This window comes from Luteolibacter sp., from assembly GCF_039920825.1.
Lineage (GTDB): Bacteria > Verrucomicrobiota > Verrucomicrobiia > Verrucomicrobiales > Akkermansiaceae > Luteolibacter.
The window spans coordinates 1-57,671 of record NZ_JBDSCX010000009.1; the positions used below are offsets into that span (position 1 = coordinate 1).

General features: G+C 59.0%; 45 protein-coding genes (1 of these 45 running past the window's edge). 19 read left to right on the forward strand and 26 right to left on the reverse strand.

Annotated elements, in window-relative coordinates; translation table 11 throughout:
• The first annotated feature begins 214 nt into the window (after positions 1 to 214).
• From trpB to ABIQ96_RS01900, 4 genes are all read left to right on the forward strand, one after another.
• Entirely contained in the window at positions 215 to 1,423 is a 1,209-nt protein-coding gene (gene trpB / locus ABIQ96_RS01885) for a tryptophan synthase subunit beta (RefSeq protein WP_348212840.1), read from the forward strand.
• Positions 1,424 to 1,477: 54 nt separating this feature from the next.
• Entirely contained in the window at positions 1,478 to 2,548 is a 1,071-nt protein-coding gene (locus ABIQ96_RS01890) for an NF038122 family metalloprotease (RefSeq protein WP_348212841.1), read from the forward strand.
• A 71-nt stretch (positions 2,549 to 2,619) separates the two neighbouring features.
• Positions 2,620 to 3,366: a hypothetical protein gene (locus tag ABIQ96_RS01895; protein WP_348212842.1), complete on the forward strand. Its 747-nt coding sequence runs from the start codon at positions 2,620 to 2,622 to the stop codon at positions 3,364 to 3,366.
• Positions 3,367 to 3,602: 236 nt separating this feature from the next.
• Positions 3,603 to 6,719 (forward strand): Calx-beta domain-containing protein, encoded by a 3,117-nt coding sequence (locus ABIQ96_RS01900; RefSeq protein ID WP_348212843.1) that lies wholly within the window; start codon positions 3,603 to 3,605, stop codon positions 6,717 to 6,719.
• A gap of 71 nt (positions 6,720 to 6,790) precedes the next feature.
• On the opposite strand, the gene ABIQ96_RS01905 is transcribed toward ABIQ96_RS01900, so the two are convergent.
• Genes ABIQ96_RS01905 through ABIQ96_RS01915 form a run of 3 tightly spaced genes read right to left on the reverse strand, consistent with a single transcriptional unit; the run spans position 6,791 to position 10,498 of the window.
• The gene (locus ABIQ96_RS01905; protein WP_348212844.1) at positions 6,791 to 7,558 is read right to left on the reverse strand and encodes a hypothetical protein; all 768 of its coding nucleotides are present in this window, start codon (positions 7,556 to 7,558) and stop codon (positions 6,791 to 6,793) included.
• A gap of 13 nt (positions 7,559 to 7,571) precedes the next feature.
• Positions 7,572 to 8,789 (reverse strand): extracellular solute-binding protein, encoded by a 1,218-nt coding sequence (locus ABIQ96_RS01910; protein ID WP_348212845.1) that lies wholly within the window; start codon positions 8,787 to 8,789, stop codon positions 7,572 to 7,574.
• 23 nt (positions 8,790 to 8,812) lie between these two features.
• Positions 8,813 to 10,498, reverse strand: coding sequence for a substrate-binding and VWA domain-containing protein (locus ABIQ96_RS01915; RefSeq protein WP_348212846.1), 1,686 nt, complete (start codon positions 10,496 to 10,498; stop codon positions 8,813 to 8,815).
• Between the two features lie 539 nt (positions 10,499 to 11,037).
• Between ABIQ96_RS01915 and ABIQ96_RS01920 the strand changes: the two genes are divergently transcribed.
• On the forward strand, positions 11,038 to 13,455 hold the full coding sequence (locus ABIQ96_RS01920; RefSeq protein WP_348212847.1) for a sigma-70 family RNA polymerase sigma factor: 2,418 nt from the start codon (positions 11,038 to 11,040) through the stop codon (positions 13,453 to 13,455).
• Positions 13,452 to 15,344, forward strand: a complete 1,893-nt coding sequence (locus ABIQ96_RS01925) for a hypothetical protein (RefSeq protein WP_348212848.1) — start codon at positions 13,452 to 13,454, stop codon at positions 15,342 to 15,344. The genes ABIQ96_RS01920 and ABIQ96_RS01925 overlap by 4 nt, the downstream gene beginning before the upstream one ends.
• 53 nt (positions 15,345 to 15,397) lie before the next feature.
• On the opposite strand, the gene ABIQ96_RS01930 is transcribed toward ABIQ96_RS01925, so the two are convergent.
• The gene (locus ABIQ96_RS01930) at positions 15,398 to 15,871 is read right to left on the reverse strand and encodes a VOC family protein (protein ID WP_348212921.1); all 474 of its coding nucleotides are present in this window, start codon (positions 15,869 to 15,871) and stop codon (positions 15,398 to 15,400) included.
• A 107-nt stretch (positions 15,872 to 15,978) separates the two neighbouring features.
• On the opposite strand from ABIQ96_RS01930, the gene dinD reads away from it, so the two are divergent.
• Complete coding sequence (gene dinD / locus ABIQ96_RS01935; protein WP_348212849.1) at positions 15,979 to 16,710, forward strand: DNA damage-inducible protein D; 732 nt, start codon at positions 15,979 to 15,981, stop codon at positions 16,708 to 16,710.
• A 70-nt stretch (positions 16,711 to 16,780) separates the two neighbouring features.
• Here the strand turns inward: dinD and ABIQ96_RS01940 are convergent, their stop codons facing one another.
• Positions 16,781 to 18,640 carry a DNA topoisomerase IV subunit B gene (locus ABIQ96_RS01940; protein ID WP_348212850.1) on the reverse strand — a complete coding sequence of 620 codons (1,860 nt, stop codon included), beginning with the start codon at positions 18,638 to 18,640 and terminating at the stop codon, positions 16,781 to 16,783.
• Positions 18,641 to 18,737: 97 nt separating this feature from the next.
• On the opposite strand from ABIQ96_RS01940, the gene ABIQ96_RS01945 reads away from it, so the two are divergent.
• Positions 18,738 to 19,616, forward strand: coding sequence for a VPGUxxT family thioredoxin-like (seleno)protein, type 2 (locus tag ABIQ96_RS01945; protein WP_348212851.1), 879 nt, complete (start codon positions 18,738 to 18,740; stop codon positions 19,614 to 19,616).
• On the opposite strand, the gene ABIQ96_RS01950 is transcribed toward ABIQ96_RS01945, so the two are convergent.
• The 10 genes from ABIQ96_RS01950 to ABIQ96_RS01995 all read right to left on the reverse strand — a co-directional run bounded on the left by ABIQ96_RS01950 (position 19,602) and on the right by ABIQ96_RS01995 (position 30,063).
• A complete protein-coding gene (locus ABIQ96_RS01950; RefSeq protein WP_348212852.1) occupies positions 19,602 to 20,804 on the reverse strand; it encodes a lysophospholipid acyltransferase family protein in 1,203 nt (400 codons plus the stop codon). The two genes, ABIQ96_RS01945 and ABIQ96_RS01950, sit on opposite strands and share 15 nt — an antisense overlap.
• Before the next feature lie 36 nt (positions 20,805 to 20,840).
• Positions 20,841 to 21,560 (reverse strand): hypothetical protein, encoded by a 720-nt coding sequence (locus ABIQ96_RS01955; RefSeq protein WP_348212853.1) that lies wholly within the window; start codon positions 21,558 to 21,560, stop codon positions 20,841 to 20,843.
• Positions 21,544 to 24,624, reverse strand: coding sequence for a hypothetical protein (locus ABIQ96_RS01960; RefSeq protein ID WP_348212854.1), 3,081 nt, complete (start codon positions 24,622 to 24,624; stop codon positions 21,544 to 21,546). The genes ABIQ96_RS01955 and ABIQ96_RS01960 overlap by 17 nt, the downstream gene beginning before the upstream one ends.
• Positions 24,611 to 25,372 (reverse strand): prepilin-type N-terminal cleavage/methylation domain-containing protein, encoded by a 762-nt coding sequence (locus ABIQ96_RS01965; protein ID WP_348212855.1) that lies wholly within the window; start codon positions 25,370 to 25,372, stop codon positions 24,611 to 24,613. The genes ABIQ96_RS01960 and ABIQ96_RS01965 overlap by 14 nt, the downstream gene beginning before the upstream one ends.
• Positions 25,369 to 25,878 carry a type II secretion system protein gene (locus ABIQ96_RS01970; RefSeq protein WP_348212856.1) on the reverse strand — a complete coding sequence of 170 codons (510 nt, stop codon included), beginning with the start codon at positions 25,876 to 25,878 and terminating at the stop codon, positions 25,369 to 25,371. The genes ABIQ96_RS01965 and ABIQ96_RS01970 overlap by 4 nt, the downstream gene beginning before the upstream one ends.
• Positions 25,875 to 26,486: a hypothetical protein gene (locus ABIQ96_RS01975; protein WP_348212857.1), complete on the reverse strand. Its 612-nt coding sequence runs from the start codon at positions 26,484 to 26,486 to the stop codon at positions 25,875 to 25,877. Before ABIQ96_RS01975 ends, ABIQ96_RS01970 begins: the two co-directional genes overlap by 4 nt.
• Before the next feature lie 217 nt (positions 26,487 to 26,703).
• Positions 26,704 to 27,423 (reverse strand): glycosyltransferase, encoded by a 720-nt coding sequence (locus ABIQ96_RS01980; RefSeq protein ID WP_348212858.1) that lies wholly within the window; start codon positions 27,421 to 27,423, stop codon positions 26,704 to 26,706.
• A complete protein-coding gene (locus ABIQ96_RS01985; protein WP_348212859.1) occupies positions 27,420 to 28,934 on the reverse strand; it encodes a hypothetical protein in 1,515 nt (504 codons plus the stop codon). Before ABIQ96_RS01985 ends, ABIQ96_RS01980 begins: the two co-directional genes overlap by 4 nt.
• 41 nt (positions 28,935 to 28,975) lie before the next feature.
• Positions 28,976 to 29,581 (reverse strand): DUF4126 domain-containing protein, encoded by a 606-nt coding sequence (locus tag ABIQ96_RS01990; protein WP_348212860.1) that lies wholly within the window; start codon positions 29,579 to 29,581, stop codon positions 28,976 to 28,978.
• 110 nt (positions 29,582 to 29,691) lie between these two features.
• Positions 29,692 to 30,063, reverse strand: coding sequence for a hypothetical protein (locus tag ABIQ96_RS01995; RefSeq protein WP_348212861.1), 372 nt, complete (start codon positions 30,061 to 30,063; stop codon positions 29,692 to 29,694).
• A gap of 264 nt (positions 30,064 to 30,327) precedes the next feature.
• Between ABIQ96_RS01995 and ABIQ96_RS02000 the strand changes: the two genes are divergently transcribed.
• Complete coding sequence (locus ABIQ96_RS02000) at positions 30,328 to 31,425, forward strand: Fic family protein (RefSeq protein WP_348212862.1); 1,098 nt, start codon at positions 30,328 to 30,330, stop codon at positions 31,423 to 31,425.
• 130 nt (positions 31,426 to 31,555) lie between these two features.
• Here the strand turns inward: ABIQ96_RS02000 and uvrA are convergent, their stop codons facing one another.
• A complete protein-coding gene (uvrA, locus tag ABIQ96_RS02005) occupies positions 31,556 to 37,198 on the reverse strand; it encodes an excinuclease ABC subunit UvrA (RefSeq protein ID WP_348212863.1) in 5,643 nt (1,880 codons plus the stop codon).
• A 66-nt stretch (positions 37,199 to 37,264) separates the two neighbouring features.
• Positions 37,265 to 38,998, reverse strand: a complete 1,734-nt coding sequence (locus ABIQ96_RS02010) for a protein kinase (protein WP_348212864.1) — start codon at positions 38,996 to 38,998, stop codon at positions 37,265 to 37,267.
• A 181-nt stretch (positions 38,999 to 39,179) separates the two neighbouring features.
• Between ABIQ96_RS02010 and ABIQ96_RS02015 the strand changes: the two genes are divergently transcribed.
• Entirely contained in the window at positions 39,180 to 39,560 is a 381-nt protein-coding gene (locus tag ABIQ96_RS02015) for a globin (protein ID WP_348212865.1), read from the forward strand.
• Between the two features lie 8 nt (positions 39,561 to 39,568).
• Here the strand turns inward: ABIQ96_RS02015 and ABIQ96_RS02020 are convergent, their stop codons facing one another.
• On the reverse strand, positions 39,569 to 40,918 hold the full coding sequence (locus ABIQ96_RS02020) for a type II CAAX endopeptidase family protein (RefSeq protein ID WP_348212866.1): 1,350 nt from the start codon (positions 40,916 to 40,918) through the stop codon (positions 39,569 to 39,571).
• Positions 40,919 to 41,078: 160 nt separating this feature from the next.
• On the opposite strand from ABIQ96_RS02020, the gene ABIQ96_RS02025 reads away from it, so the two are divergent.
• Both ABIQ96_RS02025 and ABIQ96_RS02030 read left to right on the forward strand, forming a co-directional pair.
• The gene (locus tag ABIQ96_RS02025) at positions 41,079 to 41,990 is read left to right on the forward strand and encodes a type II CAAX endopeptidase family protein (RefSeq protein WP_348212867.1); all 912 of its coding nucleotides are present in this window, start codon (positions 41,079 to 41,081) and stop codon (positions 41,988 to 41,990) included.
• The gene (locus ABIQ96_RS02030; RefSeq protein ID WP_348212868.1) at positions 41,987 to 42,877 is read left to right on the forward strand and encodes a thiamine-phosphate kinase; all 891 of its coding nucleotides are present in this window, start codon (positions 41,987 to 41,989) and stop codon (positions 42,875 to 42,877) included. Before ABIQ96_RS02025 ends, ABIQ96_RS02030 begins: the two co-directional genes overlap by 4 nt.
• Positions 42,878 to 42,949: 72 nt before the next feature.
• Here the strand turns inward: ABIQ96_RS02030 and ABIQ96_RS02035 are convergent, their stop codons facing one another.
• Positions 42,950 to 44,857, reverse strand: a complete 1,908-nt coding sequence (locus ABIQ96_RS02035) for an ABC-F family ATP-binding cassette domain-containing protein (RefSeq protein WP_348212869.1) — start codon at positions 44,855 to 44,857, stop codon at positions 42,950 to 42,952.
• A gap of 99 nt (positions 44,858 to 44,956) precedes the next feature.
• Between ABIQ96_RS02035 and ABIQ96_RS02040 the strand changes: the two genes are divergently transcribed.
• The 4 genes from ABIQ96_RS02040 to ABIQ96_RS02055 are packed head-to-tail and all read left to right on the forward strand — an operon-like array spanning position 44,957 to position 47,155.
• On the forward strand, positions 44,957 to 45,553 hold the full coding sequence (locus ABIQ96_RS02040) for an energy transducer TonB (RefSeq protein WP_348212870.1): 597 nt from the start codon (positions 44,957 to 44,959) through the stop codon (positions 45,551 to 45,553).
• A gap of 7 nt (positions 45,554 to 45,560) precedes the next feature.
• The gene (locus ABIQ96_RS02045) at positions 45,561 to 46,247 is read left to right on the forward strand and encodes a MotA/TolQ/ExbB proton channel family protein (RefSeq protein ID WP_348212871.1); all 687 of its coding nucleotides are present in this window, start codon (positions 45,561 to 45,563) and stop codon (positions 46,245 to 46,247) included.
• 56 nt (positions 46,248 to 46,303) lie between these two features.
• Positions 46,304 to 46,726: a biopolymer transporter ExbD gene (locus ABIQ96_RS02050; protein ID WP_348212872.1), complete on the forward strand. Its 423-nt coding sequence runs from the start codon at positions 46,304 to 46,306 to the stop codon at positions 46,724 to 46,726.
• A 3-nt stretch (positions 46,727 to 46,729) separates the two neighbouring features.
• The gene (locus ABIQ96_RS02055; protein WP_348212873.1) at positions 46,730 to 47,155 is read left to right on the forward strand and encodes a hypothetical protein; all 426 of its coding nucleotides are present in this window, start codon (positions 46,730 to 46,732) and stop codon (positions 47,153 to 47,155) included.
• A gap of 19 nt (positions 47,156 to 47,174) precedes the next feature.
• Here the strand turns inward: ABIQ96_RS02055 and ABIQ96_RS02060 are convergent, their stop codons facing one another.
• Positions 47,175 to 48,362 carry a hypothetical protein gene (locus ABIQ96_RS02060; protein WP_348212874.1) on the reverse strand — a complete coding sequence of 396 codons (1,188 nt, stop codon included), beginning with the start codon at positions 48,360 to 48,362 and terminating at the stop codon, positions 47,175 to 47,177.
• A 111-nt stretch (positions 48,363 to 48,473) separates the two neighbouring features.
• Here ABIQ96_RS02060 and ABIQ96_RS02065 point away from each other — a divergent pair, with 111 nt between their 5' ends.
• Entirely contained in the window at positions 48,474 to 49,772 is a 1,299-nt protein-coding gene (locus ABIQ96_RS02065) for an MFS transporter (RefSeq protein WP_348212875.1), read from the forward strand.
• Positions 49,773 to 49,788: 16 nt separating this feature from the next.
• Here the strand turns inward: ABIQ96_RS02065 and ABIQ96_RS02070 are convergent, their stop codons facing one another.
• The 3 genes from ABIQ96_RS02070 to ABIQ96_RS02080 form a co-directional block, all read right to left on the reverse strand.
• Complete coding sequence (locus ABIQ96_RS02070) at positions 49,789 to 50,652, reverse strand: hypothetical protein (RefSeq protein ID WP_348212876.1); 864 nt, start codon at positions 50,650 to 50,652, stop codon at positions 49,789 to 49,791.
• Positions 50,653 to 50,770: 118 nt separating this feature from the next.
• Positions 50,771 to 51,046 (reverse strand): acylphosphatase, encoded by a 276-nt coding sequence (locus ABIQ96_RS02075; RefSeq protein ID WP_348212877.1) that lies wholly within the window; start codon positions 51,044 to 51,046, stop codon positions 50,771 to 50,773.
• A gap of 16 nt (positions 51,047 to 51,062) precedes the next feature.
• Complete coding sequence (locus ABIQ96_RS02080) at positions 51,063 to 51,626, reverse strand: hypothetical protein (RefSeq protein WP_348212878.1); 564 nt, start codon at positions 51,624 to 51,626, stop codon at positions 51,063 to 51,065.
• Between the two features lie 52 nt (positions 51,627 to 51,678).
• Between ABIQ96_RS02080 and folP the strand changes: the two genes are divergently transcribed.
• Positions 51,679 to 52,533, forward strand: coding sequence for a dihydropteroate synthase (gene folP, locus ABIQ96_RS02085; protein ID WP_348212879.1), 855 nt, complete (start codon positions 51,679 to 51,681; stop codon positions 52,531 to 52,533).
• Here folP and ABIQ96_RS02090 read toward each other — a convergent pair.
• The 3 genes from ABIQ96_RS02090 to ABIQ96_RS02100 all read right to left on the reverse strand — a co-directional run bounded on the left by ABIQ96_RS02090 (position 52,530) and on the right by ABIQ96_RS02100 (position 54,728).
• Positions 52,530 to 53,585, reverse strand: a complete 1,056-nt coding sequence (locus tag ABIQ96_RS02090; RefSeq protein WP_348212880.1) for an N-acetylmuramoyl-L-alanine amidase — start codon at positions 53,583 to 53,585, stop codon at positions 52,530 to 52,532. The genes folP and ABIQ96_RS02090 overlap by 4 nt on opposite strands.
• A gap of 68 nt (positions 53,586 to 53,653) precedes the next feature.
• Positions 53,654 to 54,262, reverse strand: coding sequence for a recombination mediator RecR (gene recR, locus ABIQ96_RS02095; RefSeq protein ID WP_348212881.1), 609 nt, complete (start codon positions 54,260 to 54,262; stop codon positions 53,654 to 53,656).
• Complete coding sequence (locus ABIQ96_RS02100) at positions 54,249 to 54,728, reverse strand: hypothetical protein (RefSeq protein WP_348212882.1); 480 nt, start codon at positions 54,726 to 54,728, stop codon at positions 54,249 to 54,251. Before ABIQ96_RS02100 ends, recR begins: the two co-directional genes overlap by 14 nt.
• A 230-nt stretch (positions 54,729 to 54,958) precedes the next feature.
• On the opposite strand from ABIQ96_RS02100, the gene ABIQ96_RS02105 reads away from it, so the two are divergent.
• Positions 54,959 to 57,671, forward strand: partial view of a S8 family serine peptidase gene (locus tag ABIQ96_RS02105; RefSeq protein ID WP_348212883.1) — the 5' portion only. 2,144 nt of this gene lie beyond the right edge of the window; only the first 2,713 of its 4,857 coding nucleotides appear in the window; the start codon lies at positions 54,959 to 54,961; the stop codon falls past the right edge of the window.

Genomic DNA, 57,671 nt, shown 5'->3' on the forward strand with positions numbered 1-57,671 from the left:
CAGGTGGGAGATGGATGGGTCAGACACCCACCCAATCAAAACATCTGTTTTAAAAGTACCAGTGCAAAACGCTCTGTTAGACAGCTGGTTGAATCCTTAAAGGCATTGCCCTTTAGGGTTAAACTACGTGCGACGAGGAATTCGTCCTCCCACAGACAACGCCCAATTCTCCCCTTGAACCCCGGCCCGTCCCGCAAGAGACTGCCGCCGTCCCATGGCTACCGCAACTTCTCCCATTCCCACGCTTCCCGATTCGACCGGCCACTTCGGCCAGTTCGGCGGGATGTTTGTCCCGGAAACCCTGATGGCTCCGCTGCAGGAGCTTTCCGCCGCCTATGATGCGGCGAAAGCGGACCCGGCGTTCCAAGCGGAACTCGATGATTTGCTCCACAACTATGTCGGTCGCCCGACGCCACTTTATTTCGCGGAGCGGTGGACGGAATTGCTCGGTGGCGCGAAAATTTACCTCAAGCGCGAGGACCTGCTGCACACCGGAGCCCACAAGATCAACAACGCCATCGGCCAGATCCTGCTGGCGAAACGGCTGGGAAAAAAGCGCATCATCGCGGAAACCGGAGCCGGCCAGCACGGCGTGGCGACCGCGACCGTTTGCGCACGCTTCGGCATGGAGTGCGTCGTTTACATGGGCAAGGTAGACATGGAGCGACAAGCTCTCAACGTCGCTCGTATGCGGTTGATGGGAGCGGAAGTCCGCGCGGTCACCGCCGGACAGGCCACACTCAAGGAAGCGGTGAACGAAGCGATGCGCGACTGGGTCGCCACGGTGGACCACACGCACTACATTCTCGGTTCGGCGCTCGGCTCGCATCCGTTTCCGATGATCGTCCGCGATTTCCACCGCGTGATCGGCATCGAGGCGCGCAGGCAGATTTTGGAAAAAGAAGGACGGCTTCCTGATTTGTTAGTCGCCTGCGTCGGCGGTGGATCCAATGCGATCGGGCTTTTCCATCCATTCCTCAACGATGAAAACGTCCGCATGGTCGGCGTGGAAGCCGGTGGCGACGGGATCATCCCGGAGCGCCATGCCGCGCGCTTCCAAGGTGGAAAGCTCGGCGTGTTGCAGGGGACGAAGACCTGGTTGCTGGCGAACGCCGACGGTCAGATCGAACTCACTCACTCGGTTTCCGCAGGTCTCGACTACGCCGCCGTCGGCCCGGAACACGCGTATCTCCAGGACATCGGTCGGGTAGAGTATACCTATGCGACCGACAATGAAGCGCTCGCCGCTTTCAAGGAACTCGCGCATAGCGAAGGCATCATCCCGGCGCTCGAGAGCGCGCACGCGATGGCCTATGTTTCGAAGATCGCGCCGAGCTTGCCGAAGGACTGTATTCTCATCGCCAACCTGTCCGGTCGCGGCGACAAGGATGTCGAGCAGGCGTCCAAGTTCCTGCTGCGCTGACGTTTACGAGAATTAGCTTTACCGGATGATCGGAATTCCTGAGTTTCCGATTGTATGAAAATCCTCGTGCCTTTGGCTGTGAGCATTGTCGGCAAACCTAGCCGGACGGCTCTCGCCCTCACCGTGTTCGCAGCCCTGTGCATCCCGGTTTCCGCACTGACGTTCAATTTCACCTTCACTCCGGAAAGCACGGCGCAGGACATCGCCGGTTTCAACGCCGCCGGTGCTTTTTGGTCTTCGAAATTCTCCGACAACGTCACCCTCAACATGGATGTCGGCACTGCGGCGCTGGGGACCGGCATCCTTGCGCAGGCCGGTTCCACCCAAGGCGAAGTGAGCTACACCGATTTCCGCAACCACCTCGCCGCGGATGCGACCAGCGCGTTTGACAACACCGCCCTTTCCTCCCTGGCGACCGGAACATCATTCGGAATGCTGTTGAACCGCACCTCGAACAATCCTAACGGTTCCGGCTCGGCCACCGCCTATCTCGACAACGACGGCGACGATAACAACACCACCCTGTATATTACCACCGCCAACGCCAAGGCCATCGGCTACACTTACGCGGGATCCGATGCCAGTATCACTTTCGGCAACTCCTTCAGTTGGGACTACGACAGCAGCAACGGTATTTCCTCCGGAAGTTATGACTTCGTCGGAATCGCCATCCATGAAATCGGCCACTCGCTCGGATTCATCAGCGGTGTGGATATCCTCGACGGCAACTCGCCGCCCATCAATGGCCCGTTTTCCGACGACCAGTTCACTTACGTCTCCTCGCTGGATCTATTCCGCTACTCGACCGCCAGCGCGGCGAGCGGTGTGATCGACTGGACCGCCAGCGCGACCAACAAATATTTCTCGCTGAACAACGGCACCACGGCAATCGCCGGTTTTTCGACCGGTTTAAATTTCGGTGACGGCCGCCAAGCGAGCCACTGGAAGGACAATCTCGGACTGGGCGTGATGGATCCAACCGCCGCCACCGGCGAGACTCTCGTCGCAGGCCCCAACGACTTTCTCGCATTCGACGTGATCGGCTGGGACGTCGTGCCTGAGCCATCATCCGTTCTGCTAGGCTCGTTCGGCATGTTGTTCGCAATGGGTCGCCGCCGCCGCTGAAAATGAGCAGACGCTCACGATCCCGACGAACGCCTCATGCCATCAGGCAAAGGAAGTTTCGGTGGGAGAACATGATCACCGGTGCCCTGATCCTGACAGCACTCGCTCTCGCCCTAGTCTTCATGATTGGCGAAGGTCTCATTCACCGGAAACCCAAGGCGAACCCGGAGATCCCCGCCCACATCGATCTACCCCCGTCTCCGATGGAGCCTGCTGCTCTCGCAGCCTTGGAGAAATTTTTCGAAGCCCCCGATCTCGCTTCGAAGGCAGCATTCGTTCGCGACGGCGAACGCGTCCGTCCGATGATGGAAGACTATCATAACCAGCGCGGCCATGCGTTTCCCACACTGGGTCGCGTCTCACCAGGACGCGCCGCAAGTTTCGACGAAGTCCCGATGGTTCTGTTCGAAGTCGAACCGTTTTCCGGCCCACGCTATCCGGTTGCGGTGGTGTGGGACGGTCATCGTTTCGCCGTCGATTGGGAGAGCCTAACTGCTTATGGCACCATCGACTGGAGTGAATTTCTCGAAATGAAACCCGCCGCCCCGCAAACACTGCGGGTATACGCCCAGGACGCTTCTGAGACCCAGCAACTCCCCGGCACACCGGATGGTTTCACCTGTTTCCGCATCGAACATCGTGACGATCCGCAACCGCTCGTTGCAATCGCCAGCGAAGAAGTCGCGGCAATGCTTAAGCCCCTGGTCGAAAACCAGCGGGCTCCGGTCACCTTGGAGATCGCGTGGAAACCCATCGGCCCCGGCGGAGTTCCGGTTCCCCAAATCCTGCGGCTGGTGGGTCCGAAGTGGAGCCATTGAGAAATAAAACGGCCGCCAAGGCTACAAACTGAGAGATTGACGGAGTTTCGTTATTTTTCGAGTATTTCACCTTCACGAAATACTAACTTCGGTCGCCCCGAGCAGTTTTCCCATCCCTATCAGATGTGTGGAGTCACCGAAACCCGATGATTACCAGTAATGGTAGATCAGCCTCGCAGCCCTAGTGTGAAACCTCGAAAAACTCCGTCATCTGGTTTTTCCCACCTGTCGCAACTATGAATTCCATTTCCCTGAAGATTGCTTTCAACCACCGGCTGGCACGAATCGCGGTTCTGATGACCGTGTCGCTCGCCACTCTCTCCGCCGCCACGCTGAACAAGCCGGTGATGTATGTGACGCAGGTTCCCATCCCGGATGAGAGGCTGGATAAGAACATCACGCTCTCGGAGATGAACATCACCACCACGATGATGAGTCCTCTCGCCGATCCGAAGGCCGCGCCCCGCGGTGGCGCGCTGTGGATCCGCTACGCCGACGGCAGCACGGTCAACCTCACCGAACTCGCCGGTTACGGCGGGCCGGTGGACGCGCATCACAATGCGATCGGACCGCAAGGCGCTAACAGCATCGCCGTGATGAAGCCGGCCATGCACTGGAGCGGCAGCAAGGCGATTTTCGCGATGGTGGTCGGCGCGCCTGCCAGCGCCAGCGACCCCACGGTGTTTCACTGGCAGCTTTACGAAATCACCAACTTCGGCCAAGGCCAGACGCCCGTCATCTCGATTGTCGCCGGCCAGCCTTCGAATTATAACAATTTCCACGCGTGCTACGACACCCAAGACCGCATTATTTTCGTCAGTGACGCGCCGCGCGGCATGCAGGCGAATCTCTATCCGCAGCTCGACGAATACATGTCGCTGCCGTGCAGCACCGGCCTGTGGCGGCTGGACCGGACGATCAACGAGCTGAAGCAAATCATCCACACGCCGTCGGGAGCGCAGTCGCCATTCATCGACAGCGCGGGCCGGGTCATCTTCGTGCAGTGGGACCACTTCACGCGCGATCCACAGGCATCGACGGACCGGCAACCAGTTGCGGGAAATGGCGACAACTGGGTGCAAACATTCAACGGCAGCGGAATCTTCAACACCGAGACACCGGGCGGCGCGTTCACCCTAGGGAATATTCCCGGCGCTTCGATCCCGTCCAATTTCGCATCCTACTCCGCACAGAACACCTATCCGGAGCCGCGGAATTTCGACAAGACCGCGCTCTCCGGCACCAACATGAATGGCAACGCGCTGAACCAATTCTTCCCGTGGGAATGCCGCGAGGACGGATCAAGCCATGAAGTCGCGAACCATGCCGGCCGCCATGAAATTTCATCTTCCGTCGGCCCGAGTTTCAATGACGACCTGAACCTCGTCACGCTCAACAACAGCGGCAAACCGACCGGGTTGAACTTCATGCAGCTCACTGAATCACCTGTCACTCCGGGCCTTTTCTTCGCGGTGAACGCCGTGGAATTCGGCACCCACGCGGCAGGGCCGATCGTTACCTATCAGATGGCGGACGGGGTGAATCCGGACACGCTCGCCCTCAAATACATCACTCCAGTTGCATCGCCGCCGAACCCCTTGTTGCAAGCGGAACTCGCGGCCCCAGGCATCGATACATTCCGCAATCCGACGCCTCTGACGGACAACACGCTGCTCGTCGTAACGACCAAAGCCACGCGCTTTGATGGAAATCTCTCCACCGCCGCCACGCCGAAATCGCGCTATGCCTTTCGTCTCCGCATGATGAACCAATCGACCAGCGGTGGCGTCACCACCTATTCGCTCGATTCCGCATTCGCGCCGACCTCGCAGTCCAACGTCAACATCAGCTATTACTCCGGCGGCCAGCCTGTTTCCTATCAGTGGCCGTTGTGGGAACTCGATCCAGTGGAAGTCGTCGCCCGCGCTAACAAGCCTGCGCAACTCGGCACCACGATCCCGAGTGTCGAACAATCCGTGTTCGATGAGGTCGGCGTTCATGCGCCGACGCTGCAAAATTACCTGCGCTCGAAAAACCTCGCCCTGCTGGTAAACCGCGATTCCACGCGCCGCGATTCCGCCGACAAACAGCAGCCTTATAATTTAAAGGTCGCATGGTCGAACACCCAAACCCTGGGTGCCGTGATCCCGACGGTGCCCCAGAAAATTTACGACATCGGCTGGATGCAGTTCATCCAGGCCGACGGTCTCCGCGGCTACACGCTGGACGGCAACAATGCCTCCGCCCTCCCCGTTCCCGGCCGGCGGATGATGCCGGTGCCGATGCACGACACCGCAGCGATTGCCGAAAACCCGCCTGTCGCGGGTGCTCCGGCGGGCGCGGTGAAACTCGGCAACGACGGCTCGTGGGCAGCCGTCCTGCCTGCCGGCCGCGCGATGTCATGGCACCTAACTGACACCGCCGGAACCAAGAGCCAGGTAAAGGAGCGTTACTGGGTCACCTTCGCGCCCGGCGAAGTCCGCACCTGTGCCGTCTGCCACGGCGTGAACACCAAGGATCAGGCGGGAAATCTGGGCGTCCCACTCAGCAAGCCGCAGGCGCTTTACACGATGTTGAACTATTGGAAATCGGCGAACCCACCCGGCACCTTGCAGCACGCGGCAACCAACACTTCTGTTATAAAATCCGCCGGTTCCGTCACGCTCCATGTCAACCGCACCGGCGGCAGCACCGGTCCGGCGAGCGTGAATTATACCACCACCGACGGCAGTGCTCTATCAGGAATCGATTACGACAGCGTGAGCGGGATCCTTAACTGGCTGGACGGCGATTCCTCACCGAAGCCCGTCACCATCGCCCTGCGCAATCCCACCACGATCGGCGCAAGCAAACAACTCACCGTCGCCCTCAGCAGCCCGCTGTACGGAGCTCTCGGCAATCCCGCGAGCGCCAGCGTGACCGTGGACGAACCACCGTTCCAAGCGTGGCTCTTCAACAAACTCGGAGCATCGGCAAATACGCCCGTCGGACTTCCATCGGCCGATCCCGACGACGACGGTATGGTGAATCTCCTCGAATGGGCGCTCAATGGAGATCCGTCCGTTAGCTCGCAAACACAACAGCCAACAGCGAGCCTGCAAAACAACCAGCTAACTATCAGCTTCACCCGCAACCTCTCCAGCACCGCCAAATCCATCGTCGAAGTTTCCGACGATCTCCAAAGCTGGACCGCCGGATCAACCTACAGCCCTGCGGGAAATACCCTCGATACCCCGGCCACCACCGACATCACGCCCCCAGGCAGTCCGGCGGGATTTACGGTCGTTAAAGACAACGCGGTTCAAGCCCCCGGCACACGAAGATTCATCCACGTGCGGGTGGAGGGACCTTGAAGCAAACCCGTCATTCCAAATTTGGGGAAGATTCGTCCTGCTATAACAGACTGCTTTCATCCAGCCGCCAGTTACTGAAGAAGCCGACGATCCACGATTTCCGTGGTGGTAATCATCCGGCTGGTGATATCGACATCCACATGCAGCTCTTCCGGCTTGGCGCGGATGGCTGCGCTTTCCACCGCCAGGCTGAACTGGGCTTCAATGCGATCAAGGTCGCTGTCGATATCCGCGAGGGTTTCGGTCCGGCGCTGCGAGGCTTCGAGGCGTTTCCACAGGAGTTCCAAAGTAGCTTGCTTGCTGGTGCGGGCGGTGGAACTCAGGGAATCCGTCCGCAGGTCCGTTTCGAGCTGGCGGAAGTCTTCCTCGATCTCCGTGCCGTCGGTCCGGTCGTTGGTTTCAGTGATGTGCTGGTGTGCGGCGAGAAGTTTTACAAACGCGGACTCTAACTGACGAAGACTGTCGAGATTTTCCCTCGCGGTGGGATCATTCGGCGCGAACTCGGTGTAGGCGCGCTCGATCTCACCGAGTTGCCCGTGGAGAGCCTCGCGGCGGGCGAGGTTTTCGCGGTTCAACCGTCCGACCGTGGAAATCAGTTGATTCTCGCTGACTGCCGCAGTGGCCTCGCATTCGAGGGCATCGACGACTTTACGGAAGCGGCCGCTGGAGGTCATCGTCCACAGATAGGCGGTTTCCCCGAGGATCCCTAGCAGCCAGAAGGCGGGATGGCCGAAGCCGAGCGCGAGAAAACCCGTCGTCGCAAGCACGTTCACCGGCACGGCTCCGAGCAGCGGGACACGCTCGCGAACAAGGAAGGCGGCTTTGAGATAACGCAACATGACCGATCGGCTGTTATTGGCCCCGCGCACGCTGCCAGCCGGTTAGCAGATTGGTGATGACATCCGCCGGCGGGGCTTCGCAGACGCTGGGAATCTCGATGCGCAGTCCGTTTTTCTGATAGGTCATGAACGGGCTGTCGGCTCCTTTCAGGGAAATGTTGGGTTCGGCGGGACGATAGCCGTGAACGAGTGCCTGCTTTTGCGCGGTTTCGCTTAGAAGAAACGCGAGGAACGATTCGGCGGCCTTGCGCTCATCCTGCCCGAGCCAATCGGAGTTGATAATGTAGTAGGGATTGTCATTCCAGATGTTCAGCCCCGGATAGGCGACATGCAGGGAACCCCAGCGGCCCTCGGCATTTTTCAAATAATCGATCACCACACTCTCGTAAACCATCAGCGCGTCATAGGTTGCAGGTCCCTTGAGAACCATGTCGCGCATCATGTTGCCGGTGCTGTTGCCCATGCCAGCGAGGCTCCGCGCAAACCCTTTCAGCCATTGATTGAAGTCCGCGTCCACCACGTCGCTCATTGTCAGGCGTTCTGTTTTCTCACGGAATTGCTGTGCGGCCAGCACCAGAGTGAGCAGCCCGCTGTTGGACTGGTTGGGATCGCTGATGCCGAATTTGAAGAAGCCCCACTCGGGCTTTCCCGCGATGCCCTGCCAGCCGCCGGGAGCGTGCAAGGCCTCGTTCACCGTCTTGAAACTAACTTCTTTGTATTTGCCGATGAATGCCTCGTGGCGTTCTTCCCAGAATACGAAGACCATCGGCGAGAGCGCAAGTTGCTCTTCTTTAATGAACGGATCACCACGATGGTTCAGCGACCATTCCTGAATGAAGACGTCGCGATAGGCGCTGCTGGCGGGAGTCCAGACGTGGATGCGTTCCTTTTCGTTCACAGTGGCGCGGGCTCCTTCGAGCGAGCCTTTCGGGATCAGCTCGATGTTGATGTTGCGGCCTTGGGGGGTTGCCGCGAATTGCTCCACCGCCCACTCCAGCCAGCGCTTTTTCTCGGTGCCATATGCGATGCGCAGCGTGCAGGGAACGGCGGGCGGATTGCCAGTCGCGGATTTCGTGGGCGCGGCGCTACCACTATCTGTGGCTTTGGTGCCGGTCTCGCGGCCAGCGGGTTTGTTGAAAAGATACCAGGCGCCGAATCCGCACACGGCGAGGAAGGCGAGCATGAAGAGCCGCCCGATCAGGGTGAGGCGGGGTCCGTCGTTGTCAGGCATGGGCGTGGGCGGGAGGTGGTTGGTTAGAAAAACGTGGAGATTTCCTTGAACACGGCTTCGATGTTCTCGGTCGTGCCGCGGTAAAATTTGGCACGCGTGGTGTTGGCGATTTTTTCCAACACTTCGGCCTGGGCGTCCTTGCCGTAACCAATCGTGAAAACACGGATACCGCCGCCCTCCTGATCGGCCTCAAGCTCGCGGAGCACCTGGTCGAGTTTCGCCTTGCTGTTGGTATCGGCACCATCGGTTAGGACGACCAGGGCGCTGATCTTGTCGGGCGTCGGCTTTGCCTTCATGTCGCGGTGCGCGGTGAGAATCGCGTCGTAGAGCGCGGTGCCACCATCGGCGAAAAACGAGTTCACGGTGGTGGTCGCCTGCGACCGCTGGCTGCTCATAACCTGATCTTGCATGGCCCAGTTCACCGTGTTGTTGAAGGGCAGGATCGACAGCGTATCTTCGGATCCCAACATCGAGATCAGGCTCCGCGCGCCCTCCTTGGCGAAGCGGATCTTGTCATTTTCCTGCATGCTCCCCGAGACATCCATCACCAGCGACACGTGACTCTTTTTCTTGTGGACGCGCCAGAGATCGAGCGCGGCCTGGATCACCGCTGCTTCCGGGACATCCAACGTCGTCTGCGGCTCTTTGGGATTGACGCCGTGCGCGGCATCGAAGGGCGCTCCAAGCGGGATGCCGACATCGCCAGGGCGAAAACCAAACTCCATCGCCCGTTCCTGCTGCGGCCTTGCCGTTAGGAAATCGAGGTATTTCCGCGCCGCCTCGCGGTGTTCCGGCGTTACCCAATCGCGCTCGACGATTGCCGCCGGATGATCGCTCCAGAACGTGCCTTCCTTCGGATAGATGGCGACCAGCGGGAACGGCAGACCCTTTTCCGAGAGGGATTCAATCACCATATTTTCATACAACACCGCGGCGCTCAAATACCTCGGGCCGCCGCTAAACATTTTCCGGCCGAAAAACCCGGTGCTCTCGCCGTAATGAACGACCGCGCTTTCTATCTGTTTGAGATACTCGGCGGTGCGCGGTTGACCGACGTCGGCGAGGTCCAGTCCGCGCACTTTTCCCGAGGCCGCATAAACCTCCGCCAGCACGCTGATCAATCCGCTGTTGCTGAACTCCGGATGCGTGTGGCCGAAGCGGAACGCACCCCACTGCGGGAAGCCCTTCCCCGCCCAGCCTTGCGGACTCATCGCCATCTCCTGGATGTCTTTCCAACCGACCGGTTTTTCCGGCCAACCCAACGCTTTCGCCATCGGTTCCCACATCGCGATGACCACCGGCGACAGCACGAGGTTCACCGGTTCGCCCACCAGCGGCTTGCCCGTTTTCGTCTGGGATTCCGCAGTGCCCAGCTTGAGGAAAGCGGCGGATGCCGGACTGATGATGTGCGGCTGGCGTTTTCCGGAAAGGACCTCGTTCACGCAGTCGCCCGAACCCATCGGCAGCGCTTGCACATGGATCGCCTTGCCATCTTTCGTCTTGATGCCGGCGGCGTGAAAATCCTTGGTGACCGCTTCGATCCACTTCTGCTTTTCCGAGCCGTAGGTGAACACCAGATCCACCGCGTTTTCCGCACCTGATGAACTTGTGGATTCTTTCTCTACCGCCGGTTTGGAGGAAGGTTTACATGCAGTTCCTCCCAACAGAAACACAGTAAGCAAAGCCCGAATCACAAGCATTTTGGACATGTCTCACTCAAAGGAACGGCCAACGAAAGAGCAAGGGGAATCCCGGCGCGAATTTCCAATGACAGGATGGAAACCCGTGTTCCACCGAAGTCGATCAAATCAGCGGTTGCCAAATCCAGCATACCGGAACCACCGACCTTCTGTTTAAGTGATTCCGAACCGCCGCGAGCAGGCGGCTAACCGATCTTGGGTACCCATCGCCAACCGTTTGGCGATTTAATCTTCTCCCGCATGCTCCGAAAGAGAATCGTTGAGATCGCTTCAACAGATTCCCGGGATTGACTGTTTTTCACCAGTTTTCAGGCGACAGCCATCTGAACCTGCTGGTCCACATCGTCGCGGAGGTTCTCGATGATGTAGTCTTGGCGGTCGGGCGTGTTCTTGCCCGGAAAAGATCAAACAGACACCGCGGTCCTGTGAATTGAGGGGCCGCCAACGGAAGGAGTGAAGGGTTTTTCGCCGGCGAAAAAATGTCGGGATTTTGAAAAAACCTGTCTTCCGAGGGGGTGCTCGAAGACGTATCCTTAGCAGAACACCCCATGTCCGAGCACCTCGAAACCGACGACAGCACCCTGCTGAATGATTTCCGCGACAAGCGCAGTGACGCCGCCTTCACAGAACTCGTGCGGCGCCACTTGCCGTTAGTTTTCCATGTGGCGCGGCGGCGGCTGGGATCCGCCGCCCTAGCAGAAGAAGCGGCCCAAAATGCGTTTGCCCGGCTGGCGGCCAAGGCAGCAGCCGTCTCCCACCACCCCGAGCGTCTCAGGGCATGGCTGCACCGCACCGCGTATTTCGAAGCCAGCACCCTCGCCCGCAAGGAAACACGGCTTTCCCGCCTGCCCATTCCTCCACCCTCCACCACCGAGCCGATGAACCGTCCGGAAATCTACGATCACTTGGACGAGGCTCTCAGCAAATTGCCTGAACTTGATCGCGAGCTCGTCCTCCGCCATTGCTGCGGCGGCGAGGACTATCGGCGGATGGCTGCTGAAGTTGGAAAGTCGGAAGCGGCGTGCCAGAAGCGCGTCGAGCGGGCGTTAGGGCGACTCGGCCAAGGGCTGGGTGCGGCGCGCAGCGCTGGAGTCGTGATCGCCGCGTTGGCCACATTGAATTCAAAGAGCTCCGCGATGCCGGCCGCGGAACGGATCGCCCAAGCCGCACTGCAAGCCTCGTCGCTAACAACCAACACCGTGAGTGCGGTGACGGGATTCAAACTGGCGGCTTGCGCGGTGATGGTGATGGCCGGGGCTGCGGCGGGCTGGAAAACAGAGTCAAAAGCGGATTCCACCAGGGAGCCGATGACAGTGGCCACCGTTCGAACGAAGTCCAACCGCGAACGGACACCGGTTAGCATCAGCGCTCCGCTGCCTCCCCGACCTGCGCCCGTTTCCCGATCCCTGGACCAAATTCTGGAATCCATCCAAGCCGGTCGTTTGCTGCCCTTGGTCGAGTATTTGCCGCAGGCCAGCGCGGCCGATTTGCAGGCGATCATGGCCGAGGACGACACCAGAGATTTGAGCGAAGGCATGGGATCGTTCCAGCTCGCCCACACGCTGGCGGCGAAGCGCTGGGCAGAGATCGAGCCGGAAAAGGCGTTCGCGTATGGAGTTTACCGATCCACTCCGCTCGCGGCGAGAATGCTGGCGAGATGGATGGCGATGGATCCCGGCTCCGCCGCCGAGGCTTTCCGGGCCCTGCCGCGAGGGGAGCGGATTGCCATTGCCCGGGCAATGGTGGATGAGGACGATCGGGTCGCAGGGAAACTGGCGGCTGCTGATCCGAGTATGGCGTGGGTGGTCGCGGAAGAGCGAATGAGTCAGCCTGATCTGGAAACTGAGGAACAGGACGCAGCGGCACGGATCGCCCGGTTGGTGGACTCGCCGGGACGGGCCGAACCGGATGAAGCGGAAACGAACAAAATCCGGAATGCGTTTTTCCTCGTATCCTTGGATGACTCCGCGAAGGCGTGGAAACTGGCGCAGTCCATCCCATCGGAGAAATTGCGCGAAGAAATTCTCGCCGGGCTCAAGCCCTCCTCAGTGGACGGATTGGCACCCGGCCAGTTGCGTACTGAAGCCGTTGCGAATGACGCCGGAAAGCGGATGGACTCCGATCCTGAATCCGTCATCCGCCAATTGTCCGATGCGCCACCAGGCCCCGAACGGGATGCGATCTATCAGGCAGTTTCATCGAGACTCGCCGGCAGCGATCCGTGGCGGTTGCTGAAAGTGACATCTTCCTTGAATGGCTTTGTGGGCGGCGGTGTGGACGGCACCGGCGGCGATCTCAAACTCGCCTTGGAATACGCCGGCCGGGACGATCCGCGGCGGGCCTTGGCTGAGCTGCGGGAAATTGTCGCAAGAATGGACAACTTCGGTGGGCCGAACGATCTCGCAAAATCGCTGGTGATCGGTTGGCTGCAAAAAGATCCGGTAGCGGCGATTACGTGGAACGCGAAAGCCGGTATCAGCTGGGATGCCAATGATCTCCGCAAAGCTCTCGACAAAGCTCAGGGCGGAGCGGACCTTTTCCTGAAGCTGTTAGCCAGCGATGACAAATCGGTCCAGGGGATGGGAAGATTCGGCCTTTCGCCCTTCGTCGATGCCGCCTTGGCTAGCGGTGATGCATCCGCGTTGCTGGCGAAAATCCCGCAACCCATCGCAGACGAGATGCTGAAGTGGAATGCCGCATCGGCTATCGGCAAAGGCAATTTTGACGAAGGTTTCAGGATCGCCGCAATGGCCTCCGAAACCGCCCGTAGCGAAACGATCCTGCCGCAGATGGCGCTCATCGCCTTCCGCCAGGATCCGCCTGGAGCGGTGGCGTGGTTGAACTCGCTCGTTGCCGCAGATCGCCAACACGCGGTGGCCGGCCTGCGGACGATTTTGAGTGATCCATCAGGCGGCGGTGCCGAACTTGAGAAATTTCAACCCTTCATCCAACAGCTCCAACCATGAAAAAGCTCCGTCCCCTGCTGATGCCACTGGCCTGTTTCGCCGCAGCCTGGGCAATCACTCTCGCGGTTAGATCCCAATGGATGCCCGGCACCGTGGAAACTCCTAACCAGTCTCCCGATTCCATTTCCCTATCACCGGCACGCGGTCCACGCCGAATTTCCGGCGACAAACTGGCGGAAGATTTCGGCAATCGCCCGATGTCGGAATGGGCGGCGCTGTGGGAGCAATTCGCTGCCGGTGCCTCCAGCGAAGACCTGAAAAATCTTCCCAAAATTCCCTATCCTGGCCGGGGGCGTTATGGCGTTCTGGGTAAAGATCTTCTCCAGACGCTCGGCCAGGAAGAGCTGGCGAGCCGCGCGGGCGAAATCACGGCAAGGCAGCCGGCATCGTTCGCCGCGTTGGCCGAGACCGATCCGGAGGCGGCGTGGCAGGCCCTGGGCTCGCACAACTGGTACCCCGTTGCCCTGGCGACTCTCAGGACATTGGCGGCTAAGGACCCGGAGGAAACCCTGCGGAGATTCCAAGCCATGCCACCACCGGGGCGCGATCCGTTTCAAAACCCGTTTGATAGCGAGTCGCACGGGGTGATCAGGCACTCGCCGTTAGGGACGATTTTCGCCGCTTGGGCGCGGAAAGATCTTGAAGCGGCCACCGCCGCGGCGAGGAAACTTTCGCCCTTGGATCAACTCACGGCGGCTAACGAAATCGGGATGACCTGGGCATTTCAGGATGGCCCGGCCGCGATCCACCACGCTCTCGATTCCCCCCGCGCCGGGCGGCTTGATGTGATGCTGAGGGCGTCGTTCCGCACGCATCCGGAGGAAACCTGCAAGCTCGTTAAGGAAACTCCACGGCTTCGCGAATTGATGGGAGAATCGCCTGGCTCTGAGGTTGCTCTTCCCGCATGGGCGGACGCCGACCCGGACGCGGTGATTCCCTGGTTGCTCAATTTTCCTGATGAGCAAAAATTGAGGGGGCTGCTGTGGAGCGTGCTCCATAGCAAACCGGAAACGCTGGCCCGCGTCATCCGGGGACTCGCTGCCGGCGGTTCGAACACTGGAAATCCGTTTGTGAAATCCATCTACACCCGCAATCCCGAACTCGGCGAATCACTCGCCAAGGAATTGGGAATCGATCTATCCGGTTCGGAATTTGAAAGCATCCGGATTGAAATGGATCCCGAGGATGCCTGTGACCGCTGGCTTGACGCTCTGGCAGAAAACCCGGATCCGGATGCCGCGCTCGCCGCCCTCGGCTGGACCAGGGAAACCGCCTGCGCAGTGGCGGCCCGCGCATCAAAATCCTTCCCGGACAAGGCTGCGGCATTGGCAAAACTCGTGCCAGCTTCGTCGCTGGATGCCACGAATCGCTGGCGGGGGCCCAATTCTGATATCGTCCGCTACTGGCCGGAACTCGAAGGATCGCAGACCAATCAAAATTCAGGCGGCGATAGGAGACCAAAGTTCCCCGAGTCTCTCTTCAAACTGGATCCTGCCGCAGGAGCCGCGGAGCTGCTCAAACGGCCGCTGACGAGCGATGACGCGAGCCGGGCCATCGAACTGTGGGCACCCTACGATCCGGAAGCCGCCCGGCAATGGCTTGAGCAAATCGCAGACGATGAAGTCCGCACCAGTGGCAAACTCGCTCTGGCCAAGGTCCTTTCCACCCGCGATCCAGCGGCTGCCTTAACTCTGCTCAGCCAAGGCGACCACGACCGGAATCGAAGTGAGGATGTTTGGACTACCAGCCTGACCCGGCTGATGCAGCAAGGTGGAGATTGGAAAAGCTGGGTCGCCCGGTTGCCAGCATCGGTCGCAGGAAATCACTTCTGGCTGACCCACCAACTTGAAATGCAAGCGAAGGTGCTGGAGCAGTTGAAAGCGCTATGAAACGTGGCCGTGGATGTCCGGAAATGCCGCGATCAAAGCTACGTCCCAATCTATCACCCGCGCCGCGCTGCCTCGATCTTCGCGACGTCGATCTTGCCCATCTCCATCATCGCAGCGAAGGCACGTTTGGCTTCTTCCCCGCCGGCGGCCATCGCCTCGGTGAGCACGCGCGGCGTGATCTGCCATGAAATCCCCCATCGGTCCCGGCACCAGCCGCAGCAGCTTTCCTCGCCGCCGTTGCCCACGATCGTGTCCCAATAGCGGTCCGTTTCCTCCTGCGTTTCGGTCGCGACTTGAAAGGAAAACGCCTCGCTGTGCTTGAACGCCGGTCCGCCATTGAGACCCATGCAGGGAATGCCGAGCACGGTGAAATCAACCGTCAGCACATCGCCCTCCTTGCCCGACGGATAGTCGCCGGGCGCATGGTGGACGGCAATCACCTCGCTGTCCGGAAACGTCGCGGCATAAAACCGCGCCGCATCGAGCGCGTCCTTGTCGAACCACAGGCAGATCGTGTTTTTGGGGATGGGGGTTTTCATGAGGGAGTCTCGCAAGGATAGGCATGATCCGTCGAGGCGTCACCGGAAAATTGCGAACGTGTCTAGGCAATGCAACGTCTAGGTTCACCATCCCGGTGTCAACCTCGGTCGCAATCCGCAGCCGCTTTGAGGCGGGTATCGCCAAGGCTAAGACCGCCTGCATCAACAGCGGACAGCGGGTGGAGGACCATTTCGTCGGATCCGACCAAATGGTCGAGATCGGCAGCGGGGCGCAACGGAAGCTGAAGACCGTGATGATGTCGCGCTACGCTTGTTACCTCGTCATCCAGAACGCGGATCCAGCCAAGGAAACCGTGGCGCAGGGGCAGACCTACTTCGCCATCCAGACCCGGCGGCAGGAATTGAGTGATGAGGAACTGGAGGAGCAGCGCCGTCTCGCGATCCGCTCGGATCTCCGCACCCACAACAGCCAGCTTGCCGAGGCGGCGAGAGACGCAGGCGTCATCGAGTCCCGTGATTACGCCATTTTCCAAAACCACGGCTACATGGGCCTCTACGGAGGCTTGGGAGCGCAGGACATTCATCATCGCAAGGGATTGAAGAAAGAAGAGCAAATCCTCGACCACATGGGCAGCACCGAGTTGGCTGCAAATCTTTTCCGCGCAACCCAAGCGGAAGACAAGCTGCGACGCGAAAAGATCAGCGGGAAAGACAACGCGAACCGGACCCACCGCGAAGTCGGAGCCAAAGTGCGCCAAACGATCAAAGAGCTCGGCGGCACCATGCCCGAGGAACTGCCAAGCGCCGGGAGCATCAAGAAACTGGAATCCAAAGCCCGCAAAGCGCTGAAGAAGCAGCAACCGTGAACGAAGACTTTAGTAGAAAATAGTTAGATTCTCCTGGGAATTCGAGCGGAATAAATTCCGCGGTTCAGTTTCAAGCCACCGCCACTTCGATCTGCTTGTCCACGTCGTCGCGGAGGTTCTCGATGATGTAGTCCTGGCGGTCCGGGGTGTTTTTGCCCATGTAGAAGGCTAACAATTCCTTCACGCCCTTGCCTTCCTCGTACTCGACGTGGTCGAGGCGCATGTCGGGGCCAATCATGAAGCTGAACTCGTCGGGCGAGATTTCTCCGAGGCCTTTGAAGCGGGTGATCTCGGCTGCTTTGCCGAGTTTCGCCATCGCCTTTTTCCGCTCGTCGTCGTCGTAACAGTAGATGGTTTCCTTCTTGTTGCGGACGCGGAACAGCGGGGTTTGCAGAATCCACAGGTGCCCGTCGCGGATCATCTCCGGGAAAAACTGGAGGAAGAACGTGAGAAGCAGCAGGCGGATGTGCATGCCATCGACGTCGGCATCGGTGGCGATGACGACTTTGTTATAGCGCAGGTATTCAATGCCGTCCTCGATGTTGAGCGCGGCCTGGAGCAGGGCGAATTCCTCGTTTTCGTAAACGATCTTGCGTGGCAACGAGTAAGTGTTGAGCGGCTTGCCACGCAGCGAGAAGACCGCCTGCGTCTCCACGTCGCGGCTCTTGGTGATGGAGCCGGAAGCGGAGTCGCCCTCGGTGATGAAGAGTGTGGATTCCTCGCGGCGCTTGTGCTTGCTGTCGTAGCGGACGCGGCAGTCGCGGAGTTTCTTGTTATGAACTTTCGCCTGCTTGGAACGCTCTCTAGCAAGTTTCTGAATTCCCTTGAGATCCTTGCGCTCGCGCTCGGCGGCGAGGATTCGCTTGAGGATCGCCTCTGCCGTTTTTGGATTCTTGTGAAGGTAGTTATCGAGATTGGTTTTGAGGAAATTCCCGATGAAGGTGCGCAGCGATTCGCCGTCTGGCGCGATGCCGGCGGAGCCCAGCTTGGTCTTGGTCTGCGACTCGAAGACAGGCTCCATGATCCGTACGCAAATCGCAGCCTCGATGCCTGCCCGGATGTCGGATGGCTCGTATTGCTTTTTAAAGAAGCCACGAATGACCGCCACCAGCGCCTCGCGGAATGCGGCGAGGTGGGTGCCGCCTTGCGAGGTGTTCTGGCCGTTGACGAAAGTGTAGTATTCCTCGCCGCTCTCGGGCGTGTGGGTGAAAGCGATTTCGATGTCCTTGCCGACGAGATGGATCGGCGGATAGAGCGCCTCGTTCTCCATTTCCTCGCGCAGCAGATCGAGCAGTCCATCCTTCGAACGGAATTTTTTACCGTTGAAAACAACGGTGAGCGCCGGATTCAGATAGGAATAGTAGCGGCACATCTTTTCGACGAACGCTTCCTTGTATTTCGCCTTGGCGGGGAAAATCGTGCGATCGAGTTCAAAGGCGAGGCGGGTGCCATTCACGCCGTCGTCGCGGCGCGGGTTTTTCATGTCCACGGTGAGCAGGCCTTTCGAGAATTCGAGAGCCTTAGTCTCACCTTCGCGCCACGCTTGGATTTCGAAAAACGTGGAAAGCGCGTTCACCGCCTTGATGCCGACGCCGTTGAGGCCGACGGATTTCTTGAACGCCTCACTGTCATACTTGGCACCGGTGTTGATCTGGGCCGCGCAGTCGAAGAGTTTTCCTAACGGAATTCCGCGTCCGAAGTCGCGCACTTCCGCGCGGCCTTCCTCGTCGATCTCGATGCGCACTTCCTTGCCGTAGCCCATGATGTGCTCGTCGATCGAGTTATCGACCGCCTCCTTGAGCAGGATGTAGAGGCCGTCGTCGGGCGAACTGCCGTCGCCGAGTTTCCCGATGTACATTCCCGGGCGCATGCGGATGTGTTCGCGCCAGTCGAGTGATTTGATGTCGTCTTCGGTGTAATTCGCAGCCATGGGGAAAATCGTTTCGGAGTTCCTAAACGGTTGCCGCGGCAGGCGCAAGGGCGGTGACGATCCGGGAATAATTCGCGGCCCAGCCACTCTCAAATTCATGAAAATCCCGCTTCACCTGCCCTCCCTCGCCTTCGCGGCAACCTTGTCCGGGGCGCTGTTCCTGGCAGCGTCCCAAGCCGGATGCCAGCCGGAAAAAGCCCTGCAAAATCCCGTGGCCGTGGGCAAGGTGAGCTGGGAAAGGGATTACAATGCGGCGGTGGTGGCGGCGAAAAAGTCCGGCAAACCCATTTTCGTGCTCTTTCAGGAAGTCCCTGGCTGCGCGGGTTGCCAACAATTCGGCCGCGACGTTTTGAGCGACCCCAAGGTGGTGAACGCGATTCAGGAAAATTTCATACCGCTGCTCATCCACAACAACAGCCAGGGAAAGGATGCCGAAGTGCTCGCAAAATTCGACGAACCCGCGTGGAACTATCAGGTCGTGCGCTTCCTGGATGCGAATGGCCGGGACATGATCCCGCGGAAAGAACGGGTCTGGGAAGCCCCCGAGTTGATGAAGCGGATGGAGCAGGCGCTTGAAAAGGCAGGCCGGCCGAAAATCGTCACCGCGGAGATCCGGCGCGTGGCCATCGCGCAGTATTGCTTCTGGACCGGCGAGATGAAAATCGGCGCGATCGACGGGGTGAGGCGCACCGAGGCCGGGTATTTGGAGGGAAACGAAGTGACGCTTGTCGATTACGATCCGGCGGAGATTTCCCTAGCGGAACTCACCCGCAAGGCGAAGGCCGAAGGGGTGGCAACGCAAGTTTATCCTTCCTGGGAAAAGGGCTATCAAAAAGCTCCGAACTCGGACCAGAAGCGGCAGTTGCAAGGGACGAAATATGCCAAACTCAAACTCACTCCTGAACAAGCGACCAAAGTGAATGCCTTCGCAAGGACCGCACCGCAGCGGGCGGATGAATTTCTAACTGGCAGATGACAGCAACCCGTCCAGCCGCATTTCCAACAGCTCGGTCAGCGGCAGCGCGCCACCTTTTGCCGGAAGGACGCCGGATACCAACATCTCGCTCACGCAAATCGGCTCGCCGGCGATGACGCGGGCGGTGCGGTCGATCGGATAAGTCGGGAAACCGTAAAGATCTTCCTCCAATTTCAAAATCGTTTCCGCCCGCCGGTCCAGAGTGGGATCCTCCAGCAGGTAATCACCGATGTAGCTATGGGCCTGCAAGGCGGTGAAAACGCGGTCGAGATCGTCCAACAGCAGCTCCCTTTCCGCAGGCGTCGGGGGCTTTTCCCCATCGAGCAGGCGGCGGCGGATTCGGAAGCGGAGCGCCCGCACCCGTTCGGGCGGGGTGACGGCTTTGGCATCGCGAGGATAGCGGCCCTCAGCGAGTGTTAGAAGCTCCTCACACAGGCGGGTGAGCCGGTCCTGCACGGTTCCCGATCCGGCCTGACCGAGGTATTCCGTTTCCTTGAGCGCGAGAACTCCGGTGCCGAGACGGTGGATCCGGTCATCGATCGGCATCCGCGGTTTCGGCGTCCAGCCGATCCGGTCTTCGAGTTTCGAAAGCCTGTCGCTGAAGGTGGCCTCGACTTCCGTATCATGGAAAAACCGCAGGCCCACCGGCACGAGGTAAGCGTTCTTTCCCGCAGGAAGGCGGGCGGCGGCTTTGAGCAGAATCGAAGCGACGCCTTCGTTCAGCGGATCGAGCCGGCGGTGGTGGTGATAGATTTCCCCTTCGGGAAAAATGACGAGAGGGTCGGCGGCTTTTTCCAACAGGGTGATCGCCGTCTTGATGGCTGATAGATCCGGGCCGTCGCGATCGACGGAAAACACCCCCATGCCCTGAAGCGCCCACGAGGCAATGGGACTGACTTCGAAAATCTCGCGGGCGGCCATGAACAGCGGCCGCATTCCGTGGCGGGAGGCAATTTCCATCACCACGTGCGGATCCGAGTGGTCGGAATGGTTCGGCGCGAGCATCACCGAGTGACCTGCCTCGTTCAACTCGCGGACTTTCTCAAATCCTTTGGCTTCGATTTTCGCGATCCGGTATTTCCTTTTGAGATGCACCGCCCGGTTGATGGCGAGTCCTAACGGACGCAGCCAGTTTTCCAACTTTGGCGGGCGGAAGGTGTAGGGAAGATCGTTGCGAAGCCGGCGCATGGGCTTTCCTATCCGAATCCGACGGAAAGGAAAGGTTCAATCCGCGCTGAGGTACTTGAAGTCGCGGAAGTTGAGGCACTTGAGATTGCCGTCCGCATCGTCGTAAAGCACGACGACATAATTTCCCGCATCGATGATCGGAATGGGCTCCATGTCCTTTCCATTCACGCGGATCGGATTGTAGCCTTCCGGGTAGTGGATCTTGGCTTCACTGATCACCATGCGTTTCACGGCGACCTTTTCCCAGTTCCCTTGGAGATCCCTGAGTTCGGCAGCAATTTCCGGTAGCCCGGACACGGAAATAAACGACGCACTGCGGCCTTCCGGAATCTCCTTCTGTTTGAGGCGGAGGATCCGGATGATGAAATGGGCTTTGTCCTGGTCTGTCGCGGGAACTTTTTCGCCGAAGGGAATGAGGGTCACAGTTTGATCCTTCTCGACGTTGACCTTGGTCGTACCTTCGGTCACTCCCTCGCGCTTGAAGACCACGGTGTGGCTGCCCGCAGGCACGCCGATACCGCCTGTCACGGCTGCGAATGCGTAGCCTGGTTCATAGACATCTTCTCCATCCACCAGCACTTTCACGGTTCCCGTTCCGGGCGCGATGGTATTGGCGATGCAAATGAAACCCTTGGGAGCCTTTTCCTTAGGCTGTGCCCACACCTGCGGCAACAAAGCCGCCGCTAAAATCAGGGAACGGCAAGCCCACCCCGACGAGACTGATAGAACACGCGATGATTCAGAAGTCGTTTTCATTGATGATTTTAGTTCGGTAATTGGCTGTTTCGATCTTGCCATCATTGGCCCGCTTTCCCGGATCGGCGAAAACGGTGTAGGCCCTCCGTACCTCGGAGAGAACCTCGGGTTTGGCATTGGTAACGTCGGTGGGTGCGACCGCCTGGCCCACCACCCACACGCGGAAGTTCCTGGAGCGGACAGTGGAAGATTCATAAACCCGGCCGAAAACTTCTTCCGCCGCAGCGTCGGACCACTGGATATTTTGCTTTTCCGGATAGAGGTCGGAGTTGCCGAAAACTTCCTTGCCATCAGGATCCCTGGCACATGCGAGCTCGGACGGACTGGCGTAGGGCCGCTCCTTGATGATCGCATCCGCGATGATGTCCGCTTCCTTGGTGGTGGACGGGGTGGACAGGGTACTGAGAGGGGCAATCGTCGGGGCCATTCTTCCATCAAATGACGTGGATGTCCGCTTCGAGAGTTTCGGGTCCATCACCAGGAGTCCCGCCGCCATCGAACGCAGGGCGTCACGCGAAGCGGTGTTGATGTTGACGTGCCCCTCGATTCTCACGAGCGGACCTTCGCGCAATGAAGCATCTTCGGAGCGAGACTTGCCGGCGTGGAAAAGGTCGAGCAACCTGGCGGCATGAGTCGCGGGCATCTCAGCTGGGAGATGGTCGACAGAACCGGCGGCGCTCAGATTGAATTTCGGGTGCTCGGGCCGGCCAATGCGTAGTGTGTTTCCACCGCCAAAACGCTGGCTGGACTGGTTGCCCACCTGCACGAGCGGCCACGAAAGCCCTGCCCCGGGCATGATTCCCGAAGTGAAGGTGGGACTTCCGTCCCCGCGCAAGGAAGTGGAGTCCAGTTTTGATTTCGGATCAAAAGTCGGCAGCCACATGATGGGATCGTAGAGACGCCCCAGCTCGGTCGCGCTGTAGTAGCGTTTACGGTCCGAGAGATAGGTGATCGACTCACCTTCCTGGGGTGCGGCTTCGCCCCCCACGGTCGTCGGATCGAAGCTTGGGCCTGATTTCTCCCGCGCGGTGGACCAGCCGGAGGTCCAAGTTGTGACCTGGCAATCATGACCTCCGTCCGCCCATTCCGAGGGAATCACCCGCCCGTAGATCTTGGTCTTGGAGGGACTGTCCAACTTGTAAATCGATTCCCAACGGATGTTGCGGCGGTTCGGGCTGATGTTTTCCGGAAACGAGTTCTCCCCTAACGGATAGGTGGTCATGTAGTGGGAGATCCGGGGATCCCCCAGATTGTTGATGAATGTTCCATAGGGGCCGTAGGTGTGCCCCGGGATGGCCGCCTTGCCGAAGTAACGCGGGAAGTTGATGATATACTTGAGACCGGTGGACTCGCGGACGATACTCGGGATCCGTTCGATTTCCTTGTCGTTCCACTTCATGCTGAGGCCTGCGGCACCGAGCGGTTCCACCAATGAGAAATCCAGTCCGACATCCTTGCCAGAGGCTCCGATGTTGATCATATAGGTGACCTTGGCGAATTTGAAGAACTTGTATTGCCCGGGGTCCAGGTTAATCGTCTTCGGCTGGGTCCAGAAGCGCGTGCCTTCCTGGATGAGATCATTTGGATTCAGGGTTTTGTCCAGCAGGAGGCTCTTGTCATCGAAACGCACTCCCGCCGGGATCGCCCCAATTCTGGGAAGGTTCAGCCCCACTTCGTAACTCAACTGGCATTTTCCGGCGGTGATGGGAAGGTTGGTGTGATTGAACAACTCGGCAAAGAGTTCAAATTCAAAATGCAGGTAATCACTGCGACCGATGGTTTCCCGTTTGATATAATTGATATTCATCAGGATCTCGCTGAACATCGGGCTGGCACCCAATCCGCGGTAGCTGCCCATCTGTACAACCGGCTTGTTGCCGCTGGCCGCATATCCGACCGCACTGGCAGCGATGGTCTTGACGTAGTCTTCCGGAAAGCCGCCCTTGCGATCATCAAACGTGGGCAGGGCGGTCTTGATCCACGACGCCATTTCGTCCACTGCGGCATCAGGTGATTTTGCAATGATGGCATTGAGATTGAGCTTCGGCTTCCCGACCACTGAGGTGTTGATGCCCGGAGCGAACGGAACGACCGGTTGCTCGTCGTAAGGCTGGACGGAGGCGGTGAGACCCTCTTCCACCGCTTTCGCCTTAGCATCCGTTAGACTGCCGGTCGCATCACGAACGAGGGGCGGGACAATGCCGGCGACAGCCAATGTAGAATCCGGAGAAACCAGCGCCTTCCTTCCACTGATGATCGTATTGTCGAGCGTGGAGGAATCCTGCGCGGTCGATGCGGGATCCAGGGAATAAAGAGCGACTTGGTTCAATGGCGGCTTTTTGTCGCGGCCGGAATCATCCAAATCGGAGGGTTCCGGATTCAGCCCCGGAGCGGGAAATTTCGCATACTTGGAACTATCACCTGTCTTCCATCCGTAGCGTTTGTGCTTGCCACCGTCCTCGATGTTTCCCGCCGTCCTGGCATCCAACCGGCTTTGGAGATCTTCGACCCAGTAGGAATAGCGGCCGACCATCTTGCCCTTGCTATCGAGGACCGGACGCCATGCCGCGGTGGATTTGGCTTGGTATGGCAATGTCTGGAACTCATTGAACGCGGCATTTCCGGCCTTTCCCACCAAGGGGGCGACTTCGGGGAGTGACAGGACCTTCGTAGTATCAACGGTCGTGTTCGCAAGCGTGCTGAAAAGCGGCGTGTAATGATATTTCCCCTCGGATGCCTTCGCCCGAGCGAGGAAAAGCTGGGGAGATAACGGGGCGGTGGAGGTGGTGGAAGTTGAGGCGGGAGGAAGTGTCGATTGGAGGACGACATACTCATCGTTAGCGGCGTCAAGGTTGAGTATACCTTTGACGTCCTCAAGCCCGGCGCGGGCGGCAAGCGCGGCACGCTGACGGTCCACGAACGAGCGGGCGGTGTTGCGCTCGATGCCCACCACCAGAAGAATGCCCACCGCAAGGATCAGCAAAGCTGCGACGACAACAAGAATGGACGGCAAGGTGAATCCCGCCGCCGTCTTGCGACAGTGCGGTGTTCTATGGTTTCGCATGATTTCCGAATCGAATGAGGGTTGCGTAAACTTCAAGGTCCTTATTGCGGTCAACCTGATCCGCTTTTCCGAGGAGAGCCGCCGTGTTGCCCGAGCCATCCCAATCGCCCGGCAACTTTAGTTTTCCGACGAGATTCCGGCGGGCGACCACGAGTTTCATTTCAAAAGCGTCGGGGCCCGTGGTGTCGTTTTTCACCCAGTCGATCCACTGGCCGCCGGCATCGAGCGATTTCGGCCGCGCCTCGAAGGAAACGACCCCGAAAGCGACGGGCTCGTCGATCTGGGGCTGCTCGGCGAAAAGGGATGCGACGGTGTCGCTGCGAAGGGCGTCGAAGGTGTCCTTGCTTTCACGGAACCCGCGCATCAGGCAGCGCAACGTCTTACCCCCGACGGGAAGATCCTTGATGTAATAATTCACCGCACACAGGTCGCCAATGTGCCCGGCGTCGGATTGCGCCTGGTCAGGTTGCAGGCTGAGAAATCCGACGCTGTCCACCGGCCATGCGGCGCTGGATTTGTCGATCTTGCCGTCCTTTTGAAAAAGACCGGTTGATAGATCGGCCGAGAGCTGGGTGATCAAAGCACGGGCCTCACGCTCGGTGGCCACCGTCCCGCCGACGCGCTCGTAGCCGTCACCCGAGGAACCGAGCATGCCGGCGGCGAGGATCAGGATCATCGATCCGATCGCCATCGAAAACAGCAGTTCGACGAGCGAAAATCCGGGGCGATTGCGTCGGATGGAACTCATGGAATACGGGTGTAGAAATCAAGCTTCTGGCGCTTCGTCGCCGGTGAGGTGGAGGGATACTCGAGAGTGACTTTGACCAGCATCATCGGCGGCGTGGCGGCCGGAACCTCGGGAGTGGCGCTGATGGTGGCGATGTAACGAATCGGCTTGCCGTCGATTTCCTTGGTTCCTTTGTCGTAAAGCGCTTGATCCATTTTACCGACCGGCTCGCCTTCGGAAGAAAATCCAAGCGCCCAGAGACTGCCGCCCACAGGGAGGGCTTGCCCGGCTTTGGTGGTGGTGAAAAACCGCGGGAAGCCGTCACGTGAAGCCTGGATTTCATCCATGCACGCGGGCACTATCCACGAACTGCGGGTTTCCGCCTCGGAGGACATGCCGCTTTTTCCGGACTCGGCGATCGCACCGAAAACCAATGGAATCGCGATGGCGAGAACGCCCATGGCGATGACCGTTTCGATCAACGACGAGCCACGATTCCGCGATGTTTTGGTGAAATGGGTTTTCATCCGTCGATTTGATAAGGACGCGCCGTGACGCGGCCGATTTTCAAGCGGTTTTCGGTAACAGCTTTTTGCCCGGCCCGCATATTGGGAGTGGCCTTGCCATTACGATAGCCGCCTTCCGCGATGCGAAGGGCAATGGGTGTGGATCCGTCGGGCGAGAGCAGCCCGCCGCGGGAGTTGAAAGCGATGGCGTGAACTTGGATGGAAAGGTTTTTCGTGCCGCCGTAGTTGATCGTCATTTTCGGCGAATCGAGGGGATTGGGAACTCCGTCCGCCTCGCCGCCAATCAGCACGATTCCGGTGTTGAGAGTCTGCCAACGGCTCAAAAGCGTCGCAGTCACGGAAATCGGCGAGGTCGAAGTGGTCGGCCATTTTTCCATCTCCACTTTGAACAAGCCAATGCGGCAGCGCTCGTCACCGGCGGGAAGATCGCCGGGTTCGGCGATGGCGAGAACGACGTAGGAGCGGGAAGTGATCGCGGTGGTCCGCGCTTGTTCGATCATGCCGCTGAGCATGTCTACTCCGGCACGACGGGACTGGTTGCCGGTGCCGCTCAAGAGGCTGATTCCCGCAGTCATCAAGGTGACCAGAATGGCGATCACCGCTACCATTTCAACGAGTGAGAACGCCGGTTCCCCACGGGATGGATATGATTTGCAATGAGGATTCACGTTATTCAAATGTCAGCGGTGAGCAAATGGTTGCACGGATCGTGCCAACACCTAGTAAACACAGAAATCAACGGATGAGTGGAACTGAACCACAACCGTTCAAATGTGACACATCTGTCATGACGTGACAAACTCCAAGCTGTCGTTTCTCAAAAGGTTAATCCGACCTGACGTCATACCAGAATTCGTCCGCCGCTTTACGGTCGTCACCGCGAAAAACCTTGCGGACGAAAGATGGATTTCGAAAAAGGTACCAGTCGCCGAATTGATCGAATTTCCGACATGAGGTGACCAAAGGCGACCGCAGGAGAGTGCCCCACGAACGCCCGGATCTGCGTCCATGTGCTTTCAAACGCCGAGCAAAATCCACATCCTCGGCGGAGACAAACCGCGTGTCGAACCCGCCGATTTCATCGAAATCCCGCTTCCGACACCAGAACAGGCCGAAGCTCACGCCCGTGAAAACGAGATAGGGCAAAATCGAAAATCCACTCGCGACAATGCCCACCGACCAGCGCTCCGGAAAAATCAACGCCCCGCCGCCGACGCATTTTCCGGAATCGAGCCGTTGGAGGATTTCCACAAAACTTCCGGGGTGCATCCGGCTGTCCGCATCGCAGGTGACGATGATTTCGGCCGAAGCCGCGGCGACACCGGCATTGCGGATCATTGAGAGATTCTTCGCATCCTCGCGGACGATCAAACAACCGTGGTGGCGGGCAATTTCCTCCGTGTCGTCCGTGCAGCGGTTGAGCACCACGATCGTCTCGACCAAAATGCCCGCCCGCTCCGCCGCCTGCCTCGCCGCTTCCAGACACGATGGCAGGAACGCCGACTCGTTGTGTGCTGGAACGATGAGGGAAATCAGCGGCTTCACGGGTCCTCCTTATCCGGCTCCGTTTCACTACCGAGAATCCCGTCGAGGATCCCGCTGACGCGGCGCACGGCCTTGCCGCCCTTATCGATGATTTCGACGCCCCTCTCCACGCCTTTCTCGATGGCCTTGTTAGGACTTTCGCCAAGCACCGACTTGGTGAACTTGATAACCTTCTCCCCCGTCTCGGGAATCTGATCGAACATCCGCACGCCCGCCGCCGCGATCAGACGGTCGGTTAGATCTTCCTTAGGATCATCCAAGGTTCCCGTGATGCGCAACGGCGTCCATAACAGGCCCCGCTCGCCGGCGATGAAGACATCGGTCTCCGCGCCGGGAATGGATGCCAGGGTGCCGGGTGCCAGACCGAGACGGAACACCCCGTCCATCTGATTTCCTCGAATGATCATGCTGCCTTCCAGCCGCACCAGGCCCTCGCTGGACAGCACCAGATCGGTGAGTGACAGCTCGCCCTTCTTCCAACGCCATGCGGTGTGCGCTTCATTGAGAGTGAGCATGCGGAAACGCCGGGTGTCGGCGTAGGCGGCCAGGGCGTCGAGCATCGGCAGAGCCGTTAGAGTTCCGTTCTTCACGATGATTTTCCCGCTGGCCACGGGAGCGCCAGTGCTGTTCGACATCGCGAAATCCGACGTCACATCGCCGGTCAGCCGTTTCGCCCAGTCCGAGCCGAGAAGATCATCGCAGTGAATGCCGGTCGCGTTTCCTTCGAGCGAATATTGCCGTGATTTCATATCCCACTCGCCGGTGCTTTCGATCCTGCCGTTCTTCCAGGCGCCGACCGTAGCCGATGTTAGAAAAGCCCGCCCGTCCTGATAGCGAAGCTGCACGCGATCCAAGCGGAGTTCGGGAACGATCCCGAATGGCAACCTGACCGTGCCGCCGTCGATCTCGCCGCGATAGGCGTTTTTGGCACCAGCCTGTTCGGCATGGACGTTCATGCCGGTGGCAGTTGCCAGACCTTGATCGAGGATGACTTTCACGGAGACATCCCCCACATCCATGCTTTCAAGCTCCGCCTCGCTCGGCAGCCACGACGGCCGCTTTGTTTTGGCAACTGATGATTTCATCTTCTGATCCACCTTGGCCGCCGCGGTTTCATCCGGCCGCTTGGTCGCATCCAGCGAGACTTCCAGACGCCGCACCCGCGAGCCGCGGACTTCCCAAACCCCGCGCTTCAATCCGCCCAATCCGACCTCGGTGTGCAGCCCGTCCGCCCTGACTCCCGTCACCAAACCATCTCCCGTGGCTTCGAAAGAATCCGTATCCACAGCCAGCCCATCCCAATGAAAAGACCCGAATTCGCCGGTGACTCCCGCCATGTCGCTCGCTTCGACTGATAGAAATTTCCGGAAACCATCACTGTGCAAATAGCTTCTGACGACCGCATAAACAGTGCCTAGGAAAACGACGCCGACCACCAGCAAGGCGACTGCGGCCTTCCCCGCCCAGCGCCCTTCCCCGGCGGCTTTCCTTCGTCTCGATCTGCGGCTCATTTCCCGAATCCTAGCCTTGCCACACGCCACCGCAAGCTCGCCTAAGGAGAAACCGCCAGCTCCTCACGCCCTTTACGAAGCCGGAAAATCCTCCGCCAGAGCCAGATCGCGGCCGCAGTGCAAAGGACCACGATCCCGATGAAAACAAACAAGGCCACAGCCGGCGCGAGTCCGATCAACCCAAGACCACCCAGCACAAGCCCATCCTCCGCCATGCTGGCCACCGTGTTGGTCACCGGTTCCGGCGAGAGATTGAGAAACGCCCGGATGCCCGCCTTGGTGCCATGCGTCGAAAGCGCCGCCGTGCCCGCCAACAACGCGGCGACCGTCACCGCAACCGGATCCATTTTTCCCAAAACCGCCAGCGTCAGAAAAATCGCCCCGACCGGCCGGATGACGGTGTGCGCCACATCCCACATTGAATCCACCCACGGCATCTTGTCGGCGAAAAATTCGATCACAAACAAAGCCCCCGCCACCCCAAGCACCCACGGATGCCCGAGCACCGCCATCTGCTCATATGATCCGGAAAGCTCGATCCAATGAAACCGCACCGCACATCCGGCGACCAGCACCGTCAGATAGAGATTCAACCCGGCCAAAGTGGCAAGGCCTAGCGCGACTCCAAGTTGGTCGATGAGGGTCATGGTGGAAATGATGAACTCTGAACGGCTATTTTATGAAACGATTTTCAACCAAGGCGGAAGATTCGATTGATTTCATTCCCCCTCCAAACTGAGAAAATATCGCGCGTCGTTCAACTCGCCAGTCCGGGAACATTGAGCCTCGCTCGCAATAGCCCGCCCATTCCATCTTCAAACGCGAACACTAGACTCGAGGGACGTAATTGAAATTTATAAAAATTTGCCATTTGTAATCGTTTTGAGAATTTTGTAATCAAAACGGGATGAAAAGCCCCGACAGTAAGCCGATTGGATACCAATGGCTGGCCGAGCGATTCGAGATGACCGTGATGCCTCACTGGAAGGAAAGCCGGATTCTGGTGAAGGGGGCCCGGCGCTTGGAGGAGAAAGATGGGCGGCAGATTGAATATTTGCCACCCGGACAGGAACAGGGCAATGACGTATTCGCTCACCTGGAGTTTGCCCTGAAACGGGAAGGACTGCATCTGGAGCTATTACGGAAGGTTTTGCCCAGACTGGATCCCGGAGAAGTGACAACCTATATCCGGAGTCGTCCAACGGGACGATACGCAAGAATCCTGTGGTGGTTGTTTGAAGCATTTACAGGTCTAGAGCTTGATCTCCCCAGCGTCGGAATGGGTAACTACGTGGATTTGCTAGACCCGAAGATTTATGTCACCGGACCCGTTGATAAAATTCCCCGTCAGCGAGTGAATTTTAATTTGCTAGGTCACTTGGGTTTTTCGCCGATGGTTCGCTGGAAAGGCTTGGGAGTATGGAACGAGTCCGAACTACAAAAGCGCTGCGCGGAAATCGTGGGAGACTACCCACCGGAGATTTTTCAGCGCGCGGTGCGATTTCTTTACGCGAAAGAAAGCAAAAGCAGCCATGAGATCGAACGGGAGATACCGGATCAAAAAAGGGCGGAGAAATTCATCGGCCTGTTGGAACAGGCTTGGCACCGCAATTTCCTGACAAAGGAGGCTCTGGTTGAATTGCAGCAAGCCATCGTGGACTCACGCTATGCGAACCAAGGGTGGAGAAGCGAAATTGGCGAGCAGGTCTATGTGGGCGAGACGCTGGCTTCGGGAACGGAGCGGGTGCATTATGCCGCACCGAAACCGGAGGAGCTCGATGAACTGATGAGCGGATTTCTTGCGATGTCTCAAAAGATCGTCGATCAGCATCATCCTATGATCCTTCCTGGCGGAGGGAAGGTTAGGGGTAGGACATCCTCAGGCGTTCCCACCCTTGTGGCGGCGGCAATCGTCTCCTTCGCTTTCGATTTTCTCCACCCCTTCAGCGACGGTAACGGAAGAATCCATCGTTTCCTATTGCACCATGTTCTCGCGCACAACGATTTCGGCCCCAACGGAATTATCCTGCCGGTTTCGGCGGTGATTTTGAACCGGCCGCGGGAATATGATCAGGCATTGGAGAGTTTTTCCAAGCCATTGATGGAACGGGTGGATTACACGTTGGATGATCGCCAACGGATGACGGTGACAAACGACACCGTCGATTTTTACCGCTACATCGACTGCACTGAACTTACGCGGATCACGATTGATTTCATCCGGGAAACCATCGAAAGCGAGCTTCCGGCGGAACTGCGGTTCCTAACCACTTATGATGAGATCCGCGCTAAAATGCGGGACATTGTGGAGCTACCGGATCGGATCGGGGATCTGTTCGTGAAGCTTTGCAGGCAGAATGAAGGCAAGCTTTCCAAGCGGAAGCGGGAACTTCCGGAGTTTACCCCGCTGACGGACGGGGAAATCTTCGCTTTGGAAACCGTGGTTCGGGAAGGATTGGGAATTTCCGTTGATCTGGAGATCATCCCCTGATTCACCCGAAATCACGTTTCCTGTAATCTAAATTTTCACAAATCGACCATTTGTAATCGTTTTGAGAAATTCTTTGAGATCAATAATGATTTTTGAAAATTCGGGCGAGATGAATATTTCAGTCCAGTTTTCAGAGACGCAGCGCGGTTTTGAGGAACGGGGCCGTGCGTGAGGTCTTCGATTTCGCGATCCTCTCCGGCGGGCCTTCGGCGATGATTTTACCGCCGTTCTCACCCGCTTCGGGGCCGAGGTCGAGGATCCAGTCGGCTTCGGCGGCGACGGCCATGTGGTGCTCGATGACGACGACGGTGTGACCTTCATCGACGAGACGGTGGAGGACATCGATGAGGCGCTGGACGTCTTCGAGGTGGAGACCGACGGTGGGTTCCTCGATCAGATAGAGATTGCGCTGGGTGAGCGCGGCGTTGTTGAGGGTGGCCTTGGTGCCGCGGCCTTTGGTCAGTTCGGAGACGAGCTTGATGCGCTGCGCCTCGCCGCCTGATAGAGTGGGGCTCGCCTGACCGAGCTGGAGGTAGCCAAGCCCGGTGTCGGCCATCAGCTTGAGCGGATGGGAAATGCGCGGCTGGGATTCGAAGAACGCGGAAGCTTCGTCGATGGTCATGGAGAGGACCTGGCCTATGTTTTTCTGACGGAAGGCGATTTCCAAGGTGGCTGGATTGTAGCGCTGACCGTTGCAGGATTCGCAATGGACCCAGGTGCTGGGGAGGAAATCCATTTCGAGTTTCACCCGACCGTTGCCCTTGCACTCGGGGCAGCGTCCGCCTTCGGTGTTGAAGGAGAAACGCGAGGCATCGAAGCCGCGCATCCTTGCTTCAGGGAGTTGGGCATAGAGCGCGCGGATGTGATCGAAGACTTTCACATACGTCGCCGGACAGGAACGCGAGGTCTTGCCGATGGGTGATTGATCGACTTCGTAACAGGCTTTGATCAATTTTTCACCGCTGGTTTTACCGAACGGAAGATTGGACTTCTTCACCCGCGTGGTCTTCGCCTCATTCTTGAAAAGCGCGGCGATGCAGGAATGCATCAGCGAGGATTTTCCAGAACCGGAAATTCCTGTGAGCACCGTGAGCCGGCCGAATGGAATGGCGGCATTCACGTTTTTGAGGTTGTTCGCCGTGCAACCGTCGATCGTTAGGAACGAATGATCCTTGCCAACAGGACGTCGCGTTCCTCGGATGGGATGATTTATTACAGCGGAGAGGGCGCGATAAGTCGGAGAAATGAGCAGTGCCGAGTGATCAGTGATCAGAGAAGATTTTTTCTTCCCTCTTCCACTGATCACTGATGACTGCTCACTCGGCACTCGCGGCGGTTTTCCCTGATAGACAATCTCACCGCCGAGACGCCCCGCACCCGGACCGAGATCGATGAGATGATCCGCCGCCGCGATCGTGTCTTCGTCGTGCTCGACGATGATGAGGGAATTGCCCTGATCGCGGAGGGAGATGAGGGTTTTGAGGAGGGCGGCGTTATCTCGCGGGTGGAGACCGATGGTGGGTTCGTCGAGGACGTAAAGGACGCCGCGGAGGTTGGAACCAAGCTGGGCGGCGAGGCGGATGCGCTGGGATTCACCGCCTGATAGAGTGTTGCCGGAGCGGTCGAGTTGGAGGTAACCGAGACCGACTTCCCGAAGGAACGAAAGACGTTGGCGGATTTCTGGAAGGATGTCGCGGGCGATCAATGTGTCACGGTCGTCCTTGAAATCGATTTTTTCGAAATGCTTGAAAGCGACATCGATGGATAGATGGCCGAGACCCGCGACCGGCGTGCCTTGGAGCTGGACGGCGGAGGCGACAGGATTCAGACGCGAGCCGTGGCAGGCGGGGCACTCGATCAACTCGACGTCATCCATGCGCTCGATGGCGCGGTCAGCGTCCATTTCGGCTGCCAACACGGAATCAAAGCGCGAGGTGTCGAGGTGTTGGCGGCGTTTGGGGACGCGGCCGTGGCCACGGCATTCTTCGCACCAGCCGTGGGGCGAGTTGAAGGAGAAGAGCCGCGGGTCCAGTTCCTCGAAGGATTTGTTGCAGGACGGACAGCTCGATTTGGTCGAGAGAAGCGTGAACTTCTTGTCGGCGGTGAAGAGCTTGATGAGGCCCTTGCCGATTTCCAGCGATCGCTCCAAAGAAGGTTGGAGATTCGAGGTCGTTGGTTTTGAAATCTCGGCGACGACGACATCGATGTCGTGCTCCTTGAAACGTTCGAGGCGGGTGAAGCCTTCGGCGTCCTTGAACTGCTTATCGACTAACAAGCGGGTGAAGCCTTGTTTGAGCGCCCATTCGGCGATCTCATTGTGAAAACCCTTTTTGCCACGGATGATTGGAGCTAACAGGGTGACAGGACCTTTTTTCAGATGGCCGCGAATGGTGTTTTCGATGGCGGCTAGTGACTGACGTTCGACAGGGACGTGGCAGTCCGGGCAGTAGAGCGTGCCGAGTTTCGAGTAGAGCAAGCGGATGAAATTCCACAGCTCGGTGACAGTCGCGACGGTGGATTTCCCACCGCCTTGGGAGACGCGTTGTTCGATGGCGACGGTAGGTGGAAGGCCTTGGAGTTGGTCGATCTCGGGCTTTTCCAACTGCTCGGCGAACTGCCGGGCGTAGGCGGACATGGAGTCGAGGAAACGGCGCTGTCCTTCGGCGAAGAGGATGTCGAAGGCGAGGGTGGACTTGCCGGAGCCTGATAGGCCGGAGATCACGACGAGTTGGTCGCGAGGAATATCGACGGAGATGTTTTTCAGGTTATGGTGACGGGCACCGCGGAGGGTGATGGAGTTGGAAGAGGGTTGATGGTTGAGAGTTGATGGTTGATGGAAAGAAGGAGGGGCGAGGCCTAGCGCTTGCTTGAGGAAGTGGGCGGTGGGAGTGTTGGTTTTGGCGACGGTTTCGGGCGAACCTTGGGCGACGAGCTGGCCGCCGTGTTTGCCGGCTTCGGGGCCGAGGTCGAGGATCCAGTCGGCGGATTTGATGACGTCGAGGTTGTGCTCGATGACGAGAAGGGAATGGCCGGAATCGACGAGTTTTTGGAAGACTCCTAGCAGATTTTCAATATCGGAGAAATGGAGGCCGGTGGTGGGTTCGTCGAGGATGAGGAGTTTTCCTCCCACTGCTCCACTGGAGGAAAGAAGTTGGCAGAGTTTGAGACGTTGAGCTTCGCCGCCCGAGAGGGTGTTGAGAGGCTGACCGAGTTTCAGATAGCCGAGGCCGACTTCGACGAGCGGCTGGAGAAGTTTGATGATCTGCTGGTGACGCTTGGCGTGCGCGGGGATCAATCCCGTGGTTTCCGAGTAGAAGGCGATGGCATCGACAACGGTGAGATCGAGAATGTCGTGGATCGATTTACCGAGATAGTGAAGATCGAGGGTGGAGGATTTGTAACGCTTGCCGTTGCAGTCCGGGCAGGTGACGTAGAGGTCGGAGAGGAACTGCATTTCGACCTTTTCGAAACCATTTCCGGCACAGCGGTCGCAGCGGCCGGCGCCGGAATTGAAAGAGAAGAAGCCCGTCGTTAGATCGCGGGCACGCGCTTCCGGAGTGAGGGCGAACAGCTGGCGGATGGGATCGAAAGCACCAAGAAAAACGGCGGGCGTCGAGCGTGGTGTGCGGGCGACCGCGGTTTGATCGACGAGTTCGACACCGTCGAGGTGTTGCGAGCCTTTGAGTTCCTTGATCGGCGCGGCATCACCTTCGGCTTCCTGGCCGAGCTTGCGCGCGAGATTCAGATAGAGAACATCGTGGGCGAAGGTGGATTTCCCGGAGCCTGAGACACCAGTGAGCACGGTGAAGAGGCCGAGCGGGAGATCGACATCGAGTTTCTTCAGGTTGTGGCGGGTGGCTCCTCGGATGGAGAGGAGTTGTTTTGAGGGCTTGCGGCGCTTGGCGGGGATGGCGATGGATTTTTTCCCGGTGAGCCAAGGAAGAGTTCCTAGTTTGGAGTTTTCAGTTTTCAGGGAAGATTTGGAAACCTTCCCTTGAGGCGAACCTTGATAGATGAGTGTGCCGCCGAAGGAGCCGGCGCCGGGGCCGAGATCGACGAGGTGATCGGCGGCCTGCATGACGGTTTGCTCATGTTCGACGACGACGAGCGTGTTGCCCTTGTCGCGAAGGCCGTGCATGACGCCGACGAGACGGTCGATGTCGCGTTGGTGAAGGCCGACGGTCGGTTCGTCGAGGACGAATAGCGTGCCGGTGAGGGCAGCTCCAAGGCAGGTCGTTAGATTGACCCGCTCGACCTCGCCGCCGGAGAGGGTGCGGGTGGTGCGGTCGAGAGTGAGGTAGCCAAGACCGACCTGATCGAGGTAGGTGAGGCGTGAGAAAATTTCGGTGACGACGAGATCGAGCGTCGGATCGGAGGGACGGTGTGAGATTTCGGATTTCAGATTTGAAAACCAAGGGAGCAAATCGCCGATGGAGAGTGACCAGAGTTCGGGAAGGGTTTTGCCATCCACCTTGAAGCAAAGGGACTCGGGCTGGAGGCGTTTGCCGCGGCAGGTGGAGCAGGTGGTGTAGGAGCGGTAACGGCTGAGGAAGACGCGGACGTGCATCTTGTAGGCCTTGGTTTCCATCCAGTCGAAGAAGCCCTTGATGCCATACCAATCGCCGGATTGCCAGAGGTCTTCGAGTTCATCCGGCGTAAGGTTGTCGGTTTTACGATCACCGTAGTAAATCCATTCCTGCTCGTCTTCGGATAGATCTTCAATGGGGCATTTGATGTCGATACCACGCTCCTTGCAGTTTTTGACGAGATCGCGCTGGCACTCGTCGCCGCGCTCGCCTTGGAAGGGTTTGATCGCTCCTTGGGCAATGGACAGAGATTTGTCGGGGATCGTTTTCTCCAAATCGATGCCGATGATGCGGCCGAAGCCGCGGCATTTCGGACAGGCTCCTAACGGGGAATTGAAGGAGAAGAGAGCCGGTGTCGGCGGGCGGAGGGTGAAACCGGTTTTCGGGTTGGTCCAACTCGTACTGAACGCACGAGAGTTTTCAGTTTTCAGTTTGGAGTTTTCAGCAAGAGAGACGGTCGCGTGGCCTTTGCCGAGAGTGAAGGCGGCTTCGAGGGCTTCGAGAAGACGCGACTGATTTTCTGGTGTTAGAGCGAGCCGATCCTGGACGACGTGGATGACGGGCAAAATGAATTTCGTGGTCCGTGGTTCGTCGGTGCGGACGATTTCCCCGTCGATGAGGATGCGGAGGTAACCTTGGGCATTGAGGAAAGGAAGAATTTCCGCCGCCTCGGAATTCGGTGGGATCGGAATCGGGAAGGTAACGAGAAGCGGCTTGCCTGCTAGATTTTCCGCGGCCCATGCGGTGGCGGATTCCGGCGAATCGGGCTGGATGGTTTCGCCGGTAATGGGATCGTAGCCGATGGCGAGTCGGGCGAAGAGAAGCTTGAGATAATCGTTGATCTCGGTGAGCGTTCCGACGGTCGAGCGGGTGGTGCGGACGTGGTTTTTCTGCTCGATGGCGATGGCGGGCGGGATGCCGTCGATGTGATCCACGGCCGGCTTGTCCATGCGGTCGAAGAACTGCCGGACGTACGGTGAGAACGTCTCAACATAGCGGCGCTGCCCCTCGGCGTAGAGCGTGTGGAACGCGAGCGAGGATTTTCCGGAACCGGACGGACCGGTCACAACGGTCAGTTTTCCAAGCGGGATATCGAGATCGAAACCCTGGAGATTGTGTTGCCGGCAACCGCGGAGGGAGATGGCGGAGTCGGGGCGGCGGGCGGTGGAAGGCTCAGCTTTGGGCACGCCGCAGGTTAAACAGGAAAGGCAGGTCCGCTAGTGGAAGTGCGCGGGCGGATGAAAAATTTCGCGTCATTCACCGGCACCGGATGACGAACCGAGGATGAGGCCGGAAAAATAGTCCGGGTCGCTCTTGGTTGCCTCGATTTCCTTTTCGACGAGATCGATGGCACCGGCGTCGTTGTCCGCTTTGAGGCGTTCGATTTGTTTCTGCAAGCCCAGGATGTAGGTTCCGGAAAGCGTTGAAAGTGCCTGTTTGAAGGTGTCCTGGACTCCGGTTTGTTTCTGATAGAACTCCGCGCGGATTGCTTCGATCTCCATGAACTCCGAGAGCGATGTCCCGATTTCGGAAGGTACCTTGCCGCCATCCGTCTTCCATCCTTCGATCGCGGTATCCAGCACATCCGTTTCAGGGCCGGCACCGGGCTTGTACTTGCGGACCTGGCGCTTGAGTGAGGCTTCAAACGTCGTGAAATTGGTTTTCAAATTCAATTGGTAAGCCGCCACGGGAGTCTTGGCCTTATCCTGCATGATCTTCCTCGCCCGCTCGAAAAAACCGGGAACATCGAACTTCGGCGGCGGAAGGTTCGATGCATCGGGCACGTTGTCGGGTGTGACGGCAGGCGTGGTGTTTTCCACCGGATCTTCCACCGGATCGGGTTTCACCATCGTCGGATCCGTGCTTTTTTCATCAGGTCCCGGAGACACTTCCGGTTCGGGCGTTTCGTCATGATCCACGACGGAATCCGATTTTTTATCCGCCTTTGAACCATTCGCTGGAAGGATCACCACGGTGGACTTGGGTGGCTCCGGCGGCGGATTTTTCGTATAAAAAACATAAGCCCCAAACGCGGCGATGACGGCCGCGAGGAGGAAAACGAACACTGCGGAATTGGATGACTTTTTGGGTTGGAATTTGCCCCGGGACCGACCGGCATGGGCCGCGCGATGGGCCGTAACGACCGGACCGCGGGGAGGTCCCTTCGGCGCGATGGATGAGGCGATCGCCTGCAAGTCCTTCGCGATTTCCTTGGCGCTGGAATAACGGGCGGCAGCGAGTGGCTGGGTGGCACGGCGGATGATCGTATCAAAGCGGGAATCGCAATGGACCATGGTCGATGCCGGCCGCGGATCCTCCGCGGGAAGACGACCCGTTAGAAGCTCGTGCAGCAGGACACCGACGGAAAAAATATCCGCGCGATAGTCCACGGAATGCGGCGAATTGACCACCTCGGGCGCGGTGTAGTGAGGGGTACCGAAAATTTCCTCACCCTCTTGAACTTTGTTTTCAATCGGCCGGGCCAAGCCGAAATCGCCGATCTTGGGCTCGGCGTTGAGATCGAGCAGAATATTGGACGGCTTGATATCGCGGTGGATGATCCCGTTTTCATGCGCGTGGGCCAGGCCATTGCAGACACCGGTGACGAGGCGGATCACTTCTTTCTGGTCGATCGATTTGCCGTAGGCCGAGTGGTAGATCGATTTCCCCGGCACGTACTCCATGATGATGTAGAGCATGCCGTTCACCTCGCCGAAATCGTAAACGCCGATGAGATTCGGATGGTTGAGACGGGCCATCGCCTTGGCCTCCGCCTCGAAGCCCGCGCAGAATGCGGCGTCCTTGCTGAGTTCCCGCGGCAGGATTTTCAGGGCCACCGCACGGTCCAGCGATTTTTGCACCGCGCAGTAAACGGCTCCCATGCCGCCGGTAGCGATGAGACCTTGGATTTCATACCCCGGAAAGAGCGGGGCGAGATCGGCAGGATCCGGCGCTACGAAGCCGGCTTGTTCGTTGGAATCGCTCATGAGGGAAAAAAGCGCATGATCTCCAGCGCGCGCGGGAGGCTATGCTTAATGAACATTGGATTTCAAGTTTATTGATCCGGACCGGTTGGATCCGGATAGAAAACCGCCGGAATCGCAATTGGTCGCGCAAACCGTAAACGATGCTTGCTCATCGGGCACCCACCGGGAATCACTTCGCGCCATGAACGAAGCAGAAGTCATGGCAATTTGCGGGGAAGATGGAATCCGCCGGATGGTGGCCGCATTTTACCAACGCATCCGGACCGACGACCTGATCGGGCCGATGTATCCGGAAAGCGACTGGGCGGGCTCGGAGGAACGCTTGGCGGATTTTCTGCTTTTTCGCCTCGGCGGCTCAACCCGCTATTTGGAAACCCGCGGGCATCCGAAACTCCGGATGCGCCACATCACCTTTAAAATCGGCATGGCCGAGCGCGATCGGTGGCTTGAAACGATGTCTGCGGCGATGACTGAAACGGGCATTCCCGCCGAGGCCCGGGAGTTTTTGGATCCGTTTTTCGCCCAAGTCGCGGATTTCATGCGAAATCAGGCCGATCGGTAACCCGGTTTTCAGCCGAGCGGGGCGTGATAAATGATCCACTCGGGGATCTTGATCGAGGCGTTGTAGAGGATGTGCAGGACAATCGCGGTCGCCAGCGATCCTGTGGCTGAATAAATCAAGGCACACGACAGGCCGAAAATCCCTACACTGACGAGTCCGAAGCTGTCGTAAAAGTGAAGCGTCGCGAAGATGGAGGAGGAAATCAGCGCGGCGGAAATCACGCCAAGCCGATTCCGAAACGCCCGGAACAGCACCCCGCGATAAAGGATTTCCTCGGAAATCGGGGCCAGCAAACACGTCGAAATCAACGCAAACGTGAGCCCCCACAGCCCGGCATCGCCAAGGCTGAGCCCGCCGCCCGGCTCGTTCGAACCGGCATTTCCCATCGATTTGCGCAGCAGTTGATCGACGAGAATCAGCAGCGAATACGTTCCGAAAACCGCCTTTAGCGCGACCGGTCGATTCAAGCCCATAACGCTCAGCGCATGACTCGGACGCCGGAAGAGCAATCCCAGCGCAATCAGCGCCGGCAGCATCCGGGCCGCAGAATCCAGGAAAATTCCCACCGCCGGGTGCAGCCCCGGCAAGGCATCGATTCCGAATTCCAAGGTCATGCTGAATCCGATCCACGCCAAGGTGGCTACCAAAAAAACGACAAGCCCCAGAGGCAAAGGCCAAGCACCACCGTAACCTTGGCGTTTCGTCCTCAATCCCCTTTTCATGAGCATCAAGGTTCCGGGGACAAATACCAGACCGACCAAACCAATCAACCAAACCACCCCGCCAGCCGCCACCGCGCGAGTCCTCAGGCCCAAGGAATCTTGGACGAACTTTTGCCTCCAATACGGTCCAAGCCGGACATTTTTCCCCCAAGCATCAATCAGTTTCGCATCCCACCAAGTGCCATGATGATTGGCCAGACTCGTCGAAATTTCCTCGTAATCCGAGATCATTTGCCCCTGTAGCGCGTTCGCGAGCGTCTCCCCCACGGGCAGTTTTTCGTGCTCGGCCTTTACGATGGCGTAGGCCTCCAAGCCTCGTGTTGAGATGGATTTGTCGATGGCCAGCTTTTCAAGAACGCCCAACGCATCGCGCTGCGTGGTCGCCGGATCATGCACTCCCGCCATCCATTTCAGCCACGCCGGATCTTCCGTCATCGCATCGGCCAACCGAAGATCGCGGTCGATTTTTACCAGCGCGATCTCTTCCGTGCCGGGCGCATAACCTCCCTCTTGGCCGAAATAGTGGTCCCAAAGCCAGATCCCCAAAACGAAAGCAAGTAGAGCGATCAGCGGCTCGGGATAATCCCGCCGCAAAACAGCGCGGTAGGGATTTCCACTTTGGTTCGAGCTCGCCATCTTGTTTTTAAAGAACGCCCGGAGAATCTATGGGAATTTTAAAAAATGCAAGCCAAGGTTGAATTTCGCCAACCTTAAATCATCCAGTCTTCTAAACTTTGAATTTTTCCATTGGCGGTCAAGTGCGCGCCGTCGCAGGGTGGCCGGGACGCCACCCGAAATGCCTGACCCTACCGAATCTGTCATCATCGCCAGCTTTTGCTCGGCTCTCGGGATTTTCGCGATCACGGCCACGGCGCGCAAGCTTCTCGAAAAGCCCTCGCTGGATTTGCCCGAAGAGGAGCCCGTGCCACAGGAAGATGAATGGCCTTACCTGACTCCAACGACAGAAGAAGAACCCCCTCCGCTGCCGGTCGGAAAGGTGCCGACTTGGTTCTACAGGCCACTCGATCTCCTCGGGATCGGCTTCGTTTTTATGACTTTCTTCGGTCTGGTCGTCGCCTCAATCCGCACTGCGGAAAAATCCGACGTCGTGCTCGATTCCGGCGCGCTGATCATTTCCATCGCGTTCCAGTTCATCACCGCCGGGATCGTCACCGCGTTTGTGATCACCCGCATCCGCCCGGTCGAATGGTTGGGACTGAGGTGGAAAAGCTGGCCGTGGGTCTTCCTGATCGCTCCCTGCGCCGTGGTTTTCATGTGGTTGTTTTTCGGCGGACTTCAGGTTTCCGGTTTCATGAAATGGATGGAATCACTGGGAGTGGACTCGGTGCAGGACACCGTCAAACTGCTCCAGGAATCCACCGATCCGCTGGCGCTCGGACTGATGGCCGCCGCCGCCGTCTTCGCCGCGCCGATCTGTGAGGAAATCGTCTTCCGCGGCTATCTCTATCCGGCCGCGAAGAAATTCACCGGGCCGTGGGTCGCCGGCATTTGTTCGGCGCTCGTGTTCGGCGCCGCGCACGGCAGCATGGCCGCGTTGCTTCCGCTGTTCGTGTTCGGCTGCGTCCTCGTTTTCATCTATGAGAAAACCGGTTCCATCTGGGCACCGATGGCGGTGCATTTCTGCTTCAATGGCGCGACCGTTCTTATCCAACTGGCTGTTCGCTATCTGCCCCACGATCTCACGTGAAAACACTGCGCGACATCGGTGAGGACGCGTTGATCGAGCGCCTGGTCCGACTGGTGCCTCGCGATGAAAATCCAACGGCGGCTCCGGGCGACGACTGCGCTGTCATCGATCCCGGTCCCGGCTCCTCCACCCTGTTGCTGCTGAAAACCGACGCGCTGGTCGAGCGCGTTCATTTTCTATCAGACGCTTCCGCCCGCGCCGTCGGTTGGAAATCCGTGGCCCGCGTGATCTCGGATTTCGCCGCGATGGGCGGGCAACCCGGGCATTTCCTCATCACCCTCGCGCTTCCACCCGAAACCACCGTTACGTGGGTGGAAGATCTCTATCGGGGAATCGCGGATTGCTTGGAGAAATTCGGTGGAGTCGTCGCCGGCGGAGAAACCTCGAGCGTTCCCACCGGATCCTCTGCCGTCATTTCCATCGCCGCGACCGGCAGCGTTCTCCGTAATCGGCTCGTGCTGCGTTCCACCGCGAAACCCGGCGATGTGTTGTTCGTCACCGGCTTGTTAGGCGGCTCGATCCACGGCAAACATCTCGATTTCACCCCGCGCATCGAAGCGGCGGACTGGCTGGTTTCGCATTTCAAACCCACGGCGATGATGGATCTATCTGACGGCCTGGCGAAAGACCTGACCCGCATGGCAAAGGCCTCCGGCTGCGGATTCACCATCGGCGAAGCCGCTCTGCCGCTCACGCCAGGCTGCACACCGGCTCAGGCGCTGGGCGACGGTGAGGATTTCGAACTCCTGTTCGCCCTCGAAGCGGAGCGTGCCTCAGAACTGACCGCCACATGGCCTTTTCCGGATCTTCCGCTCACCCGCATCGGGAAAATAGTTAGATCGGGTCAGGGTGAATCCCTAACCGGCGGTTGGGAGCATTTCCTGTAGCGGCGATCACCGGTCGCCGCGCATTCATTTATTGCCCTTCAACTCACGGCGACCGGTGATCGCCGCCACGTCTCAACCCTCCTTTTCACGGATCGCCTCAAGCTCTTCCCAGCGCGTGTAAAGCTTCGCGACCTTCGCTTTGGCGGCATCCAGTTTCTCCACCATTTCCGGGATTTCTGCGAAGCGCTTCGCCTGGAACTCCGGATCATGCAGCAGCGCCTCAATTCCCTCCGCCTCTTGCTCGATTTCGAGGATCGCCGTTTCCATCCCTTCCAGTTCGGCCGTCTCCTTGAACGTCAGCTTGCGGCCCTTCTTCGCGGCCGGTGACGCGGCAGCTGCTTTCTGACGAGCCGCAGCTTCTTTGGCGGCGGCCTGCGCCTGAATCCGTTCCGCAGCTTCGCGGGCCTGGCGTTTTTCCAGATAGTAAGAGTAATTTCCGGCCTGCACCGCGATGCCATTGTCCTCGAACGCGATGATCTGATCACAGATCCGATCGAGGAAATAACGATCATGGGAAACGACGATGACCGAGCCGTCGAACACCGCGAGCGCTTCTTCCAGCATCCGCAGCGAAGGCAGGTCGAGGTCGTTGGTCGGTTCGTCGAGCACGATGACGTTGCCGCCGTTTTTCAGAACCTTGGCCAGCATCAGCCGCGCGCGCTCACCTCCTGATAGAAGATCGACCCGCTCGTTGATGCGCTTGTCGTCGAAGAGGAAACGCCGGAGATAGTTCCGCGCACCGAGCGGCTGGTTGCCGAACATCAGCTTCTCGTTGCCATCGGAAATCTCGTCGAGCAGCGAGCCGGTGCCGTCCAACACCATCCGCGTTTGGTCGATGTAGTTCACCTTCACCCGCTTGCCGGTGACGGCGGTGCCTTCGGTTGGTTCAAGTTGGCCGAGGCAGAGTTTCAACAAGGTGGTTTTCCCCACGCCATTCCGCCCGACGATGCCGGTGCACTGGCCGGGGCGCAGACTCAATGTTAGATTCCGGAACAGCCACCGCGGCGATTTCTCCGAGCCGACATTCACACCGGCGCCTTCCAGTTCGACGACGATGTTTCCCAGATCCGGCGCGGGCGGAATGAGCAGGTCCATTTCCCGTTCCTCGGGTGGAGCCTCCATGCCTTCGATTTCGTAAAACTTGTCCAAACGCGTGCGCTGCTTGGTTCCCCGCGCCTTGACGCCGGATCTAACCCATTCGAGCTCCTCGCGCAGGAACCGCTGGCGGCGACGCTCGGTCTGGCTGGCGATTTGTTGGCGGATCGCCTTCGATTCAAGGAACGCGGTGTAATTTCCCGGATGAGAAAACGCGCGACCCTGATCGATCTCGATAATCCGCGTGGCGATGACATCGAGGAAGTAGCGATCGTGCGTCACGAAGATCACCGCGCCGGGGAAACCCTTCAGATAATCTTCCAACCAGCGGATCGATTCGGCGTCAAGATGGTTCGTCGGCTCGTCGAGCAATAGCAGATCCGGCTGGCAGACGAGCGCCCGGCAGAGAGCGACCCGGCGTTTTTCCCCACCGGATAGAGGACCGACCATCGCGTCCAACGGCGGCGTGCCCAGCGCGGTGGAAATCGATTTGATGCGCGCGTCGAGGTTCCAGCCGTCGGCGTGATCGATGAGGTGAAGCAGATCATTAAGTTCCGCATCGCTGCCCTCGCCATTTTCATAACGGCGGATCGCCTCGACAATGTCAGAGGCTCCCGAAGCGATGTTTTCCTGCACGGTGGTTTCCGAATCGAGCTCGAACTCCTGCGGCAGATACCCGACACGGAGCGCGCGGCGCAGGGAGATTTCCCCGGAGTCCGCCATTTGCTGGCCGGTGAGGATTTTCAGCAGCGAGGTTTTTCCACACCCGTTGCGGCCGACCATGCCGGTTTTCTCCCCTGCGGAAACGGCGAGGGTGACACCGTCGAGCAGCGTTTGGTAACCGTAAGTGAGGCGGATTTCGTTGGCGGAAAGGAGAGCGGACATGAAGCGGCGCGGGTTGTTGCCTATCCGGAGCCAAACGTCCATCCCATTGCGCCCGGGGTTGTCATCCATCTGGCGGCCAGCTAATTTCCGGATTATCAAATGAGGAATCCGCAGCTTCACGCGCTCAATATCGGCACGCTCGCCCTGTGGCTGAGCGTCACCGGATTCGGCGCGGTGGCGGTTTGGGTGCCCGGTTTCACCCACCCGATCACGATTTCCAGTGCGGATGACACCACCGGGGTTGCCGAGGATTTTTCAATTGGCGATTCAACGGACGATCCCGCAGGCGAAACCCTGCAGGCTGATGCTCCGGCGAAATTCACCTCCGAGCCTCTGCCTGCACCACCCGCGTTGACACCGCAGCCCCATTTCGCCCCATTGCCGGAAATCCCGGATTTTCCCGTTCCTGTCGTCAGAACTCCGGCAGGTGCCGGAAGGTCCATCGCCGCCCGCCTCGCCGCCGGCCGGACGCCCGGCCCGTCCTATCCGCCCGAAGCGCGCCGTGCCGGCCAGACGGGAACGGTCGTCGTGCAGTTCACCGTGGACGCCGCGGGTGACATCGCCGACGCATCCGTCTATACCTCCTCCAATTCGAACCTGCTGGACCGCGAGGCATTGAGAACCGTTAGAGCGTGGAAGTTTCCTCCCGGCGATATCATGACCCTGATCCGCCCCATCGTTTTCCAACTCCCCTAAAAACACCGTGCTCGCGAACATCGTCGTAGAAACATTCCTCAAGGGCGGCTGGGTCATGTGGCCCATCCTCGGCACGTTCTTCCTCGCCCTCTGCGTCCTGCTCGACCGCGTGGTCTGGTGGCTCAAGCTCCGGAGCACGCTGCGTTTGGAAAAACAGGAGGACGCCCGCAAAGCCATCGGCAGCGGAGATTTCCAGACCGCTTGGGATCTCGGAAAAAACACCCGGGACCCGTTTCTAACTAATCTTCACGAGGGCATGACTCACGCCAACACCTCGATGCTCGCCGCGATGCAGCTCCACGCCACACACCTTATCGAGAAATCCGAAGCCCGCATGTGGGTCATCAGCACGCTCATTACGCTGGCTCCCTTGTTAGGATTGTTCGGCACTGTCGTCGGCATCATGGGATCGTTCTCCTTCGTCGGTGACGAACAGCTCGCGGCAAGCAAGGTGTCCGGGGGCATCGCCGAGGCGCTCATCGCCACCGCCTGCGGTATCGCCATCGCGATCCTCTGCCTGCTGCCCTACAACTTTTTCCGCAAGCGCGTCTCCGTCCTCCGCGGCTCGCTCGAACGCTGGATCAACCACACCGAACTGCTCGTAAAATCCGCCAAGGAGCACGGCCACGATTTGGAAGCATTTGCTTCCAAGAAACAAGACCGCTCCGCTTCAAGACCCAAGACGCAAGACTGAGATTCTCCCTCTTCGCTTGTCTCTGGATTCTTGATTCTTCCCTCTTAAATCTCCCTATGCCCGTTCAACTCCAAAGCAGCTCCGGCGACGAGGGCGATGAAGCGCGGATCGAAATCATTCCGCTCATCGACATCATGTTTTTCCTGTTAGCCAGTTTCATGCTGGTCAGCCTGAGCATGACGCATCTCCACCGCGTCCCGCTCGCGCTGCCGGAAGCGTCCACCGGCATCCCGGATTCCAAGACCCCGCCGTTCCAGATTTCCATCGATGCCAGCGGTGTGACCACCTGGGACCGGCAGATCGTGACCCTATCGGAAATCACGTCGAAACTGTTGGCGAGCGCCGGCCCCGACGAATCCCGCGTCCTGATTTCCGCCGATGCGGAAGCCCGCCATAAACAGGTCCTCGGCGTGCTCAACGCCGTTCGCGCGGCAGGCATCACGAAAGTCAGCTTCGAGTCAAAGGATCCAACCCGCTGAAGCATGAATCCGCGTTCGCTTCCCATGCTCAACGCCATCGGCTGCCTCATCCTCGCGGCCGTGGTCTTCACGCAATGGAACAAGGAGAGCCGCGCCGAGGACACCATGACCCAACTGCGCGTCGAAGTCGCCGCCGCCAAGCAACTCGCGGACAGCGAAACCAAACGGGCTGCCGATCTGGAGCGCGACATTGCCGTGCTCAAGCAATCTTTCGAAGCCACCCGACTGGCCGCAGTCGCCGCGCAGAAGAGCACCGGCACTTCCGGCATCCAAGGCCAGCTCGACGAAGCCCGCGGACAAATCGAAACGTGGAAAACCTCCATCGCCACCCGCGATGCCAGGATCCAGGATCTGGAGTCGGATCTAACTGCCACCCGCCGCCGCCTTGACGAAGCCATCGTGAAACTCAAGCAGGCAGGCGCTCGTTAGAGGCTGCGCTCGACCGCGGTCAGGACTCGAACGCCAACTCCCCTTCATATCCACAATAACGGACGAGGGATTCGATTTCAGCACGCTCCGAAGCGAGCTCCTTCGGGACGCTTGGCTCCTTGTCGAGGGAACGCCGCAGCATCGCCTTCACGGCGAGATCGAGGTCCGGCGGCAGGGATTGATCCTTGGCGGCCTGCCACATCCGGACGAGCGGATCAAGCTTGGCTTCTATCCGGGCGAAGCGGCAGGCGAGCGGCTCGGGATGATCGAAACAGGAGAATCGCTCCTGCTGTCCGCTGGCCATCACATTGAGTTCGGTTCTCAGGCATTTCTCGCACTCGCCGCAGTTCTTGCGGGGGCCACGTCCTCTCCAACAGACACGGAGATGGCGCTGGACGAGTGGATCATGGCAAAGGTCCGTCAGCTTGGTGGCCCTCAGAATGCCAGATCCGACGTGATGGAAACGCTTCGATCCGGAACTAAACAAAACATCAACGTCCCAGCGGCTGCCGTAAGGAATATCGCGAATGGTCTCGAACGATGAGGAAACATAGATCTCCCCATAACCGCTGATGAGGTGGGCGACTCCGGCCATCGCAAGGCCATGGGTGTTGTTCCAACTGCATTTCCGATAGAACGGCATCTTGCGCAGGTTGGTTTTCAACCGCAGCAGCTTGATCCGGTGGTGACTTCGGATTTCATCCAACGCCGATAGATACACTTCCGACTTCGCCGTATCGGTGAGATCGATGTCGAAGCCATCGACAAACAATAGTGCGTCGGGCGGAGTGCCTTGTCTGATCATCTCGTATAAGGCGTGGAACGAATCCACTCCGCCGGAGAAAAATAACAGCCGCTTCCTCGGCCTCCGTTCGAGGCCGAAACGCCGCCGCCAGCCTGGCCGTTGATCGGTGACGATCTTCGGGATCTTGCCACCCCACCAGCCTGTCATTTTTTCCATCAGCGCCTTCGTATTGGCCGCCCACACTTTGTCGGGTGATGGTTGATCGCGCAGCCGGATTCGGGATCCCGTCGTCATCGCGGGATAGAGGCCGAATGTCGCCCAGGCCTCGGGAGTGGATTTCAATTCGCCGCCCTCCAGTTCGATCCACAGCCACTTGCCATCCACCATCGCCTTCAGTTTTTGCGATGTGCCCGATTTCCGATGTTTGATTTTTCCGAAAACGAGGGAAGGCTGGTCCGGCATCGCGGGATTCAAACCCGGCCACCCGGCGGATACCAATCTTGATTCCAACTCGACGGGGAAATTCTTGCCTTGGTCCCGGACCTGACCCACTGATAGCGGGCATCCGAAACGATGCCGCGACTTCCCGCATGGTTAGAAAGTTACCGCACCCTGCCGAAATGCGTCCTGCTTTTCGTTGCCGGGCAGTTTCTCATCAACCTGATCAACTCGTCGCAATTCCTCCTGCTCAATCTTTTCCTGAAAGCGCGCGGGCTCGATGATCCGTCCATCGCCGCGCTGACATCGCACCGGTTTCTCGCGACCTTTTTCCTGGCCCTTCCTGCGGGGCTTTGGCTTCGCGGAAAACCGCTGCGCAAACCGCTGATCATCGGGTCGGTGTTGTTTCCTTTGACGGCGCTGGCCTCGTTGGAAACGGTCCGGCACGGCCACATGACGGCGGCCTCCGCGTGTTTCGTGGCGATGGGTTTCGCCAACCTGATTCTCAACGTCGCCAACCTGCCGATGATGTTGCGGATGGCCCCGCCGAAACAATCGAGCGAGGCGCTGAGCCTGTTGTTCGCGATGTGGGGCGCGGCCAGCATCTGCGGCGGCGTGCTGTCGAGCGTGCTGCAGGGAATGGGACACTTGGACATGGGGAAATGGCATTTCGTTTTCGACGAACACACAACGCTGCTGGTTCTAACGATCACCGGACTGGCCGCACCGTTTTTCTACGTGACGCTTCCCGATCCGGTTCCGGCAACGATTTCAAAGCGCCACTGGCTGCATGTCCATCGCGAGGATTTCCCGGTGCTGCTGCGGGCGCTGCTGCCCACCCTCTGCATCGCGACGGGAGCCGGTCTGAGCATCCAGTTCCTCAATCTGTTTTTCAGCAGCGTCTATCATCTCAGCTCCGCGACCTATTCGGCTTACGGCTCGGTAAGCTACGTGCTGGTTTTCGTTTTCGGACTGATCGTGCCGGAGGTCAGACGCCGCCTCGGCTGGCGCGGTGCGATTCTCGGTGTCCAGTCCGCCGCAGTCGTGATGCTGGCACTCATGGGGCTAACCGAACTGTGGAAGCACACCGTCTGGGCACTCCCGATGGCGTTGGTGTGTTTCATTTTCCGCCAGCCGCTGATGAACATGGCCGGCCCGTCCACCAGTGAGCTCTCAATGACCTACGTCGGCGAACGCAACCGCGAACTGATGAGCGCCTGCAACGGCGCGATCTGGAGCGGAGCCTGGTGGCTGGCGGCACGGGTGTTCGAAATTTTCCGCACCCACGATCTTCCCTACTGGCAGATTTTCCTAACGACCGCCGTGTTCTATCTCTTCGGCACAGTATCGTATCTGGGCCTGATCCGCAGCGTGGAGAAGCGGGAGTTGGAGGATGCGGTAGCGGAGGTTTCTCCCGAGCAAGGCCAGGTTTAGGAAATCTAACCAACCATCACGGGAACGCCGGATTTCTCACGAACGATTTCCTGGCCACGAGATGGACTGGAACTTTGGTCGAGGTTGTGTCGCCGCGTTTGCGGGTGTCGGTGGTGATCGTGCCTTTGAGTTCGAGGGATTCGTCGAGCATCGTCTGAAGATTCACGACGATCTGACCAGTGAGCTCCACCGAGCCGCCATCCTCACTCCCGTCGGAATGAAAGCCCGCGCCGGTGCTTCGGATGCTGACTTCGATGAGCGCCGACTTGCCGAAAAGCGTATGCCGGATTTGGCGGAGGCGCATGGTGCCGATCGTCTGAGCCTTCGGGAAATCGCGCTCGACGATCATTTTAATCCAAGCCGGATCGAATTCCCAAGACTCACCGAGGTTGACCTCGCGCGCGGGATACCAATCGCGGTTCAGATAGATCTTGAGTTCGTCGATCTCCTTCTGCACACGGACCATCGGGACCGAGCCGTCGAGTTCGAATTTCCAATCGCCCTTCAGGCTTTTCGACATGGCGAACATCTTTCCCACCAGCGGACTTTTATCGTCGAGATTCTCAGTGTGGCCATCGATGACAGTTTTCGTACTGGTGGAAATCTTGTCCACCTTCACCATGCCGCGGCGGGTGCCATCGGCGGCGGGATCGCGGAAGGTCCAGACGAGATCGCGATCACGGGTGATGAGGATGGTGCCCGTGCTGGTTTTCCCGGCAACGGTTTTGCTGATGGTCCCCCCGGCAGTGTCGGAATGAGTGACGAGGCGGACGCTCTCACCGGCCTTGCCACGGACCGGACCGAACACGATGCCGGCGGAAGCGGTGGAGCAAAATGCCGCGAAAACCAGAGCAGATAGAATGGAGTGGGAGCGCATCATAGGCGGCGAGATTCCCGCGTCGGGGATTTGCGGTCAATCTCAATCGGGGCGGGGAGTAGCGCGAGTTGGAGGAGGGTTGACGTGCCGTCAACCCGGGTGGGCCGAAGTCCCACCCTCCTTAGCGTTCGATGGTGAAGCCGGTACAGTTTTCCAGTAGTGGAATTTTCACTGCAATTAGATTTTTGATGTGGTGGGCGACGTTGGATTCCTCGGCGATTTCCTTAATGAAGGATTCGACTTCGTCGGGCTCGCCCATCACCTGGAGTTCGACGCTGCCATCGGCGAGGTTTTTCACCCAGCCGCAAACATCGAAGCCGCGCGAGAGGTCCTTGACGGTGTAGCGGAAGCCGACGCCTTGGACGCGGCCTTCGAAGATCACTCGTTTCGCCAACATGAAATCGTCCGGCGGATCAATGGGCTCCGGACTTGATCGAACCGTCCTCTTTGAACGGATTTGATTCGAGGGCCGACGACTTGATGCCGAAGACCTGCTCGAAGGTTTTTCCGGGAAGCAGGTTGTAGGCGATGGGCGCGCTGCGCTTGCCTTCCGCGTCGTAGATGTAAACGAGCTTTTGCACGGGCATTTCCTTGCCGGTGTTAGGATTGATGCGCTTCACCCGCGAGTCGAACATCAGTTCCTCGACCAGCAGGCCGGTGACGCGGTGATAGCCGTAGCTGACTTTGAACAACTCTTCATTGAGACCGTCACGGATCTTGCAGCCGAGCGGGTTGCCGTTTGCGTCCATCTTGTAGGTGGTCAGCATGGTGAGGACTCCGTTAGGAGAAAAGGTTTTCTTGGTGAGCGTCTTGTTGTCGGGGCTGCGGATGAAGACGGACTTGGAGCCGTCCTCGTGACGCATGAAGCGGACGTTGGGGCCTTCGACGTCTTCCATGTCGCTCGCTCGGCAGGGAGCGGCGAGAAGCAGCAGGGCGATGGCGATCCACAGGTTTTTCAAAGTTGCCAGCAGGTTCATAGGACACAAACTAGGACTCCCGGGCGGACGCTGCAAGCCGCCATTTTCCACCATGATCTGGACCACCCGACGAAGCGCGATGGACCTCACCCGCCGCGCGCGGGTGATGGGAATACTCAATGTGACGCCGGACTCCTTCTCGGACGGTGGCGTACATTGCGGGGTGGAAACAGCGTTGTCGCACGCCCGCCGGATGATTTTGGAAGGAGCGGAGCTGATCGACATCGGCGGGGAATCGACCCGTCCCGGTGCGGAGGCGGTGCCGGAGGAGGTGGAAATTGCAAGGACCGCGCCGGTGATTTCCGCGCTGCGGAAGGAATGGGACGGCGTGATTTCCATTGATACGTCAAAGTCCGCCGTGGCGAAGGCGGCGATTGCTGCCGGGGCAGATGTGGTGAACGACGTGAGCGGACTGCTGGCGGATCCGGCGATGGCGGAAGTGTGCGCCGCAAGCGGAGTCGGCGTGGTGGTGATGCACATGCAGGGCAGTCCGCGGACGATGCAGCAGTCGCCCGTCTACTCGGATGTCGTGGCGGAGGTGAGGGCGTTTTTCGAGGAGCGGTTGGAAACTCTCAAGGCGGCGGGCATCGCGGCCGGGGCGCTGTGTTTCGATCCGGGCATCGGATTCGGGAAGAACCTGGAGCACAATCTCGCGCTGCTTCGATCGCTGGATGAAATTTCAGCGGACGGACGGCCGCTGTTGTTGGGAGTGTCCCGGAAATCGTTCATCGGGAAAATTCTCGGCTGCGACGATCTCGACTGCCGCGAATGGCCGACGGTCGCCATCACTTCGAATGCCCGGGAAAAAGGAGTCATGCTCCACCGGGTGCATTCCGTGCGGGCGAATCACGAAGCGCTCCGGATGATGGAGGCGATTCTCGGCGCGGGACGTTCCGCGACGGATTAGTTCGACGGCGCGGGTGCCGGCTTGCGGCCGACGGCGAAGCGGTATTTGCCAATGGCTTCGACAACGCCAGTGGCGATGGCGGTCTGATAGGCTTCGTTTTCGATCAGCCTGGCCTCATACGGATGACTCATGAATCCGCCTTCGAGCAGGATCGCGGGATGGCGGACGCCGGAAAGCACGCTGAAACGCGCGCGTTTGATTCCGCGATCGAGAGTGTTCTTGCCGAGCTTCCAGAGGATGGTGCCGTGGACGGCGGTGGCGAGCGCGATGTTCGCCGAGTCATGCTCGTTACCAGCGCGGGTCTGGTTGTCGGATTCCTTGAAATCGCTGCCGTAGTGAGACACGCCCGGAGGCGACAGGGTGAAGGTTTCCACACCACGTGCGGAGCGTCCGCCGGAGTTGAAATGGATGCTGACGTAAACGGCGTTTTCCTTGACGGCATTGGCGAAGTCCACGCGCTCCTGAAGTGACTGATAGATGTCGGTATCGCGGGTCATGACGACTTTGTAGCCTTTTTCCTCCAGCCGTTTTTTCACCATGCCGGCGACCTTGACGTTGTAGTTCGCCTCGGTGCCGAAGGGATTGGTGGCACCCGGGTCTTTTCCGCCGTGGCCGGGATCGAGAATGACCGTGCGGAAGTCACCGGCGTTGGGAATGAAATTGGGGCGCAGGACGGGATCGATCAGTTTCCCGAGATCAACCCGCGAGACATAGATTTTTTCACCCTGGGCCTCGATGTTATTGCTGAAAACGAATTTCACGTTGTTCATCAGGCATTCGTTGCCGCCAACCTTGAGCAGCATTTTGACCTTCGGATTTTCCAACACCACCGAACCACCGGAGCGGGAGACCTTGGTGAAATTATAAAAGGTCTTGATGCTGTCGATGGAGACATACTCGCGGCCGTCGATCTTGATGACTTCCCAGCCGGCGACGGGCGCGGCGGATGCCATCGGGACGAGGTTCACGGTCATGAACATCAGCAGCACCGCCACGCGCTGGAGCCAGGTAAACAGGCTGACGGATTGTTCCATTGAAAGAGTAGGCTGCACGGGTTTCAGAGGTTTGTACCAATTCAAAAAACGAATGACAACCCCGTTTGTCGGTGGAATCGGCGCGATTACACGCTTCGCCGGCCCTGCATGGCGCGCATGAGCGTGAGTTCGTCGGCATGTTCCAGACCGCCACCCGCAGGAAGTCCCTGCGCGATACGGGTAAGCTTGCAGTTCCTCCCACGCAACAGATCGACCAAGTAATTCGCCGTCGCCTCCCCTTCGACATCCGAACCGAGCGCGAGGATGACCTCGATTTCCTCCGGTGCCGCCTCGATCCGCCGGACCAGCGACGGGATCCGCAAGTCTTCGGGCGATACCCTGTCGAGCGGCGAAAGTTTTCCACCCATGCAATGATAGCGGCCGCGGAAAGCACCTGAACGTTCGAGCGGCAGCACATCGGTCGCCTGTTCGACCACACACAGGATGCGATCGTCACGCGTCGGATCCTCGCACACGTCACAGCCTTCCGCCGTGGCGAAAAATCCACACACCGGGCACGGCCTCACTGCTTCCCTGGCAGCTAACAGCGACTCCGCCAGCGGTGCGGAATTCGCTTTCGGGCTTTGCAACAACCACACCGCGATGCGTTCGGCGCTGCGCGGGCCGACACCGGGAAGCCGCTTGAGCTCGCCGATCAGCGCTTTGACGGGTTCGGGGAAATCAACGCGTTTCATCGGACGGATCAGTGGCGGGTTTCACGAAATTTTCATCGCAGTCCATTCGGTGATTTCCCGCATAGACCAAGGCGCAGACGCCTGACCACAGCGTGGCGATCCATGGCATTGCGATTTCGGGAGCATGCGCGGCCAGACTCAAAACAGGAGCCCATCCGGCCACGACGACCAGCGCCGTCAGCCACAACATCACCCGCCGCCAGCCTCCCGGAACACTCAAGATCGAGAACGAAAGCCCGAAGGCGAAAACAAACGCCGCCAACCACAGCGACCATTCGGGCAGCGATTTGGGAAACGTCTCCAGCTTGCCGTGAGAGACCATTTTCGAAATCAAAAGATCCAACCGATTCATGATGCCGAGCACACTCAATCCAGCCACCAGCAGCAGCGAAAGCGAACCCATGATGGTCGCCGGGACCAGCACATGTCCGGCAGGTCGGGGTTTCGTGACGGCTCTCCTGCTCATCGGATTTCAGACCTCCTGCCGGTTGCGGGTGTTGGCTTGAGCGGGTGATCGGGCGACATCGCTGTCAGCAAACTCCGCCCGGGCGCTCCTGTCAACCGGCTGTCCACGCATGACCTATCCGATGAAACTAGGCACAGATTCCGCTATCCGGGGGCACTCACGTTACCGGATCGCCACCAATCACTCCTTGTGCGCGCCGACCTGCCAGCCACCCTGCCGTTCATTTTTTCATGTCCTCCCAATCTTCCCGCCGCCGTCTTTATTTCGCCACCGGTTTTCTATTTGTCACCACCGCCGGGCTCTTGTGGTTGGCGCGAAATGAATCTCCATCCCACCCGGCCACGGTGAAATCCACTCCGAACGGCGCTCCGGAAATTTCCCCGGATGACTCAATGCCCCGGGTCGCCAAGGTTGCGAAAAAACACGCCGTCCCCGCCGCACAGCAGATCGACTCGGAGGAAACCTGGGATTTCAACCTCGGCGGACAGCCGCTCTCGATCACCCTCGCCCTGGACGAAGCCGTTCTCCGCGATGCCGATGGCAAGGAAACCGTCGCCAAGCTAACACCTCCGGCGACTCAGGAAACCCTACCCGCCCGTCTCGCCGAACTCAGTGCGCCCGGCGGAGTTTTCCCCGTCGCCTATCTCGCCGGGAAAGAGCGCTCCGTCGCCACCCGCCGCATCGTCACTCCCGACCTCCGCGTCCAACTCGATGCCGCTGCTGCGGAAAATGTCGCCGCACAAAACCAGCTCGTCATCAAGGACCGTCCGTCCTACGCCCCCGGTTGGGTCATCATGAGTGCGAAAAATCCCTTCGCCGCGCTCGATGCCATGATCAACCTCCGCGCTGTTAGCGATGTCGCTTCCGCCGATGTCCTGCTCGCCATCCAGCACAGCCTGCGCACCCTGCCTAACGATCCGCTTGTCACCAGCCAATGGCACTTGAAACAATCCGGCACAGCGGTCGCCGGCTCGGACCTCAATATTGAAACCGCTTGGAACTACCCTTCCGCCACCGGCAACCGCGGCACCGGCATCCGAATCGGCATCGTCGATGACGGTCTTGAAACCGGCCACCCCGACCTGGCTCCGAACGTCGATCTCGTCAACGACAAGGACTGGAACGGCGGCGATGCGGATCCCAACCCCGGTAGCGGCGACGATCACGGCACTTCCTGCGCCGGAAATGCCGCGGCTAGAGGTAACAACGGCATCGGAGTCTCCGGCACCGCGCCCGAAGCCACTCTTGTCGGCATGCGCCTCATCGCCGCCGCCGTGACCGACGCTCAGGAGGCCGAGGCCGTGACCTACCTTCCCGACCTCATTCAAATCAAAACCAACAGCTGGGGCCCTGCGGACGATGGCACCGCTCTCGATGGCCCCGGCCCGCTCACCATCGCCGCCCTCCAAACCGCCGCCACCACCGGTCGCGGCGGCAAGGGCAGCATCATCCTCTGGGCGGGTGGAAATGGCGGCAATGTCAGTGACAATTCCAACTACGACGCCTACGCGAATTCCATTTACACCATCGCCATCGGAGCCACCGACAGTTTCGGTCGCCGCTCGTACTACAGCGAACCCGGCAGCAATCTCGTCGTCTGCGCTCCGTCAAGCGGCCGCTATACCACGTCCGCCGCCACCAGCGCCCTCGGCATCACCACCGTGGACCGATCCGGAGCGTTGGGCTATAACAGCGGATCCACTTCGGGAGAAATCGCGGACGCGAACTATACCCAGACGTTTGGCGGCACATCGTCTGCCACTCCCACCGCAGCGGGTATCGTCGCCCTGATGTTGGAGAAAAATCCCAACCTCGGCTGGCGTGACGTTCAGGAAATTTTCATCCGCACCGCAGTCCTGCCACCCGCCTCTACCGGCTGGGTGACGAATGCCAGTGGCTTCCATTTCAGCCACGACTTCGGTGCTGGCCTCATCGATGCGACTGCCGCCGTCAATCTGGCAGGCACCTGGACCAATCTTCCCGCGCAAACTTCCACCACCTCCACCCGGACCGGTCTGACCACCGCTATCCTTAACAACAGCGCGACCGGAGCTTCCACCACTTTTGATCTTTCCGCGTCGAACATCCGCGTCGAACAGGTCACGCTGAAGCTCAGCGCCACCCACAGCTACCGCGGCAATCTCGTTGTCACCCTCACCTCGCCAGGCGGCATGGCCAGCACGCTTGCCGAAGTCCACGGCGATGATAACGCTAACTACTCGAACTGGATCTTCAGCTCGGTTCGCAACTGGGGCGAGATTTCCACCGGCACCTGGACGCTCAAGGTCGCCGATCTCAGTTCGACCGGCAACACCGCCGGCGGCACGCTAACAGGCGCGGAACTCAAGGTGTTTGGTTCGCCGGGCACTCCGGTCAATCCAGCACCGCTCGCCCAGATCACCCAACCCACCGATGGCCAGGTCTTCAGCCCCGGCACGCCTGTGACGGTGAACGTCTCCGCCAGTGATCTGACGGTTGGCAACGCGGCGGGCGTCGTCAGTCAGGTCGAACTTTTCGATAACAACGTCTCGCTCGGTACCGACAGCACCGCTCCCTATTCGTTCGGTTATTCTCCCGCTTTGGGAAATCATTCGCTCGTCGCCAAGGCCACCGACAGCGAGGGCGCCGTCGGCACTTCCGTTTCCGTCAATTTCACCGTGACAAATCAAGCGCCGGTCATCACCGCCGCCACGCTATCAGCCACCAGCCAGTCCTACAGCGATGTTCCTCTAACCGTCACTTCGGTCACCGCGTCCGATCCGGAAGGCAGCACCCTGACCTACACCTATCAGTGGCAGTCCAGCGTCAACCAGACGGTCTATGCGGATGAACCCGGTGCCACCACCGGCACCGCGCCCGCCTTATCAGGAAAGCTCCTCCGCTGCGTGATCACCGCCTCAGACGGGACCTCCGGCAGCAATGCCTTCACCACCTCATCCGTCA

Excerpts from the sequence above, each read along its gene's own strand:
- ABIQ96_RS02075 (WP_348212877.1), bottom strand. The coding sequence starts at position 51,046 with ATGTTGGCGAAACGAGTGATCTTCGAAGGCCGCGTCCAAGGCGTCGGC.
- ABIQ96_RS01925 (WP_348212848.1), top strand. The coding sequence starts at position 13,452 with ATGAAAAAGCTCCGTCCCCTGCTGATGCCACTGGCCTGTTTCGCCGCA.
- ABIQ96_RS01890 (WP_348212841.1), top strand. The coding sequence starts at position 1,478 with ATGAAAATCCTCGTGCCTTTGGCTGTGAGCATTGTCGGCAAACCTAGC.
- ABIQ96_RS01995 (WP_348212861.1), bottom strand. The coding sequence starts at position 30,063 with ATGCAGTCCTTCCCGTTTCAGGGCAAACTCCAGGTGAGCGAATACGTC.
- ABIQ96_RS01940 (WP_348212850.1), bottom strand. The coding sequence starts at position 18,640 with ATGGCTGCGAATTACACCGAAGACGACATCAAATCACTCGACTGGCGC.
- ABIQ96_RS01910 (WP_348212845.1), bottom strand. The coding sequence starts at position 8,789 with ATGCCTGACAACGACGGACCCCGCCTCACCCTGATCGGGCGGCTCTTC.
- ABIQ96_RS01985 (WP_348212859.1), bottom strand. The coding sequence starts at position 28,934 with ATGAGCCGCAGATCGAGACGAAGGAAAGCCGCCGGGGAAGGGCGCTGG.
- ABIQ96_RS01905 (WP_348212844.1), bottom strand. The coding sequence starts at position 7,558 with ATGTTGCGTTATCTCAAAGCCGCCTTCCTTGTTCGCGAGCGTGTCCCG.
- ABIQ96_RS01950 (WP_348212852.1), bottom strand. The coding sequence starts at position 20,804 with ATGCGCCGGCTTCGCAACGATCTTCCCTACACCTTCCGCCCGCCAAAG.
- ABIQ96_RS02080 (WP_348212878.1), bottom strand. The coding sequence starts at position 51,626 with ATGAACCTGCTGGCAACTTTGAAAAACCTGTGGATCGCCATCGCCCTG.
- ABIQ96_RS02065 (WP_348212875.1), top strand. The coding sequence starts at position 48,474 with ATGCCGCGACTTCCCGCATGGTTAGAAAGTTACCGCACCCTGCCGAAA.
- ABIQ96_RS02050 (WP_348212872.1), top strand. The coding sequence starts at position 46,304 with ATGCCCGTTCAACTCCAAAGCAGCTCCGGCGACGAGGGCGATGAAGCG.
- folP (WP_348212879.1), top strand. The coding sequence starts at position 51,679 with ATGATCTGGACCACCCGACGAAGCGCGATGGACCTCACCCGCCGCGCG.
- ABIQ96_RS01960 (WP_348212854.1), bottom strand. The coding sequence starts at position 24,624 with ATGCGAAACCATAGAACACCGCACTGTCGCAAGACGGCGGCGGGATTC.
- ABIQ96_RS02025 (WP_348212867.1), top strand. The coding sequence starts at position 41,079 with ATGCCTGACCCTACCGAATCTGTCATCATCGCCAGCTTTTGCTCGGCT.
- ABIQ96_RS01970 (WP_348212856.1), bottom strand. The coding sequence starts at position 25,878 with ATGAAAACCCATTTCACCAAAACATCGCGGAATCGTGGCTCGTCGTTG.
- ABIQ96_RS01945 (WP_348212851.1), top strand. The coding sequence starts at position 18,738 with ATGAAAATCCCGCTTCACCTGCCCTCCCTCGCCTTCGCGGCAACCTTG.
- ABIQ96_RS02000 (WP_348212862.1), top strand. The coding sequence starts at position 30,328 with ATGGTTCGCTGGAAAGGCTTGGGAGTATGGAACGAGTCCGAACTACAA.
- ABIQ96_RS02070 (WP_348212876.1), bottom strand. The coding sequence starts at position 50,652 with ATGATGCGCTCCCACTCCATTCTATCTGCTCTGGTTTTCGCGGCATTT.
- ABIQ96_RS02055 (WP_348212873.1), top strand. The coding sequence starts at position 46,730 with ATGAATCCGCGTTCGCTTCCCATGCTCAACGCCATCGGCTGCCTCATC.
- ABIQ96_RS01975 (WP_348212857.1), bottom strand. The coding sequence starts at position 26,486 with ATGGTAGCGGTGATCGCCATTCTGGTCACCTTGATGACTGCGGGAATC.
- ABIQ96_RS02015 (WP_348212865.1), top strand. The coding sequence starts at position 39,180 with ATGAACGAAGCAGAAGTCATGGCAATTTGCGGGGAAGATGGAATCCGC.
- ABIQ96_RS01915 (WP_348212846.1), bottom strand. The coding sequence starts at position 10,498 with ATGTCCAAAATGCTTGTGATTCGGGCTTTGCTTACTGTGTTTCTGTTG.
- recR (WP_348212881.1), bottom strand. The coding sequence starts at position 54,262 with ATGAAACGCGTTGATTTCCCCGAACCCGTCAAAGCGCTGATCGGCGAG.
- ABIQ96_RS02060 (WP_348212874.1), bottom strand. The coding sequence starts at position 48,362 with ATGCCGGACCAGCCTTCCCTCGTTTTCGGAAAAATCAAACATCGGAAA.
- ABIQ96_RS02035 (WP_348212869.1), bottom strand. The coding sequence starts at position 44,857 with ATGTCCGCTCTCCTTTCCGCCAACGAAATCCGCCTCACTTACGGTTAC.
- ABIQ96_RS01900 (WP_348212843.1), top strand. The coding sequence starts at position 3,603 with ATGAATTCCATTTCCCTGAAGATTGCTTTCAACCACCGGCTGGCACGA.
- ABIQ96_RS01920 (WP_348212847.1), top strand. The coding sequence starts at position 11,038 with ATGTCCGAGCACCTCGAAACCGACGACAGCACCCTGCTGAATGATTTC.
- ABIQ96_RS02040 (WP_348212870.1), top strand. The coding sequence starts at position 44,957 with ATGAGGAATCCGCAGCTTCACGCGCTCAATATCGGCACGCTCGCCCTG.
- ABIQ96_RS02100 (WP_348212882.1), bottom strand. The coding sequence starts at position 54,728 with ATGAGCAGGAGAGCCGTCACGAAACCCCGACCTGCCGGACATGTGCTG.
- ABIQ96_RS02010 (WP_348212864.1), bottom strand. The coding sequence starts at position 38,998 with ATGAGCGATTCCAACGAACAAGCCGGCTTCGTAGCGCCGGATCCTGCC.
- ABIQ96_RS01990 (WP_348212860.1), bottom strand. The coding sequence starts at position 29,581 with ATGACCCTCATCGACCAACTTGGAGTCGCGCTAGGCCTTGCCACTTTG.
- ABIQ96_RS02020 (WP_348212866.1), bottom strand. The coding sequence starts at position 40,918 with ATGGCGAGCTCGAACCAAAGTGGAAATCCCTACCGCGCTGTTTTGCGG.
- ABIQ96_RS01955 (WP_348212853.1), bottom strand. The coding sequence starts at position 21,560 with ATGAAAACGACTTCTGAATCATCGCGTGTTCTATCAGTCTCGTCGGGG.
- trpB (WP_348212840.1), top strand. The coding sequence starts at position 215 with ATGGCTACCGCAACTTCTCCCATTCCCACGCTTCCCGATTCGACCGGC.
- ABIQ96_RS01965 (WP_348212855.1), bottom strand. The coding sequence starts at position 25,372 with ATGAGTTCCATCCGACGCAATCGCCCCGGATTTTCGCTCGTCGAACTG.
- ABIQ96_RS01895 (WP_348212842.1), top strand. The coding sequence starts at position 2,620 with ATGATCACCGGTGCCCTGATCCTGACAGCACTCGCTCTCGCCCTAGTC.